59 protein-coding genes, 1 pseudogene and 1 riboswitch (1 of these 61 cut by a window edge) are annotated in these 57,671 nt (G+C 37.8%); of the genes and pseudogenes, 42 read left to right on the top strand and 18 right to left on the bottom strand.

The features are described 5' to 3' along the window. The 5 genes in view from tatC to QUD79_RS16975 are tightly spaced (at most 55 nt apart) and all read left to right on the top strand, a layout consistent with a single transcriptional unit that may run on beyond the window. On the top strand, positions 1 to 443 hold the 3' portion of the coding sequence (gene tatC / locus QUD79_RS16995; protein WP_184423436.1) for a twin-arginine translocase subunit TatC. The gene continues 313 nt to the left of window position 1, outside the view; only the last 443 of its 756 coding nucleotides appear in the window; its start codon lies beyond the left edge, outside the window; its stop codon occupies positions 441 to 443. A gap of 53 nt (positions 444 to 496) precedes the next feature. Continuing rightward, on the top strand, positions 497 to 1,291 hold the full coding sequence (locus tag QUD79_RS16990) for a TatD family hydrolase (protein ID WP_184423435.1): 795 nt from the start codon (positions 497 to 499) through the stop codon (positions 1,289 to 1,291). 55 nt (positions 1,292 to 1,346) lie between these two features. Further along, positions 1,347 to 3,137, top strand: a complete 1,791-nt coding sequence (locus QUD79_RS16985; protein WP_184423434.1) for a sensor domain-containing diguanylate cyclase — start codon at positions 1,347 to 1,349, stop codon at positions 3,135 to 3,137. Positions 3,138 to 3,141: 4 nt separating this feature from the next. Continuing rightward, the gene (hemB, locus tag QUD79_RS16980; RefSeq protein ID WP_184423433.1) at positions 3,142 to 4,158 is read left to right on the top strand and encodes a porphobilinogen synthase; all 1,017 of its coding nucleotides are present in this window, start codon (positions 3,142 to 3,144) and stop codon (positions 4,156 to 4,158) included. Between the two features lie 31 nt (positions 4,159 to 4,189). Next, positions 4,190 to 5,050, top strand: coding sequence for a DMT family transporter (locus QUD79_RS16975; protein ID WP_184423432.1), 861 nt, complete (start codon positions 4,190 to 4,192; stop codon positions 5,048 to 5,050). A gap of 9 nt (positions 5,051 to 5,059) precedes the next feature. Here QUD79_RS16975 and QUD79_RS16970 read toward each other — a convergent pair whose 3' ends face one another. Continuing rightward, a complete protein-coding gene (locus QUD79_RS16970) occupies positions 5,060 to 6,568 on the bottom strand; it encodes a Ppx/GppA phosphatase family protein (RefSeq protein ID WP_184423431.1) in 1,509 nt (502 codons plus the stop codon). 15 nt (positions 6,569 to 6,583) lie between these two features. Continuing rightward, positions 6,584 to 7,846: an ATP-dependent RNA helicase RhlB gene (gene rhlB, locus QUD79_RS16965; RefSeq protein WP_184423430.1), complete on the bottom strand. Its 1,263-nt coding sequence runs from the start codon at positions 7,844 to 7,846 to the stop codon at positions 6,584 to 6,586. A 354-nt stretch (positions 7,847 to 8,200) separates the two neighbouring features. On the opposite strand from rhlB, the gene trxA reads away from it, so the two are divergent. The 6 genes from trxA (at position 8,201) to fre (ending at position 13,628) form a co-directional block, all read left to right on the top strand. Beyond that, on the top strand, positions 8,201 to 8,527 hold the full coding sequence (trxA, locus tag QUD79_RS16960; RefSeq protein WP_184423429.1) for a thioredoxin TrxA: 327 nt from the start codon (positions 8,201 to 8,203) through the stop codon (positions 8,525 to 8,527). Positions 8,528 to 8,729: 202 nt separating this feature from the next. Further along, positions 8,730 to 9,989 carry a transcription termination factor Rho gene (gene rho, locus QUD79_RS16955; RefSeq protein WP_184423428.1) on the top strand — a complete coding sequence of 420 codons (1,260 nt, stop codon included), beginning with the start codon at positions 8,730 to 8,732 and terminating at the stop codon, positions 9,987 to 9,989. A gap of 170 nt (positions 9,990 to 10,159) precedes the next feature. Continuing rightward, complete coding sequence (locus QUD79_RS16950) at positions 10,160 to 10,285, top strand: hypothetical protein (protein WP_281401809.1); 126 nt, start codon at positions 10,160 to 10,162, stop codon at positions 10,283 to 10,285. Positions 10,286 to 10,561: 276 nt separating this feature from the next. Continuing rightward, positions 10,562 to 11,314 carry a substrate-binding periplasmic protein gene (locus QUD79_RS16945; RefSeq protein ID WP_184423427.1) on the top strand — a complete coding sequence of 251 codons (753 nt, stop codon included), beginning with the start codon at positions 10,562 to 10,564 and terminating at the stop codon, positions 11,312 to 11,314. Positions 11,315 to 11,369: 55 nt separating this feature from the next. Then, positions 11,370 to 12,854 (top strand): 4-hydroxy-3-polyprenylbenzoate decarboxylase, encoded by a 1,485-nt coding sequence (gene ubiD / locus QUD79_RS16940; RefSeq protein WP_184423426.1) that lies wholly within the window; start codon positions 11,370 to 11,372, stop codon positions 12,852 to 12,854. 81 nt (positions 12,855 to 12,935) lie between these two features. Next, the gene (gene fre, locus QUD79_RS16935; RefSeq protein WP_184423425.1) at positions 12,936 to 13,628 is read left to right on the top strand and encodes an NAD(P)H-flavin reductase; all 693 of its coding nucleotides are present in this window, start codon (positions 12,936 to 12,938) and stop codon (positions 13,626 to 13,628) included. Between the two features lie 41 nt (positions 13,629 to 13,669). Here the strand turns inward: fre and QUD79_RS16930 are convergent, their stop codons facing one another. After that, on the bottom strand, positions 13,670 to 14,632 hold the full coding sequence (locus QUD79_RS16930; protein WP_184423424.1) for an integron integrase: 963 nt from the start codon (positions 14,630 to 14,632) through the stop codon (positions 13,670 to 13,672). 252 nt (positions 14,633 to 14,884) lie between these two features. Here QUD79_RS16930 and QUD79_RS16925 point away from each other — a divergent pair, with 252 nt between their 5' ends. Both QUD79_RS16925 and QUD79_RS16920 read left to right on the top strand, forming a co-directional pair. Beyond that, positions 14,885 to 15,382: a DUF2867 domain-containing protein gene (locus QUD79_RS16925; protein ID WP_184423423.1), complete on the top strand. Its 498-nt coding sequence runs from the start codon at positions 14,885 to 14,887 to the stop codon at positions 15,380 to 15,382. A gap of 245 nt (positions 15,383 to 15,627) precedes the next feature. Then, positions 15,628 to 16,602, top strand: a complete 975-nt coding sequence (locus QUD79_RS16920) for a transposase (protein ID WP_184423422.1) — start codon at positions 15,628 to 15,630, stop codon at positions 16,600 to 16,602. A 500-nt stretch (positions 16,603 to 17,102) separates the two neighbouring features. Here QUD79_RS16920 and QUD79_RS16915 read toward each other — a convergent pair whose 3' ends face one another. Beyond that, entirely contained in the window at positions 17,103 to 17,387 is a 285-nt protein-coding gene (locus QUD79_RS16915; RefSeq protein WP_184423421.1) for a damage-inducible protein J, read from the bottom strand. Between the two features lie 503 nt (positions 17,388 to 17,890). Between QUD79_RS16915 and QUD79_RS16910 the strand changes: the two genes are divergently transcribed. From QUD79_RS16910 to QUD79_RS16850, 13 genes and pseudogenes are all read left to right on the top strand, one after another. Next, on the top strand, positions 17,891 to 18,148 hold the full coding sequence (locus tag QUD79_RS16910; protein ID WP_184423420.1) for a type II toxin-antitoxin system Phd/YefM family antitoxin: 258 nt from the start codon (positions 17,891 to 17,893) through the stop codon (positions 18,146 to 18,148). Next, entirely contained in the window at positions 18,136 to 18,435 is a 300-nt protein-coding gene (locus tag QUD79_RS16905) for a type II toxin-antitoxin system RelE/ParE family toxin (RefSeq protein ID WP_184423419.1), read from the top strand. Before QUD79_RS16910 ends, QUD79_RS16905 begins: the two co-directional genes overlap by 13 nt. A gap of 168 nt (positions 18,436 to 18,603) precedes the next feature. Then, positions 18,604 to 18,999, top strand: coding sequence for an ACT domain-containing protein (locus QUD79_RS16900; protein ID WP_184423418.1), 396 nt, complete (start codon positions 18,604 to 18,606; stop codon positions 18,997 to 18,999). Positions 19,000 to 19,577: 578 nt separating this feature from the next. Further along, entirely contained in the window at positions 19,578 to 20,021 is a 444-nt protein-coding gene (locus tag QUD79_RS16895; RefSeq protein WP_184423416.1) for a hypothetical protein, read from the top strand. Between the two features lie 25 nt (positions 20,022 to 20,046). Then, positions 20,047 to 20,490: a hypothetical protein gene (locus tag QUD79_RS16890; RefSeq protein WP_184423415.1), complete on the top strand. Its 444-nt coding sequence runs from the start codon at positions 20,047 to 20,049 to the stop codon at positions 20,488 to 20,490. A gap of 187 nt (positions 20,491 to 20,677) precedes the next feature. Further along, positions 20,678 to 21,025, top strand: a complete 348-nt coding sequence (locus tag QUD79_RS16885; protein ID WP_184423413.1) for a VOC family protein — start codon at positions 20,678 to 20,680, stop codon at positions 21,023 to 21,025. A gap of 170 nt (positions 21,026 to 21,195) precedes the next feature. Continuing rightward, a pseudogene (locus QUD79_RS16880) lies at positions 21,196 to 22,740 on the top strand (glutamate synthase-related protein). Positions 22,741 to 22,854: 114 nt separating this feature from the next. Next, the gene (locus QUD79_RS16875) at positions 22,855 to 23,349 is read left to right on the top strand and encodes a hypothetical protein (protein ID WP_184423411.1); all 495 of its coding nucleotides are present in this window, start codon (positions 22,855 to 22,857) and stop codon (positions 23,347 to 23,349) included. Positions 23,350 to 23,475: 126 nt separating this feature from the next. Beyond that, a complete protein-coding gene (locus QUD79_RS16870; protein ID WP_184423410.1) occupies positions 23,476 to 23,643 on the top strand; it encodes a hypothetical protein in 168 nt (55 codons plus the stop codon). Between the two features lie 71 nt (positions 23,644 to 23,714). Continuing rightward, entirely contained in the window at positions 23,715 to 24,143 is a 429-nt protein-coding gene (locus QUD79_RS16865) for a GNAT family N-acetyltransferase (protein ID WP_184423408.1), read from the top strand. Positions 24,144 to 24,240: 97 nt separating this feature from the next. Further along, positions 24,241 to 24,789 (top strand): DUF7010 family protein, encoded by a 549-nt coding sequence (locus QUD79_RS16860; protein WP_184423406.1) that lies wholly within the window; start codon positions 24,241 to 24,243, stop codon positions 24,787 to 24,789. Between the two features lie 34 nt (positions 24,790 to 24,823). After that, complete coding sequence (locus tag QUD79_RS16855; protein ID WP_184423404.1) at positions 24,824 to 25,363, top strand: isochorismatase family protein; 540 nt, start codon at positions 24,824 to 24,826, stop codon at positions 25,361 to 25,363. Positions 25,364 to 25,620: 257 nt separating this feature from the next. Next, positions 25,621 to 25,896 carry a hypothetical protein gene (locus QUD79_RS16850; RefSeq protein WP_184423403.1) on the top strand — a complete coding sequence of 92 codons (276 nt, stop codon included), beginning with the start codon at positions 25,621 to 25,623 and terminating at the stop codon, positions 25,894 to 25,896. A gap of 63 nt (positions 25,897 to 25,959) precedes the next feature. Here the strand turns inward: QUD79_RS16850 and QUD79_RS16845 are convergent, their stop codons facing one another. Genes QUD79_RS16845 through cyaY form a run of 5 tightly spaced genes read right to left on the bottom strand, consistent with a single transcriptional unit; the run spans position 25,960 to position 30,595 of the window. Further along, on the bottom strand, positions 25,960 to 27,165 hold the full coding sequence (locus QUD79_RS16845) for a heme biosynthesis HemY N-terminal domain-containing protein (RefSeq protein ID WP_184423401.1): 1,206 nt from the start codon (positions 27,163 to 27,165) through the stop codon (positions 25,960 to 25,962). Next, complete coding sequence (locus tag QUD79_RS16840; protein WP_184423399.1) at positions 27,165 to 28,574, bottom strand: uroporphyrinogen-III C-methyltransferase; 1,410 nt, start codon at positions 28,572 to 28,574, stop codon at positions 27,165 to 27,167. The genes QUD79_RS16845 and QUD79_RS16840 overlap by 1 nt, the downstream gene beginning before the upstream one ends. Beyond that, entirely contained in the window at positions 28,552 to 29,337 is a 786-nt protein-coding gene (locus QUD79_RS16835; protein WP_184423397.1) for a uroporphyrinogen-III synthase, read from the bottom strand. The genes QUD79_RS16840 and QUD79_RS16835 overlap by 23 nt, the downstream gene beginning before the upstream one ends. Next, positions 29,321 to 30,256: a hydroxymethylbilane synthase gene (gene hemC, locus QUD79_RS16830; protein WP_184423395.1), complete on the bottom strand. Its 936-nt coding sequence runs from the start codon at positions 30,254 to 30,256 to the stop codon at positions 29,321 to 29,323. Before hemC ends, QUD79_RS16835 begins: the two co-directional genes overlap by 17 nt. 15 nt (positions 30,257 to 30,271) lie before the next feature. After that, positions 30,272 to 30,595 carry an iron donor protein CyaY gene (gene cyaY, locus QUD79_RS16825; protein WP_184423393.1) on the bottom strand — a complete coding sequence of 108 codons (324 nt, stop codon included), beginning with the start codon at positions 30,593 to 30,595 and terminating at the stop codon, positions 30,272 to 30,274. Positions 30,596 to 30,694: 99 nt separating this feature from the next. Here cyaY and lptM point away from each other — a divergent pair, with 99 nt between their 5' ends. The 7 genes from lptM (at position 30,695) to QUD79_RS16790 (ending at position 38,027) form a co-directional block, all read left to right on the top strand. Beyond that, positions 30,695 to 30,856, top strand: a complete 162-nt coding sequence (lptM, locus tag QUD79_RS16820; protein ID WP_184423391.1) for an LPS translocon maturation chaperone LptM — start codon at positions 30,695 to 30,697, stop codon at positions 30,854 to 30,856. After that, positions 30,856 to 32,103, top strand: a complete 1,248-nt coding sequence (gene lysA / locus QUD79_RS16815; RefSeq protein ID WP_184423389.1) for a diaminopimelate decarboxylase — start codon at positions 30,856 to 30,858, stop codon at positions 32,101 to 32,103. The genes lptM and lysA overlap by 1 nt, the downstream gene beginning before the upstream one ends. Before the next feature lie 34 nt (positions 32,104 to 32,137). After that, positions 32,138 to 32,968 (top strand): diaminopimelate epimerase, encoded by an 831-nt coding sequence (dapF, locus tag QUD79_RS16810; protein ID WP_184423387.1) that lies wholly within the window; start codon positions 32,138 to 32,140, stop codon positions 32,966 to 32,968. Between the two features lie 8 nt (positions 32,969 to 32,976). Continuing rightward, positions 32,977 to 33,675, top strand: a complete 699-nt coding sequence (locus QUD79_RS16805) for a DUF484 family protein (RefSeq protein ID WP_184423385.1) — start codon at positions 32,977 to 32,979, stop codon at positions 33,673 to 33,675. Between the two features lie 64 nt (positions 33,676 to 33,739). Beyond that, positions 33,740 to 34,447, top strand: a complete 708-nt coding sequence (locus QUD79_RS16800) for an HAD-IA family hydrolase (protein ID WP_184423383.1) — start codon at positions 33,740 to 33,742, stop codon at positions 34,445 to 34,447. 139 nt (positions 34,448 to 34,586) lie between these two features. After that, entirely contained in the window at positions 34,587 to 36,761 is a 2,175-nt protein-coding gene (gene uvrD / locus QUD79_RS16795) for a DNA helicase II (protein WP_184423381.1), read from the top strand. Between the two features lie 15 nt (positions 36,762 to 36,776). Then, positions 36,777 to 38,027, top strand: coding sequence for a response regulator (locus QUD79_RS16790; protein WP_184423379.1), 1,251 nt, complete (start codon positions 36,777 to 36,779; stop codon positions 38,025 to 38,027). A 208-nt stretch (positions 38,028 to 38,235) separates the two neighbouring features. Here QUD79_RS16790 and rarD read toward each other — a convergent pair whose 3' ends face one another. After that, positions 38,236 to 39,150 (bottom strand): EamA family transporter RarD, encoded by a 915-nt coding sequence (gene rarD / locus QUD79_RS16785; protein WP_184423371.1) that lies wholly within the window; start codon positions 39,148 to 39,150, stop codon positions 38,236 to 38,238. Between the two features lie 93 nt (positions 39,151 to 39,243). Then, positions 39,244 to 39,699 carry a thioesterase family protein gene (locus QUD79_RS16780; protein ID WP_184423369.1) on the bottom strand — a complete coding sequence of 152 codons (456 nt, stop codon included), beginning with the start codon at positions 39,697 to 39,699 and terminating at the stop codon, positions 39,244 to 39,246. Positions 39,700 to 39,917: 218 nt separating this feature from the next. On the opposite strand from QUD79_RS16780, the gene recQ reads away from it, so the two are divergent. Further along, positions 39,918 to 41,735, top strand: a complete 1,818-nt coding sequence (recQ, locus tag QUD79_RS16775; protein WP_184423367.1) for a DNA helicase RecQ — start codon at positions 39,918 to 39,920, stop codon at positions 41,733 to 41,735. Positions 41,736 to 41,814: 79 nt separating this feature from the next. Here recQ and QUD79_RS16770 read toward each other — a convergent pair whose 3' ends face one another. Then, the gene (locus tag QUD79_RS16770; RefSeq protein WP_184423365.1) at positions 41,815 to 42,114 is read right to left on the bottom strand and encodes a c-type cytochrome; all 300 of its coding nucleotides are present in this window, start codon (positions 42,112 to 42,114) and stop codon (positions 41,815 to 41,817) included. Positions 42,115 to 42,258: 144 nt separating this feature from the next. On the opposite strand from QUD79_RS16770, the gene QUD79_RS16765 reads away from it, so the two are divergent. Next, on the top strand, positions 42,259 to 42,594 hold the full coding sequence (locus tag QUD79_RS16765; RefSeq protein WP_184423363.1) for a hypothetical protein: 336 nt from the start codon (positions 42,259 to 42,261) through the stop codon (positions 42,592 to 42,594). A gap of 2 nt (positions 42,595 to 42,596) precedes the next feature. Then, on the top strand, positions 42,597 to 43,049 hold the full coding sequence (locus QUD79_RS16760; RefSeq protein ID WP_184423361.1) for a 2-thiouracil desulfurase family protein: 453 nt from the start codon (positions 42,597 to 42,599) through the stop codon (positions 43,047 to 43,049). A gap of 8 nt (positions 43,050 to 43,057) precedes the next feature. Here QUD79_RS16760 and QUD79_RS16755 read toward each other — a convergent pair whose 3' ends face one another. Next, positions 43,058 to 44,071, bottom strand: coding sequence for a GGDEF domain-containing protein (locus QUD79_RS16755; RefSeq protein ID WP_184423359.1), 1,014 nt, complete (start codon positions 44,069 to 44,071; stop codon positions 43,058 to 43,060). A 260-nt stretch (positions 44,072 to 44,331) separates the two neighbouring features. Then, positions 44,332 to 44,414, bottom strand: a riboswitch (cyclic di-GMP riboswitch). 201 nt (positions 44,415 to 44,615) lie between these two features. Between QUD79_RS16755 and QUD79_RS16750 the strand changes: the two genes are divergently transcribed. Both QUD79_RS16750 and QUD79_RS16745 read left to right on the top strand, forming a co-directional pair. Next, positions 44,616 to 46,469 (top strand): tetratricopeptide repeat protein, encoded by a 1,854-nt coding sequence (locus QUD79_RS16750; RefSeq protein ID WP_184423357.1) that lies wholly within the window; start codon positions 44,616 to 44,618, stop codon positions 46,467 to 46,469. 6 nt (positions 46,470 to 46,475) lie between these two features. Beyond that, positions 46,476 to 46,970 (top strand): hypothetical protein, encoded by a 495-nt coding sequence (locus tag QUD79_RS16745; RefSeq protein ID WP_184423355.1) that lies wholly within the window; start codon positions 46,476 to 46,478, stop codon positions 46,968 to 46,970. A gap of 19 nt (positions 46,971 to 46,989) precedes the next feature. Here QUD79_RS16745 and QUD79_RS16740 read toward each other — a convergent pair whose 3' ends face one another. Then, positions 46,990 to 47,244: a hypothetical protein gene (locus QUD79_RS16740; protein ID WP_286289200.1), complete on the bottom strand. Its 255-nt coding sequence runs from the start codon at positions 47,242 to 47,244 to the stop codon at positions 46,990 to 46,992. 271 nt (positions 47,245 to 47,515) lie between these two features. Between QUD79_RS16740 and tesB the strand changes: the two genes are divergently transcribed. Beyond that, entirely contained in the window at positions 47,516 to 48,373 is an 858-nt protein-coding gene (tesB, locus tag QUD79_RS16735) for an acyl-CoA thioesterase II (protein WP_184423353.1), read from the top strand. Between the two features lie 9 nt (positions 48,374 to 48,382). Here tesB and QUD79_RS16730 read toward each other — a convergent pair whose 3' ends face one another. Together QUD79_RS16730 and yihG are read right to left on the bottom strand one after the other, a co-directional pair. Beyond that, on the bottom strand, positions 48,383 to 49,627 hold the full coding sequence (locus QUD79_RS16730) for a mechanosensitive ion channel family protein (protein ID WP_184423351.1): 1,245 nt from the start codon (positions 49,625 to 49,627) through the stop codon (positions 48,383 to 48,385). 8 nt (positions 49,628 to 49,635) lie between these two features. Continuing rightward, the gene (yihG, locus tag QUD79_RS16725) at positions 49,636 to 50,529 is read right to left on the bottom strand and encodes a 1-acylglycerol-3-phosphate O-acyltransferase, YihG family (RefSeq protein WP_184423481.1); all 894 of its coding nucleotides are present in this window, start codon (positions 50,527 to 50,529) and stop codon (positions 49,636 to 49,638) included. Positions 50,530 to 50,934: 405 nt separating this feature from the next. Between yihG and proB the strand changes: the two genes are divergently transcribed. After that, the gene (gene proB, locus QUD79_RS16720; RefSeq protein ID WP_184423348.1) at positions 50,935 to 52,035 is read left to right on the top strand and encodes a glutamate 5-kinase; all 1,101 of its coding nucleotides are present in this window, start codon (positions 50,935 to 50,937) and stop codon (positions 52,033 to 52,035) included. A 33-nt stretch (positions 52,036 to 52,068) separates the two neighbouring features. Next, complete coding sequence (locus QUD79_RS16715; protein WP_484600390.1) at positions 52,069 to 53,337, top strand: glutamate-5-semialdehyde dehydrogenase; 1,269 nt, start codon at positions 52,069 to 52,071, stop codon at positions 53,335 to 53,337. Between the two features lie 116 nt (positions 53,338 to 53,453). On the opposite strand, the gene ilvC is transcribed toward QUD79_RS16715, so the two are convergent. Next, on the bottom strand, positions 53,454 to 54,929 hold the full coding sequence (ilvC, locus tag QUD79_RS16710) for a ketol-acid reductoisomerase (RefSeq protein ID WP_184423344.1): 1,476 nt from the start codon (positions 54,927 to 54,929) through the stop codon (positions 53,454 to 53,456). A gap of 155 nt (positions 54,930 to 55,084) precedes the next feature. Between ilvC and ilvY the strand changes: the two genes are divergently transcribed. Beyond that, positions 55,085 to 55,972 (top strand): HTH-type transcriptional activator IlvY, encoded by an 888-nt coding sequence (ilvY, locus tag QUD79_RS16705; RefSeq protein WP_184423342.1) that lies wholly within the window; start codon positions 55,085 to 55,087, stop codon positions 55,970 to 55,972. Positions 55,973 to 55,981: 9 nt separating this feature from the next. Here the strand turns inward: ilvY and QUD79_RS16700 are convergent, their stop codons facing one another. After that, entirely contained in the window at positions 55,982 to 57,505 is a 1,524-nt protein-coding gene (locus QUD79_RS16700) for a YifB family Mg chelatase-like AAA ATPase (RefSeq protein ID WP_184423340.1), read from the bottom strand. Positions 57,506 to 57,671: the final 166 nt, after the last annotated feature.

The following is a 57,671-nucleotide window of genomic DNA, read 5'->3' as shown; positions in this document are numbered from 1 at the left end:
TAATTGCACCGCTAATGTTTGGCAGTACCTTTTTATTTTATTCTGGCATAGCGTTTAGTTATTTTGTGGTTTTTCCATTGGTTTTTTCATTTTTTACCTCGGTCGCCCCAGCAGGAGTTACAATAGCCACAGATATTTCGAGTTATCTTGATTTTGTGCTGAAGCTTTTCTTTGCTTTTGGTATTGCATTTGAAATACCTATCGCAATTATTTTAATGTGCTGGACAGGCTTTACTGACCCTCAAAGCTTAAGAAAAAAACGGCCTTATATCGTTGTTGGTGCATTCGTTATTGGTATGTTGTTAACACCACCAGATATTATTTCACAAACCTTGTTAGCTATCCCTATGCTTATTTTATTTGAGGTGGGTGTTTTTATTGCTGCTATGCAATTTGGTGATACTAACGATGAAGACATCGATGATGCAGATCGTACCGACTAAGTGCTTTAAACAATAGCACTTTTAACGGTTAACTTAAAAAGAGAGTGAGTTGCTTGATTGATATAGGCGTAAACTTTACCAATAACCGTTTTGACAACGAACATGCTTTAATTATTGAAAGAGCTAAAGTTGCGCATGTTAATGGCTTTTTGGTAACGGGTACGTCAATTAGTGAGAGTCAAAAAGCGTTAGCGTTATGTCAACAATTCCCTCATTTTTTACATTGTACCGCTGGCATTCACCCCCACGATGCAGATAATGCGCCCGCTAACTTTATTGAACAACTAACAAAGCTTGCAACCTCAAGTCATGTTAAAGCCATTGGCGAGTGCGGTTTAGACTTCAATCGTAATTTTTCAACGCCAGAAAATCAGTTGTCGGTATTTAAACAGCAGGTGGCGCTTGCAAGTAAACTTTCTTTTCCTTTATTTCTTCATCAGCGCGATGCGTTTGAACAATGGTATGCTGTCCTTCAACCATACATAGACAAAGTTCCAGCGATGGTTTCGCATTGTTTTACCGGAAATAAAGCTGAGTTAACGCAATGTTTAGATGCCGGTATGTACATTGGTATTACTGGTTGGTTGTGCGATGAGCGCAGAGGTAAAACGTTACAAGAAATTGTAAAGTGCATACCACTTTCACAGTTAATGATAGAGACTGATGCGCCCTATTTAACGCCAAGAACAATCAAGCCTCGCCCAAAAAGCAGTCGTAATGAACCTGCTTACCTGCCCTATATCGTTACAAAACTAGCTGAACTTACCTCATATAGTGAAGATGAAATACGTTACCATACTAAAGTAAATGCTGAGCGAGTGTTTAATTGGGGCCCGCCTAATGTGTAGGCAATATAGCATCACAGTTTTATTTTTTATCGCCCAGCTTTTAGCATTACCTTGCATGGCCGCGACGTATGATATCGTCTTAAATCAAGAAGCGAATGTCAGCAGTAAGTATTCAGTGTTAGCTTCAGAATATAGAGAAGCAAGTATCCATCAGGTGTTTAATTACCCGCAGCAAGTTTGGAGTCAACGCCAGCACCCTTTAAACCTTAGAAATGGGAAAAATTGGCTTGCGATAGATATTACGAATACAGGAGATCAAGACGCAAACTTTTATATAGTGGTTAATAATACTATGCAGTTGCACAGTGTTAAGCTGTATGAACGAGGTTATGGCAATACTATAAAAATTACGCCACTTACTCGTCATTATAATAGCTTGTCTAGTGCTCATTTTAGGCTTTCCGCTAAAGTAACCTCACGAGTGTTTTTAACGGTAACTGCCGATGGTGACGCTACAATTCAACTCAATACCTTAAGTCCGAATCAATTTGTTGAAAGTTTAAGCCTTAGCCAATACATAACAGGTATCGCCATTGGTGGTATGTTCGCATTAGCCTTAGTTATGTTAATGCTGTTTGCCGCTAATGGCAGTAAATCATTAGTGATACTTTTTGGTTACTTTACAATACAAGCACTGTCTTTATCTGTTTTACTTGGTTTTAATTTGTATAGTGTTTTTCCTGAAACGCCTGAGTTTAGGGGTTTTGAACTGCCACTGTTAACCTCTTTTTCAGCTGTTTTTCTTATTTGGTTCACCCGAGAGTTGTTTAACTTAAGATTACTGGCAAAACGCTTGGACAAGGTGCTTAAAATAATAGGTTGGCTGCTATTTCTCTATCTGCCTCTTAGTATGCTGTTATCGCTAAATACTAACCTCATTATTTGTAAACTTATTGATGTTGTTTCAGCGTGCGTGCTCATTACTGTTGGCTTACAGTTGGTTAGAAAAAATCAGCGACTCGCACTATTATTTACCATTGTAATTTTACTCGCTCTAATTTTTAAATTGCTAAATATAGTTACTATTTCATGGTATGGCTTTAGTACTGACCTTAATACTATTTCGTTTTGGCTTCATGGATTTTTAATTACCTTTATTTTAAGCCGACAATATTATTACCAGAAATTAGACAGTGAACGCGCTCAAAAAGAGTCTCTTGAAAGTGCAATGACTACCCGCCAAGCCCAAGACGAGTTACTTGTGCTACAACAAGAAACACAAGAGCAGCTTGAATTGAGAGTTCAAGAGCGTACGTTAGAGCTTAATATTGCCTTGCAAGAGCTTGAAGATGCGAATAGAGAATTAGCCGAAAAAAATACCCTTGACGACCTTACTGGATTATTTAATCGACGACATTATGATCAGAAACTTTTAGCTGAATTTCGCCGAAGCCGTCGTAACTTAACTCCGCTTAGTATTGTGGTAATAGATATTGACCTTTTTAAAGGAGTTAATGATACCTATGGTCATGTTGCTGGAGATAAATGCTTAGTTATAATAGCGCGATTAATTAAAAGCGTTTTACGGCGGAGTACAGATGTTGGTTGTCGCTATGGCGGTGAAGAATTTTGTTTGATTTTACCTGAAACAGATAAAGACGGAGCTACTGCCATTGCTGAAGAACTCCGTTTAGCTGTTAAAGATCAGGCATTTAAACTTAGTAATACGGGTACCACAATTGCGTTATCAGTTAGCTGTGGTATTAGTACTTATCAACAACAAAATGAGATCAGCCCTGAAGATTTATTTGTTGTCGCAGATAAAGCACTTTATCAAGCAAAAAATCAAGGTCGTGATCAGGTGGTATTTTTTGATTTAAATATGCTCAAAGCAGAGCAGGAGTAGTTTTATGAGTCAATTTGGACAGTATCCAGCACGTCGTCTTCGTCGTATGCGCAGAGACGAATTTTCAAGAAAGTTAATGTCAGAAAACCAATTAACGGTTAACGATTTAATTTATCCTGTATTTATTTTAGAAGGTGAAAACCAGCGAGAGGCTGTAGAGTCAATGCCTGGAGTTGAGCGTAAAAGTATTGATTTACTACTAGAAGAAGCGAAAGAGTTGGTTGAATTAGGTATTCCCGCCGTTGCACTTTTCCCGGTAACGCCCACTGAAAAAAAATCGCTACTTGCAGAAGAAGCCTATAACCCTGAAGGCTTAGCTCAACGAGCGGTAAGAGCATTAAAGCAGCATTTTCCTGAGTTAGGTGTTATCACCGACGTAGCGTTAGATCCGTTTACCACTCATGGCCAAGACGGCATAATTGGTACTTCGGGTAAAGATGAAGGCTATGTGCTCAATGATATAACCAAAGATATTTTGGTTAAACAGGCTTTATCTCACGCACAAGCTGGCGCTGATGTGGTCGCGCCTTCAGATATGATGGACGGCAGAATTGGCGCAATTCGCCAAGCATTAGAAGCTCACGGGCTGGTTAACACTCGAATTCTAGCTTACTCAGCGAAGTATGCCTCTAGTTATTACGGCCCATTTAGAGATGCGGTCGGCTCTTCAGGTAATATTAAAGGAGGTAATAAATTCTCCTACCAAATGGACCCAGCTAATAGTGATGAAGCGTTGCATGAAGTCTCTCAAGATATTTATGAAGGCGCAGATATGGTAATGGTAAAGCCTGGAATGCCATATTTAGATGTAGTTCGTCGAGTAAAGGATACGTTTCAAGTACCTACTTATGCTTACCAAGTGAGTGGTGAATACGCTATGCACATGGCCGCAATACAAAATGGTTGGCTTGCTGAAAAACCTTGTGTGATGGAGGGCTTACTTGCTTTTAAACGGGCAGGAGCCGATGGTGTGTTAACTTACTTTGCCAAAAAAGTAGCGCGTTGGTTAAAGGAAGAATAGGACGTTTTAGCTAGCTAAAAAGGTCAATAACGTGGCACACGATAAGCAATCGTTATTAGCTGTACACACAGCAGTTTTGCTCTTTGCATTATCAGGTTTATTTGCAAAATGGTTACTATTACCTGCGATTGTTATTGTGTGCGCTCGAGCGCTATTTGCATCGCTCACATTAATTTTTATTATTCGGTTTGTTAAGAAACAGTCGCTTGAAATTAATCGCTCAATGGTTTGGCCGCTACTTGCAACAGGTGTGGTGTTAGCAATTCATTGGGTGAGTTTTTTTCAAGCTATTCAAGTGTCTACTGTTGCTATTGGCTTGATTACTTTTGCCTCTTTTCCATTGTTTGTTAGTTTATTTGAGCCTTATTTTTTTAAAGAAGCATTTGAGCTTAAAACAGTATTTCAAGCATTACTGACCTTGCTAGGAATAAGTTTAGTACTTCCTTTTGATGCGATAGATTATTCAGTTCTAAACGGTATGTTGTGGGGAGTTATATCGGCAATAACCTTTGCTTTATTAACCCTATTAAATAGAAAATTTGTTGTACAACATTCAGCAACAAAAGTATCTCTTTATCAAAATGGTGTAGCAGGCTTGTTATTATTACCTTTAGCTCTTATATCTCCACCAGAAATTAGTAACTACCAATGGCAATTACTGTTTGTTCTTGGGGTAATATTTACGGCGCTTTCCCACACGTTATTTAACCATGCATTAAAAAAAATCAAAGCACAAACAGCGAGTATTGCTGTTAGCTTAGAGCCGATATACGCGATAATTGCCGCTTATTTGTTTTTAGGTGAGACGTTAACCAGCTTAATGATGCTGGGTGGTTTAATTGTAATACTAACCAATATATGGGTATTAAGAGTAAATGAGCAAAAAAGTTAGCGTTTACTGTTATTCACATTGAATTTTTAGCGTTAGACCAATTTTCTTTAATTCTTTATTTTCTTGTAGCAACTCGTCAGCTATTAGCGGGTGCTGCGCTAACCATTGATTAGGCAAGCAGAGGAAAATAGTGTTGTTTTCTACTTTCGTTTGATAGCTTGGTAATACATCGTCTTGTCGACGACGACATAAAATAATAGCCAAACGTAAGATTGTTAAATAATAGCAAGCATGTTGAAAGCTAACCGCAGATAAAGATTTTAATAAGGTAACGTCAATCCCACCTTTATAAAGCTTTACCAACGCGGCTATAAATTGTCGCTCTGGTTGTTCAAAACCTGGAATATCAGCATTGTTAAGCAAATAAGCGCCATGCTGCTGGTGCCGCTTATATTCTAAGAGCAGACCAATTTCATGAAGCGCTGTAGCAGCATGTAATAGTTCGATTTCGTTTTTGTCGACAAGCTGCCATGCTGGCGCAAAGCTTTCTAATAAAGTTGTTACTTGCTTTTGTATACGTTGCGCGTGCAAGGTGTCGATATGAAACTTGAGAGAAAGTCCACTAACAGTTCGTTGTCTAATGGCTATTTGACGGCTGTTGGGTAACATCTCATATAATAAACCTTCACGCAGTGCGCCGCTAGATAGCTGTAGTTGTTCAATTTTTAATGCTTCAAATAGTGCTATTAATATCGTTAACCCACTGACAAATACTGGCACCCTCTCACTGGTTAGCCCTTCGATAACAATATCATCAATGCATTCAAACTCAGTAAGCGCGAGCTTTATTCGCTGTAAAAATGAATACAAAATAAGTGACGGTTGCTTTTCAAATATTAATATTTCAGCTAATGCCTGCATTGTGCCTGAGCCGCCAAGAACCACCTGCCAGCCGAGTGATTGATACTGTGCTACATAAGGAGCTAATTGTTGCTTTGCATAATTAATGGCTTGTTCAATTTTTAGGGGACTAAGCTGCCCTTCTTCAAAGAATTTTGCGTTAAATGTGACACAACCTATATCAATACTAATTGCATGTTCAATAGTAAAACCGCTACCAATAATAAGTTCGGTACTTGCGCCGCCAATATCTACTACAAGTTTTTCCTTTGCAGAGCTACTGGTATGAGCAACCCCAAGGTAAATACTCTCGGCTTCTTGTAAACCACTTAACAAGGTAACTTTATGTCCAAGTATTGTATTGGCAGCATTAATAAACGAGGCTCTGTTAGTGGCTAGCCTTAAGGTGGCTGTGGCGACAATACGAATATTTTCAGGCGGAATATCTTGTAAACGCTCAGCAAAAAAGCTTAAACACTCAAGCCCTCTGGCAATAGCTGACTGATTAAGCAAATTATTACTATCAAGCCCTGAAGCTAAGCGTACTTTACGCTTAACTTTGTCGACAACTTGCACACTATCGGCAAGCTGACGGGTGATCAGCATATGAAAGCTGTTCGACCCTAAATCGATGACCGCATATAAAGGAGAAGTGTTATTTTCTATAGCTGCAGACATTAATAACGCACGTTCCTACTTAGTACGACGCTGCCTATTGCCACCAGGTTTGCGGTTTTGTCCGCCGTTATGCGGGCGAGGACGTCGCTGTCTAGGTTTTGGCTTAGGTAAGTCTGATAGTAAAGCGTCTTGATCGTATTTGCTCACCGGTAGCGAATGCGAAATATACTCTTCAACTGCAGGTAGGTTAAAAACATACTCTTCACAAGCAAAGCTTATCGCGTGGCCAGTCTCACCAGCACGACCTGTTCTGCCAATACGGTGAACATAATCCTCACAATCGTCAGGTAAGTCGTAATTAAATACATGAGTGACTAACGGGATATGTAATCCACGCGCGGCTACGTCGGTAGCAACTAGAATGTCTAATTGCCCGTTGGTAAATTGCTCAAGTACCTTTAAGCGTTTTTTCTGAGGTACGTCGCCAGTAAGTAAGCCTACACGAATACCATCGGCTTCTAAGTGCGCGTGCACATTTTCACAACTGTGTTTAGTATTAGCAAAAACAATCGCTTTATCTGGCCACTCTTCTTCAAGTAAGGTTTGAAGTAATGTCATTTTATCTTCATTAGAAGGGTAAAATAACTCTTCTGAGATACGCACATTGGTTTTTTGATCCGGTTCAACTTCAACACTAACAGGGTCATTCATGTGCTCAAAAGCAAGCTCTTTCACACGGAAAGACAGGGTTGCAGAAAACAGCATACTTAAACGTTCAGTTGGCTGCGGCATGCGACGGAACATATAGCGAATATCTTTAATAAAACCAAGGTCAAACATACGATCGGCTTCATCAAGCACAACAACTTCAATACTATTAAGATTATAAATGCCTTGTTTAAGATAGTCGAGTAAGCGGCCACAGGTACCAATTAGAATGTCTACACCGTTCTCTAATTCTTGGCGTTGGCTTTCATAACCTTCACCACCATAAACCACACCAAGTTTTAACCCCGTACTTTTAGCCATCTCAAGGGCGTCGCGGTGTATTTGTACTGCTAGCTCACGGGTAGGAGCCATTATTAAGGCTCTAGGTTGTTTATGATCAGGTTTCGGCTTTTGAAGTAAATGATGAAAAGTTGCCGCTAAAAAGGCGATAGTTTTCCCTTCACCTGTCTGTGCTTGTCCGGCAATATCTTGGCCATTAAGCAGTACAGGTAGCGATTTTGCTTGAATTGCTGTGCAATTTTCAAAGCCCATGGCATCTAATCCAGCGACCACTTGTGGGGCTAAATTAAGCTCTGTGAACTTGATATCTGTTAAATGTGTATTATTCATGCTGATAGCTTAACAGGTTACGTTGTTAATAAAAATTAGTATCTGTTTGTTTAATGTATTTAATAAGTAATAACTTAATGGATTAGCTTGATATTTTTAATCTTATATCCATATAAGTATTTAGGACGCATTCACTTTTGTGTCAAAAATTTTGTTTGTATTAATCATTATTTATTAGAGCTGTAACGAAGCATGCAAAGTGTTTTTATTGTAATGCGTTAGTGCGAAAAGTAAATTATGTTTCAACATGATTTAGTTATATAAATAAAAATCGGGCTGTGCTATTGGTAATTAAAAACGATGTAGGTATAATTTCCAACCATTGGCGCATAGCCATCATTAACGGAGAATAAAATGAGCGATAAGATTGTTCAATTGACAGATGACAGTTTTGAAGCTGATGTATTGTCTGCATCAGGTTTAGTGTTAGTTGATTTTTGGGCCGAGTGGTGTGGTCCTTGTAAAATGATAGCACCATTATTAAATGATGTTGCTGAAGAGTATGCAGGCAAAGTAGTTGTTGGTAAATTAAACATCGACCAAAACGACGGCACACCACCAAAGTATGGTATTCGTGGTATTCCAACATTATTACTATTTAAAGATGGTGCGGTAATTGATACTAAAGTTGGCGCTTTATCTAAAACACAATTAAAAGAGTTTTTAGATAATCACCTTTAATTGTTGTAGGCCCGTATCGCGGGCCTTTTAATTTTTTTATAACATTAATTATCGTCGTTACTTTACGAATCTAATTTTTAATGTTAAGTTTAACTTTCAAATGAAAATAACATTTCTGTATTCAACCCAACTCAACTCTATTCGTTCAACAATGCCATGTTGGCAATGCATAACAACGTAAAATAGTTAAAGAACCTTTACTATGAATCTTACCGAATTAAAACAAAAATCCATTAGCGAGTTAATCAAGCTTGCTGAAACCATGAAACTTGAGCATTTAGCTCGTAACCGTAAACAAGACATAATTTTTGCTATTTTAAAAGCGCACGCTAAAAGCGGTGAAGATATCTTTGGCGGCGGTGTATTAGAAATCCTTCAAGATGGCTTTGGATTTTTACGCTCGGCAGATTCATCTTATTTGGCAGGACCTGATGACATTTATGTATCGCCTAGTCAAATTCGTCGCTTCAGTATGCGTACTGGTGATACCATTGGGGGTAAAATTCGACCGCCAAAAGATGGCGAACGTTACTTTGCTTTACTAAAAGTTAATGAAGTTAACTTTGATAAGCCTGAAAACGCACGTAATAAAATACTATTTGAAAACTTAACACCGATTCATCCAAACGAACGTATGGTAATGGAACGAGGTAATGGTTCAACTGAAGATATTACCGCGCGAGTTTTAGACTTAGCCTCACCAATTGGCAAAGGGCAACGCGGATTAATCGTTGCGCCACCAAAAGCAGGTAAAACATTATTACTGCAAAATATTGCCCAAAGTATTGCTCATAACCATCCTGAATGTGAACTTATGGTATTGCTTATTGATGAGCGACCAGAAGAAGTAACTGAGATGCAGCGCTTAGTTAAAGGAGAGGTTGTAGCCTCAACTTTCGACGAACCAGCAAACCGTCATGTTCAAGTGGCTGAAATGGTAATTGAAAAAGCAAAACGCTTAGTTGAGCACAAAAAAGACGTTGTCATTTTATTAGACTCTATTACTCGTTTAGCGCGTGCCTACAACACGGTAATACCTTCATCAGGTAAAATTTTAACGGGTGGTGTAGATGCTAATGCTTTACATCGTCCTAAACGCTTTTTTGGTGCAGCTCGTAATATTGAAGAGGGTGGTAGTTTAACTATTATCGCGACAGCTTTAGTTGATACAGGCTCGAAAATGGATGAAGTGATTTACGAAGAATTTAAGGGGACTGGTAATATGGAATTACACCTGTCTCGTAAAATTGCTGAAAAACGAGTATTTCCTGCTATTCATTTTAATCGCAGCGGTACGCGTCGTGAAGAGCTAATTACCAAGCCCGATGAATTACAAAAAATGTGGATTTTGCGAAAAATTGTACATGATATGGGTGAGATAGATGCAATGGAGTTTATGATCGACAAACTTTCGATGACAAAAACTAATGATGAGTTTTTTGACTCAATGAAGCGACAGTAATACGCTTTAAGTCTTTATTTAACAAGCCAGCTTCTGCTGGCTTTTTTATACCTACCAATACTGTCTTCTAATTAATACCAATCTCACTAACTATGGGAACACTTCTACTGGCTAAAACAGTCAACTACTGCGATATTTATTTTATAATTATCGCTACATGGATGTAGCTTATGTGGACAATGCAGGAGCATTATTGTCCTGAACAACTAGTTATGAAAATAAACGCCTTGTATTTGACCGTTTGCACTGCGTATAAAATAGATCACTTATTTAATGAAACTGGTATAACTACATAAGTAATACGATTGCTCTATAATAAGCAATTGAAAAGTATGGTTTTATCGGTGTTGATCGTACATCCATTATCCAGAACTCAGGTTATTTAAATGTGGCTAAAATAGGCAAGTTGTACGCTATGGTATAAACTTAATTTGTACGGTGGTAATATCGCTTTAAATTTACTTTTCCTGTTTTAGTAAAACTGCACAATTAATACACGATAATTAGTTGGTAATAGTGTAGTATGCGCATTTTTAAATTTAATGAAATCTGACTAACTAATAGGAGATGTAATGCAACATTATTTGCAAACTTGTTTATTATTACTTTTATTAAGTAGTTTTATTTGTCAGGCAGGAACTAATCTTCCTGCTGAAGATATAACCGTTAAAGTAGTTACTGAAGAGAGCTACCCGATACAGTTTTTTGAAAATGGTAAATTAATTGGCACAGCAACTACGTTTGTAGAACAGGTGCTAGCTGCCGCTAATATTCAATATAATATTGATGTGTATCCGTGGGCAAGAGCCTATCGCATGGCCTTAAATGAGCCTAACATATTGATTTTTTCTTTAGCAAAAACCGCCCAAAGAGCAGATAAGTTTAAATGGGTAGGTGAAATAATGGACTTAGAATATTACTTGTTTGGTCCAGTTAACAGTAATATTAATGCGCACACCAGCTTGGAAGAGCTCAGGCAATATCGTATTGGGACGGTACGTGATGGAGCCCCGTATCAATATTTGCTGAGAAATGATTTTAAAAATTTAGTTACTGTTGTGAAAGCTGAGCAAACGGCATTGTTATATCAAAGTGGCAGAATAGATTTGTTACCTGCAAATAAATCAACGTTTGAAATAGTATGTAGAAATAGAAAATTAGATTGCAGCAACTTAGTACCACTTTATAAATTAGATATGCCCTCTATTAAATTATTTATGGCGTTTAGCCAGTTAACAGACGATTTTATCGTAGAGAAAGTACGCGCAGCATATAATCAAGTAACGAAAGCACAACATAATCTAATTGAGCAGAGTATCAATTAGTAACTTCCAGCCTATACCCGCTATAATACCTACAAATTTTTGGTTAAATTCTAATATGAAATACAGTGATTTAAGAGACTTTATTAAACAACTAGAACAGTTGGGGCAGCTTAAGCGCATTAGCCAGCCAATTTCTACTCACTTAACAATGACAGAAATCAGCGATCGTACCTTACGTCAAGGTGGTCCGGCACTGTTATTTGAAAACCCGATAGATGAAAACGGTGTTCCATGTTCAGTACCTGTGTTAACCAACTTATTTGGCACACCAGAGCGTGTCGCCTTAGCGATGGGTCAACCGAATGTAAGCGCATTGCGCGAGGTAGGTAAATTATTAGCGATGCTAAAAGAGCCTGAGCCACCTAAAGGTTTTCGTGATGCATTAGCCAAAATACCTGTTTATAAACAGGTATTAAATATGCCAGTAAAAGTGATCAAAAAACCTTTATGTCAGCAAGAAGTTATCAGTGGTGAAAACGTAGACTTAAATAAATTACCCATTCAAACATGCTGGCCGGGCGATGTCGCGCCATTAATTACTTGGGGGTTAACGGTTACTAAAGGCCCACACAAAGAAAGACAAAACTTAGGAATTTATCGCCAACAAGTGTTAAGTAAAAATAAAGTAATAATGCGTTGGTTATCTCACAGAGGTGGCGCATTAGACTTTCAAGAATTTAAGCAAACCCACCCGGGTGAAAAATACCCAGTTTCAGTGGCTTTAGGTGCTGATCCTGCAACAATTCTTGGCGCGGTTACACCTGTGCCAGATACCTTGTCTGAATATGCGTTTGCCGGTCTATTACGAGGGGCAAAAACTGAAGTAGCCAAATGTATTAGTAACGATCTAGAAGTGCCTGCTACTGCTGAAATTATATTAGAAGGTTATATCGACCCAGACGAAGTAGCGCCAGAAGGTCCTTATGGAGATCATACCGGTTATTATAACGAAGTTGATAGCTTTCCTGTTTTTACAGTAACACATATAACGCATCGTAAAGATCCGATATACCACAGTACATATACCGGCCGCCCACCAGATGAACCTGCGATATTAGGTGTGGCACTCAATGAGGTATTTGTGCCTATTTTGCAAAAACAATTTCCAGAAATTCAAGACTTTTACTTACCGCCAGAGGGCTGTTCGTACCGTTTAGCAATTGTGACCATTAAAAAGCAATATGCAGGTCACGCAAAGCGCGTAATGATGGGGGTTTGGTCGTTTTTACGACAATTTATGTATACCAAGTTTGTTATTGTATGCGACGACGACATTAATGCGCGTGACTGGAAAGATGTAATTTGGGCGATGACAACACGAATGGACCCAAGCAGAGACACTGTTTTGATCGAAAACACACCGATAGATTACCTTGATTTTGCTTCTCCTGTGTCAGGACTTGGTTCAAAAATGGGAATGGATGCAACCAACAAGTGGCCCGGAGAAACAGACAGAGAGTGGGGAGAGCCCATTATAATGGACGATAAAATTAAACAACAAGTAGACGATATTTGGGACGATCTCAATATTATTGAGTAGCGTTAAATATTTCATGATAAAATGTTCGGCTATTGTGCTATTAAAAAATGAAAGCTTTAAAGGTAAGGGTAAAAATAAATAATGAGTATTATTAATTGTCAGGTACATTCGTTAGTGCCACTAACTGAATTTGTTTATAAGGTTTTACTCAAGCCTGAGCATAACGTTGATTTTTTACCTGGCCAATATTTAAATTTTATTATGTCTGACGATGATAAACGTGCTTTTTCTATCGCTAGTGCACCAAAAGACGAGCTTATTGAATTACAAATAGGTGCCTTTGGTGCAGACAGCTACCCAATGCAAGTGATTGAAAAAATACAAACTTCAAAGCAAGTGCAGGTTGAAATGCCGCTAGGACAAGCACACCTGCGAGATAGCGAACGTCCATTGCTGTTAATTGCGGGTGGCACTGGTTTTTCATACATTAAGTCGATGTTTGAGCAACTCGTTCATGAAAACTCTCAACGTAAAGTTGTTGTTTACTGGGGGCTACGAGAAGAAAGCGCAAGCTATGAATTAGAAAAAACGCAAGCAACAATACAAAAGCTTACCCATGGCGAATTTCACCCGGTTATTGAAAATGCACATAACAATTGGCAAGGTAAAACAGGTATGGTTCACCAAGTGGTAATGGCCGATATTAGCGACTTGTCGTTGTACGACATATACTTAGCGGGCCGTTTCGATATGGTTGGTGTAGTACGTACAGACTTTGTTGCCAAAGGCGCATTAATCGACCGCATGTATGCCGACGCTTTTGCATTTATTTAAGCGAGAATACTATCGCATTAAACTTTTATTCTAACGAAGCCCTATAGATCTGACAGCGGGCTTCTTACTCCATTCGCCCCATGTTCAATTACATGCGTGTAGATCTGAGTAGTGCGAATATCCGTATGGCCTAGTTGCTCTTGTACTGTACGAATATCTGCACCGCGTTGTAATAAGTGCGTTGCAAATGAGTGGCGTAAAGTATGGCAAGTAACTTTTTTACTGATACCTGCTTTGCAACTCGCAGCTTTAACTGCTTTTCGTAAATTAGTTTCACAAATATGATGCCTTCTTGTTTTGTTATTTTCAGGATCACAACTTAAACGTCGAGATGGGAATAGATAATGCCAACCTAAACTGAAAAGGGCGTTAGGGTACTTCTTTGCGAGCGCGAAAGGTAAATAAACACCGTCATAATTTGAATTGTTCTGATCAGCATAAAAAAAGAGACTAGCATATTCTATTTGCTGTCTTAATGAAGGCACTAACTCTTTAGCAAGTGTTACGCGGCGGTTTTTATTCCCTTTACCTTGCCATACTTGAACACTAAAGTAGTCAAAATCAATATCTTGTATACGTAACCTAACTGCCTCCATCTGTCGTAAACCACTACCATACATTAATTGACATAATAACAAATAAGCAGGATTTAAGTGCTCAAATAAACGCTTAACTTCTGCTTTTGTAAGAACAGTTGGTAAATTAATACTTTGTTTGCTTTTATTAAAATTCAAGTGTAAAGATAGCGGCTTTTCAATAATATGTTGGTATAAAAACACCAGTGCATTAAGTGCAATTGCTTGAGTTCTAGGTGCAAGGTTAAGTTGGTTAGTTAAATATGAAAGATAGTTTTCAACTTCTTTATCATGACAATTAACAGGGTGTTGTTTATTAACAAAGAGAATATAACCTTTTATCCAATAGGTATAAGGTTCAATCGTTTTTTTTGCGTACCGCTTCAACCACATTTTTTCTTTTATCATTGATAAAAATGGTGAATTCATTTTTAAAATCCTTTTTATTTTAACTGTATATAATTACAGTTTAGACGTTTTCTCGGTTTCTACAGTGAAAGCGAGAAAAATTCTCGCTTTCACGCAAAAACAACTGAACATTAAAATAAATTTATTTTAAAATTTAATGCATTACGCTATATTGTTAAATTATTTAAAAATTAAGGAAAATTGATCGTGGTAAGTAATAGACGAGAAAAATTCCTTTTGTTAAAGCTGTTATATGCTCCAAGGAGATTGCACATGGTTTCGGAAATGGAGTTTCCATTAGAAACAAAAATCAACGGTAAAGAGGTCAATTCTTATTACCGAGATTCATTTAAAGTTAGGGTTAATAAAACTAACCTTGAAGCTAAAAATGTATATCACAGCATATTTGGTTTTTTACCCAAACCAGTGCAACTCGCTTTATCTTTGCGTAATTCCATAGTGAAACACTTAGGCTTCTCGGCTAGTAATACCGAAATGAGTCTGCCACTAGATGATATTCAGGCAGGTAAGAAAGCTGGCTTCCTTGTAATCGAGTCAGTAGAAACTACAGAAGTTATTTGTGGTGCGTATGAGCCTAATATGGATATGTGGTTATCTGTTTTAAAATTATCAGAACAAGAGTTTTCTGTTTCTACCTTAGTTAATTTAAAAACTAAAACAGGTAAAGTGTACATGGCTTTTATAAAGCCTTTTCATAAATTAGTTGCTAAGTATTGTATTAGACAAGCACTCAAAGCAGGTCGCATATAACAAGTCGCTTAAAAGGACAAAAAACAGTTGGTTTTTGCTCCTGCGTCGCTTATTTTAACCAACTATTTTTTGCCTCTTAGCGAGGCGTTGAGGCTGTAGAATTTCTCCAAAAAGACGTATTTAAAATAACAAGGACAGTCGCTTATATTTGAATAACCAAAAATAACAAGGACAGTCGCTTATATTTGAATAATACAAATCACTGAACTAAGGTTAATATCTAATCAAAATTCAAGGATGGTATTATGACAACAGCGAGAAAACAGTTAATTAGTTTAACCGACACCCCTTATTATCATTGTATTTCTCGTTGTGTACGCCGTGCTTTTTTGTGTGGTGAAGATAAAAATACAGGTCAGAACTTTGACCACAGGAAAGGCTGGGTAGAAGAAAAACTACTTAGCCTAACTCAGGTGTTTGCTATTGATGTATGCGCTTACGCTGTGATGAGTAACCACACGCATACCGTACTGTTTATTGATGAAGACACCGCTAAAGGTTGGTCAACCAAAGAAGTGCTTGAACGCTGGCATCAATTATTCAAAGGTACATTACTCACACAGCAATATTGTTGTGGTGATGAAATTCCCGACTATTTAATAACCTCATTGCTTGAAACGGTTGAGGTATATCGCAGCCGTTTAATGGATATTAGCTGGTTTATGCGCCTACTAAACCAAAGTATTGCCACAAAAGCCAACAAAGAAGATAACTGTACAGGGCATTTTTGGGAAGGACGTTTTAAATCACAAGCGCTATTAGATGAAGCAGCCCTTGCAGCTTGTATGGCCTATGTTGATTTAAACCCCGTGCGAGCCAATGTAGCCAAAACACCAGAAAGCTCAGAGAATACTAGTGTAAAGCAACGCGTAATATCAGCTAAAAAAGCTAAACAACCAAAACTGTTGTTGCCTTTTATCGGCAACCCACGCCAAACCATGCCAAAAGGCTTACCGTTTGAGCTTAAAGACTATCTTGAACTCATTGAGCTAACAGGGCGCTGTATTCGAGAAGACAAAACAGGGTATATTGACAAGCACCAACCCGCACTGCTAACAAGGCTAAATATAAAACCTGAAAACTGGTTAACGTTAAGTAAAGATTTTAGAAAGCTCTTTCATGGTGCTGTAGGTCATAGCGATGTATTAACTGATTATTGTGAGCATAAAGGGTTAAAACGACGAGCCAATGTTAGCCGTTGTACTAAATTGTTAGCATAGTATTAAGTACTACCACTCAAGTCCCACCAACACATCAAGCCTGATGTAGTAGTTATGCCTAGAAAACAGTGTTTTTCTACTTTGACTGTAATTTTACTCAACTTTGGTCAATGTTTTTCAAATTAAGTTTATATTCTTAATCATTGAGTTTATTTTAAGCTGTTTATTAGCTTGCATGCTGGCTTTGTTGTAGGTAATTGATAAGCGAGTGTCCTTGTTAATTTTTTACTCAACTTTGGTCAATGTTTTTCAAATTAAGTTTATATTCTTAATCATTGAGTTTATTTTAAGCTGTTTATTAGCTTGCATGCTGGCTTTGTTGTAGGTAATTGATAAGCGAGTGTCCTAGTTAACCCTAGTTAACCTTACACCTTAATGCGGGGTTAGTTGCCTTCTCACTCCGGTGGAAAATTCTGTTTTTTCTGCTGCACTCGGATTAAAGTCAAAAAGAAACTCAAAGATTTTTTCACGATCATTTAGTGACTCATCTTCCCAAAAAATCATGACTTATCTCTATTACGGATTTTCTGTTTCCTTGCTTCCATCAAAGCTTTCGCATCATCATGAACAATAAAATTAGCTTTTCCGTTATCAAACTTATCAAATGCTGCATTTATTTGTTCTGTTAACCATGCGTCATGCATCATAGTTTTACGTTGCTCTTCAGCTAAATTTTCTGTAAGTTCTCGGCATGCATCACTTAAAGTTCTACCTTGGCTTTCAGCCATTAGCTGTGCTAAACGCTTAGTTTCTTCATCAACTCTAAATTGAATTCGAGTATCCATAATTAATTACCTCAAAATGAACATTGTGCGCACAAATGTTAGCACTGTGATTATACCAAGGCAACTAACAACGCGCATTAAAACGGACTACAAAACAGTTGGCTTGCCTCACTTCGTTCGTTATTGTAGCCAAACTATTTTTAGCCGCTTAGCAATGCGTTGGTATGACTCCCCACGTCAAGTTAAACCGTAGAATATTCTGCTTTTTTTCGAGCCATAATTTCTCTATTCAAGTTGAGTGAGTTAACGCATAGAATGAACAAATAACAAAAATAACAAGGACAGTCGCTTATATCTCCTTGGCAAATTACAAACCTGATTTATCCTGCCAAAGTAAGTTCGTCCCTATTGATTTTTCACCGCAAAAAATCCAGTTAGAGTATTTTGATTAAAAATAATATAAAAAACGAGTAATTCTACAAGCTCGTTAGCCGTATAGTTGTAACCTCGAATTAATGTGATACTATTGTGATACATTATTTGGATTTTAAATAAGGTTTATTATGAGAGTTGAACTTGTAACAACACTTAAACGGCAAGCTACTAAAATTCTAGCAGACTTACATACATCAAAAGAACCTGTACTAATTACTGAACACGGTCAACCATCTGCTTACTTAGTTGACGTGGAAGATTATGAGTTTATGCAACAGCGAATGGCAATTCTTGAGCGTGTTGCACGCGGTGAGCAAGCAATTAAAAATGGTGAAATATTCTCAAATCAGGAAGCAAAAGAGAAAATGAGTAAATGGCTGAAGTAATATGGGCATCTACAGCCCTTGATGATTTATACGAGATCGCTGAATACATTGCCTTAAGTAACTTTCCTGCTGCAAAGAAGTTGACTCAAAAAATATTTGATAAAATATCTAGGTTAGAAAATCATCCAGAGTCAGGTAAAAGGCCGCTAGAATTGGTGAGCTTAAATTACCGTGAAGTAAATGTTAATCCTTGTCGTATTTTTTATAAAGTGGATAACGACAAAGTGTACATTTTACATGTTATGCGTCAAGAGCGAGATTTACGCAGGTATCTTTTAAAAAGTTAAAAGTGAAGTTAATAGAGTAAAAGAACATCATATAAGCCAATTAAGACCGGGCTGCTAACAGCATGCGCAGTTAAGATAAAGCAAATACCCAATGGCAAATGTATTGCCTTGTTCATAACAAAAAAAATAACAAGGACAGTCGCTTATATCTATATACAGGAGAGAAGCATGTCAGGAATTACAGAGTTAAATGAACTGTTAAAGTCGATGAAACCTAAATTACTAACGCCAGAGTTTCTATTTTGTACGGTTTCTGGTGCTTTAGTTGAGTATATATCACTTAATCCAGTGGCCACTTTTGTTGAATCTGAGGGGCTAACCTTGGTTTTAGAAAAAACTGTTGCAGACAGTGCAGGGCTTCACTTTGACGGTACTTTTCGCCAAATTACCTTAACCGTGCATTCTAGCCTTGATGCTGTGGGGTTAACTGCTGCTGTCTCTGACAAATTAGCGACTAAAGGTATTAGTGCTAATGTTATTGCGGCTTATTATCATGACCATATATTTGTTCCGTCGACAATAGCTGACATAGCGCTTACTGCATTGCAGGAATTCAACATTTAAGGTTATGTATGCTAAGTCAATAATCACTGAATAATGGTTAACGAGTAGTTAATGTTTAACAATACCGCAGAGGCAACTTAGTTTTGTAACTTAGCTTACGAGTTAGTTCAGTAAATTAATTCAAGCCGTAGAACGTGGCTTAGCGTTTTAAAGGATATAAAACAGATGAAGCAATTTTTAGTACTTGGTTTAATGGTGTTATTTTTATTTTTTGCTGTTGTAGCAGATTAAGGTTACACAGGGTTTACATTAGATGTAGCTGTTAGTGGTTTCTTTAGGCCTGGGATTGTCAGTGTTATGTAAAAAAATTGAAGCTGACTGATAAATTAAAAATTCCGGGCAGTCCTGCCCATGAGGGTAAAAAGCTCATTATCAAACTTAAAGGCCAATTATTACCTTTAACATTGCAACGTATTGATGGCACCAAATACTCTGTAAGTTTACTTTTAGAATAATAGCTAAAAAGCACTTTAATCAAACCAAATTAGTTGGCTATTACTTGTTTATAACTTATTCTAGCGAACTGATTTTAGCCCGTTTATCCGGGTGCTCGTTTTACCTATTACAAGAAACGTTCAATGTTGAATAAATTATTATTAATTACATTACTTTATCTTCCGTTAACTGCGGCCGGAGCTGAATATGAGTTTTCGCTTGGTGCTGGCTTTCAATATAGTGGGATTGTAGGCACTCAATTCGCAGTTAAACACAAAGAAAGTAAGTACTTCATCTCAGTTGGTTTACCTGGGTATTCAGTAGGAATGCAAACGACAGTTTTAGATGATCAGCGTCATTCAGTTGGTTTTTCTATAGGTGAATTGCAAGGAATATTTGATGGCGATAGCCGTTATGGTGTTTTCACTTATAATTATCATTTTGATGGCTTTAAAAATACAGGTTGGCTCTTAGGCGCAGGCATTGGTATATATGATCAAGAGTCTTATAAACCATTATTCAATGACGAGCCTGTTAACCCTTCAAGCAAAGCCATGTTTACGTTAGATATTGGTTATAAATTCTAATGGCTAATATGGATAAAGACGCTGTATGGGTATAGTGCTGGTTTCAGATGTTTTTGGTGTAACTTCCGGCTTAATGAAAACCAGTATCGCTCTAGGTGCGCAAGCTATTGTTGACCCATATAAAGGTCAAATAATGGCCTTTAAACATGAAACTGAAGCCTATTCATATTTTATTAATGAAATAGGCTTTGACAATTATTTGTCGCATTTGATAAGTGAGATAGAGTTAATTAAGCCCCCAATTACTTTAATTGGCTTTAGTGTTGGGGCAACCACAATTTGGCGATTGTCTGATCACCAAGTAGCCCATCGTATAAAGCATGCTTTTTGTTATTATGGCTCACAAATCAGAAATTTTTCAGCAATATCACCCTGCTTTAAAACGCATGTGATCTTGCCAAAAAGTGAACCTCACTTTTCAGTGTCATCGCTGCAAAGTACGCTAGTAGTAAAAAAAATGTTGAAATAAAGTCGGTGGCATACTCGCATGGTTTTATGAATTGTAATTCAAACAATTATAGTAAGCTTGGTGCTACTAAAGAAATAGAATGGCTAGTCTCCTCTACCCGTTAACAACTAAATTCTAAAAGTGATTAAAAATTGGCTAAGCCTTTTCGCTCATATTTTTGCAAGTACAACTACCAAAGGATAAGCTGATGAAAGTTGATGATATAAGGGTATTTATCCCGAGTAAAAATTACGAAGAGTCACAATCGTTCTATCAAGCACTAGGTTTTAAAATGGACTATGTTAGCGAAGATCTATCTTTATTTGAAAATGGTGACTGCTCATTTTTCTTACAACGATTTTATCATAAAGATTTCGCACAAAATTTAATGCTACAACTCTCAGTGTTAGATATAAACGAAGCCTTTGATGTTATTTCTAGCTTAGATAGTTTTAATATTACGTACAAGCCGATAAAAAAAGAACCATGGGGAAGCGTAATATACTTGTGGGGGCCATCTGGCGAGCTTTGGCATATTACAGAGTTTCACACTTAGTTTACTTAGTGTTGGTGGCTAACTATTGTGTAATGCGAATATAGTATTATAACCACAGTTAGGTGAGTGTAAAATGGATATACAGGTATTTGGTTGTAGTAGAGACTTAAAAAACTTATTTGTTAAAAGTTGTGCTAACTTATTAGTAAATACAAAGTTGGAGTTAAGTTATGAAACCTGTAATAGCAAATAACAAGCCGGTAAAAGTTGATTTAACCGAGGGTGAAGAATATTACTTTTGTACCTGAGGGCGTTCTAACAACCAACCATTTTGTGATGGCTCGCATGTTGGCACTGAGTTTAAGCCTAAGCCATTTACTGCTGAAAAGTCTGGTGATGCTTTTTTGTGTCAATGTAAGCACTCAGCCAACTTACCTTTTTGTGATGGTTCACATAAACAGTTTAATGATAGTGCGGTAGGAAAAGAAGGGCCTGAAATACAGAGCAGTACAAGTAAAATTCCAGTTGCTAGTGCTACGGTTGAAGAGCCAACAGTTGCTTTTATCCATCAGCTTGCAAGAGAAGGATTGTCAAAAATGGGTCATCATGGACCTATGACTTCTATGGGGGTTCCTCGTCATTTATTACCACATTGGGATGATATACAGGTGATGACGGCACAAATGGCTACCAAGCCATTACTTGAAAATGTTGCTGTAAGTACGGAGTTGGTGATTGGTCCAAAAGCTAAAAAGCCATTAAAACTAAACATTCCTTTGCTTGTGTCAGATATGAGTTTTGGGGCACTATCAGAAGAAGCTAAATTGGCATTAGCAAAAGGTGCTGAATTATCTGGCACGGGTATTTGCTCGGGCGAAGGTGGAATGCTGCCCGAAGAACAAGCGGCAAACTCTCGCTATTTCTATGAACTTGCAAGTGCCCAATTTGGCTACGATGAGTCAAAATTAAAGGGTGTACAAGCGTTTCATTTTAAGGGTGGACAAGGTGCTAAAACAGGTACAGGAGGTCATCTGCCGGGCAATAAAAATGTAGGGAAAATTTCACAAGTACGGGGGATCCCTGAAGGCGAGCCAGCAATCTCTCCCCCCACCTTTGCTAACTTACATACCGCTGATGACTTTAAGCAATTTGCTGATCGTGTGCGCGAAGTTACAGGCGGTATTCCTATTGGCTTTAAATTAAGTGCTAACCATATTGAAGAAGACATTCAGTTTGCATTGGATGCCAGCGCAGATTATATCATTTTAGACGGACGTGGAGGCGGAACAGGCGCCGCGCCAGAAATGTTTCGTGATCATATTAGTGTACCTACTATACCTGCATTAGCGCGTGCGCGCCGATACCTTGATGAACAAGGTGTTAGCGATAGTGTTACGCTTATTATTACCGGTGGATTACGTACACCGATAGATTTTGTTAAGGCGTTAGCATTGGGCGCAGACGGCATTGCCATTTCAAATAGTGCTATGCAAGCGATAGGTTGTGTTGCTGCAAGAATGTGTAATACTAATAATTGCCCTGCTGGCATTGCAACACAAAAAGCCGATTTAAGACAGCGACTTAACATAGATAAATCGGCAAAGCAGTTGAGCAACTTTTTTGATGCATCTGTCGAGCTTATGCAGGTTATGGCTAGAGCATGTGGCCATAACACGTTAAAATCGTTCAATAGTGCAGACCTAGCGACCTGGCATAGAGAAATGGCTTTGCTTTCTGGGATAAAGTATTCAGGGTTAATAGATCCTAAGCGCTAATTATTTTGAATTTCAAACAAGCTTTACCGCTTAATGCAAGGGCTTTAAGCGTATCTTCGTTAGGTTAACTAGCGAGTAGTTACGCTTTTTATTTCTATCTCGCAAAGGTTTTTTATGCTTTTTCATTACGAAAGAACAAGGAAAAAACAAGCTTATACTTTAGCTATTAATATCGCGTTATTGCCTGTTTATCTTTATATTTTGTCGATTACGGCGAAAGAGCATAATGACTTTGAGGCACTCTTTGCTATTGCTGAAAAATCAGCACTTGGTATTGGCATATTGCTAACAGCCGCAATGGTGTGGTTTTTAAGAAGCAAAGATAAGTTTGAAATTTATGTTACCCATCAAGAGTTTTATAGCATGCACCCAATCTTTAAAGAGTGGTGCTTTAGTGTCAATCCTAAAGAGATAAAGTGTATCAAAAATCACTATGGTTCAGGCAGTAAAATGACCAGAATAGACTTAGTAATGCACAATGGTGATACATTTCAAATCTGTCCTAATTACGATTTTTCTAGAAAAAAACTGTACCAAGCATTACAAACGGCTAACCCCCTTATTGAATTGCCAGCGAACGCTAATCTTTTTACAGCAGAAACTAAATAAAAAGAGTTCACTATAAACAAAGCTACTTAATAATCCGTTTTAGGGTTATTTATTTCAATTGGTATTAGGGCGTGTTAATAAGGACTAACTGCTTTATAAAGAGTACACTTAATTACTTTGTTGGACATGATGACTTTATCTGCTTTTACAACTTGGCAATTAGTGTATTTAACACCTGAAGGTGACACAAAGTTTGCGCTTAAAACTGAATACACTTGGCAGCCAAGCGTTGATAAATATGCGGTAGAGTCTATTTTTGCCTATCATGACTTGGCCATGATAAAAATTAGGTGATAGACATCTTATGCCAAAATCATTAGTTGCTATTTTAGTTTATCCACAGTTAACAATAATTGAAGGTGCTAATGAACATTGAAGTAATACAAAACCCTGAAAAAGCGCTTATTGATTATCTTGACCAAAAAATTGCTGATTTTAACTGGGCACATTGGGAAGTAAGTGAGCGCAAACCTTTAGCAGTGCAAATAACTAACGATCTTGGCGAAGTAATTGCTGGCGCTGCAGGGCGTACTTTCGGCGACTGGTTATTAATTAATACTTTATGGGTGGCTGACGAGTTACGTGGCCAAAATATTGGTAGCCAAATTTTAAAGGCAATAGAGTCGGCTGCAATTCAAAGGGGCTGTACAAAATGTTTGTTAGATACACTTAATTTTCAAGCCATGCCTTTTTATGAAAAACATGGTTATAAAACCCAGTGGGTACAAGAAAAATACCCTAAAACAGGATGTAAGTACTTTATGGTAAAGAATTTTCAGGATAAGTGTGTTTAATGATAAATTACAAATAACGTATAAAAAAATTACTATTTTAGTTGCTAAATAATTGAATAACTAGCTTTAAACTGTTCAACAGTAATTAAGGGGATTTATGAATTTTAATGACGCTCAAGCCGATATGAACTTCTCATATTATGGCGGTTGTACAGGTGTGATGATTTCAGGTTTTGTGTGGTGTATCGCAGGTACTGTTGGGCTACTATATTCAAACCAAGTGAGTATGTTAACGCTTTTCTTTGGTGGTATGGTAATTTTTCCCTTATCTGTTTTGTTGGCAAAAAGGCTTAAGCGTTCGGGCAAGCATTCAGCTGAAAACCCGTTAGGTAAACTTGCCTTAGAAAGTACCATTATTTTATTTGTAGGCTTATTTATTGCTTTTTATGTGGCCAAGCTACAAGTTGAGTGGTTTTATCCGATAATGTTGATGACAATAGGCGTACGCTACCTAACATTTAATACCTTATATGGACTAAAACTATACTGGGTTTTGGGCGCATTGCTGATGTTTTCAGGAATGTTTTGCCTATTATTAGGCGTTAACTTTATTACTGGTGCATTTATTGGTGGCATCACTGAAGTTCTATTTTCAGTGGTGATTTTTTATGAGTCAAAAACCTTGACCGAAAACAATAGTGCGTAATTAAATTTTACCAGTTAAGTTAAAGGGTATCGCTATGTTAGATAAAGAAAACACAGGATTAATTGTTGTAGACATACAAGGGACTTTAGCGCGATTAGTGCATGACAGCGACACGTTAATATTACACTGTAAAAAGCTTATTAAGGGTGCTCAAACCCTTAATTTACCCATAATTTGGCTTGAACAAAACCCTGATAAATTAGGCTCAACTATACAAGAGCTTGATCTTCTTCATGATAACCACACTCCCATTACTAAGTTTACTTTTAACGCTTGTTTATCGCCCGAATTTGTTGAGGCTATTCGTGCAGCAAATAAAGAATCTTGGCTTATTTGTGGTATTGAAGCCCATGTTTGTGTGTACCAAACGGCCCTGAATCTAAAAGAGCTAGGCCTTAATGTGCAATTAGTGAGTGATTGTGTTTCTTCACGCACTGTCACTAATAAAAATTTAGCAATTAGCAAGCTAGCTAATCAAGGCGTTAATATAACTGGTTTAGAAATGTGTCTTTTTGAATTGGTTAAAGACTGTAGAGCATTAGAATTTAAAGATATTCTTGAGTTAATAAAGTAATTTACCTGAATTCGGGATAAGCTAAGTACACTAAAGCTACGATTTTTGCGCGTATCTGCATGGACGCAGCTACTTGGTTTTTGTCTGGAACTAAAAACCGTAAGTTTGCACTTAGTAGTAAGGAAAAACTAACCTAAAAAATTGTAAAGTTTAAGCTTTTATATATTTTAAACGTATATATATTATTTCGAACTCAGGTTAACGGAGTTCATTCTTGGGGCTAGTGGTTAATAAAACACAAGGTAAGGTGAGGTTAATTGGTAGATTATAAATATGCATTTCTGTGGGGAGTTATTGGTGTTGTTATTGGCATTTGCGCATTTACTTTTAACTACTATATGGTTTCAGTGTCGCTACCGGGTTATAAATTTTTAGTTGCCCCTGCGATATTTGTATTAAGCTTTTTTAGTGAGGAAACCGACTTTACTCCAAAGATGGTGCTTTTTCTTTCCGGGCAATTTATCGGTTATTTATCGGTGGCTTACATTTATCGAAAAGTTAGCAAGCTAATGTTAAGCGCTAAGCGTGGTTAATTATTAGTTTGCTGTGCTGAAATTAATTCATTAATTATCAGCACAACTGCTTAACTGTCGCACTTACGATTTTGCTGCTTTAAAGTTAACAAGTTTATTAAGTACCTGAATGGCTTTCTCTAACTGCCCCCTTTGTTCAAGCACCATCGCAAATGACTTTAAGTCAACCTCATCGTATTGTTGACCATCTAAATTTACTAATGAATTAAAGGCCTTTTCAGCACGATCCCACTCCTTTTCAGCAATGGCTAAATGAGCTAAGCAACTTAACCACTTGGCGCTTGTTGGGTCATGATGTAAGTGTTTTTGAACTGCTTGAGCGAGTTCATTCGTTGCAGAAAGTGGTAATAAACGTATTTTTTTAAGTAATGCGTCATTTGCGCCTTTTTTGATCACTGGTAATAAAATTTTTGTCAGAGGCTGATTAATTTTATGTTGAGCTAATACTTGGCAATAAGCGAGTAATACAGGTTCGCGTTGTTTAACTTTTTTCGGTAAAGCGTCCCAATATTCGTGTAAAGCATGATTACTCTTTTGCTCAATTTGCTGGTTAAATACGCCAGTAAATGCCTGTGCTTCCCACTGTTGAACTTTACTTTGTTCAAGGGTTTTACTTTTTCGTGCGGCTACTAATTGTTTCACTACGTAGTCGTAGCGCTTTTCAACAAGGCTTAGCGTTATTTCAAGTGCTAATAAACGATCGTCATGACCAATATGTTTATGGTGCTCGTCTATTAGCTCTCGTGCCTTGGCGTATTCTTTATGGTTAAGGAGTAATTGTAGTGTAACTAATACTGACTCTAAGCCTAATTCTTTAATACTGATTGTTTGTTCATTAACTTGAGCAAGGTAGTGTTTACTGTTTGCAGATAAGCCTTGTTTGTCTGCGGCACTGGCCGCTAATAAATAACAAAGCTGTGCTTGTTGAGACGGCTCTGCACATTTGCTTAGTAAATGCTCTGCTTGCTGGTTATCTTCTAGAATGTAGCAAGCAACCCCTTTGTTAAAGTCTCTAATTGCTCTGCGGCGACTTGCAAATGCTATTTTATTCCAGGCACCAAAAGTGAACTTTAACCCTCCTCGAAAAATCTTTAAAGAAAGCAATAAGCCAAGAAAAAGTATCACTAACATTATAATTGCAGTAACTACGGTTGACTCTAGCGTTAGGTCGCCCATTGCAATTAAAATGTAGCCTTTTTCATTAATTAAAAATGGGCTAATGGCAACAGCCGCAAAAAATATTAAGATTAAAACAACAATTCGTTTCATTAGTTGTTCTCACTCTTGTTGTTTGTTTCATCATCGCTACCTTCTTCGTTATTGGATAAAGGCTCACTTGGTAACGCTGGTAACTGTGCTAGTGGCTTTTCAGCTAGTAGTGTGCGTATTTCAGTAAGTGCCGATAAACTACTTGGGTAATTGGTGTCAATTGTTTGTGTTTGTAATTCAGCGATTGACTGCAAAAAGTGCTGGCTTACAAGTTGAGTTGTATCAAAATACTCGTTTAACCATGCGGTTATGTCAGCCAAAGTTTGTTGATAAACCTGCGATTGTCGTTTTGTTATTGCCCATTGTGCCACTTGCAACTTCAGCATTAGGTTTTCACGTAAATTCTGTTGATGCTGTGGCGACATCAAGGGTTCAACACTACCAGATATTCGACGTACTGTAATAAAGTCTGCAATAAACTTGCGCCAGGTTTTGGCTAGATTTTCTCGCCAGTCGGCAGTGCTATCAGTCAGCGTTAGGTTGTCTTCTTGCGATGCGTTATCAGGTATTTTAACACCAGCTAAGGGAAGTTTATTAACTTGTTGGCTGAGTGCATTAATAGATAATAATAGTGTTTCATTATCTATAACAGGAAGAATTTGTAGCGACTCAATATCATTTCTGAGTGCTTGACGCACCGGTAAATATTGCGGGTCGTTTAATTCTTTTAAGCGCAAATCAGCATCTTTTAGTAAGTTTATTGCGGTACTTGTATTTTTTTCTAGCCATAATGTGCGGCTTGCAATTCTGATCAAGTACTCTGCTTCGTGTACTAACCAGTCTGTTGATTTGTTCTGCTGTAATCGCGCTAATTGTTGTTCAAGCTGTTCAATACGATTGTTACTTTGGGCTGTATGTTGATCTAAGCGATTACTTAGTTCAGCTGTTAATGCTTTGCTCTGCTGTTCGAATAACTGAGTTACTTGTGCGTTAGTTTGCGCTTGTTCAGTTTTACGCTGTGCATTTAACTGCGATTGCTGTGATAGTATTTGCTGTTTTATTGCTTCACGTTCAGCGGCTAATTGTTCGCCATGTAGCCAATACATGCCGCCTACACCAGCTAAGCCTATTAATGCAATTAACACGGCAAATATTGCAGTTTTTGAAATTGGTGCTTTGCCTTTATTCGAGTTTTTAGTGGTTGGTGAAGTTGATGCACCTTTTGCAGTAAGGGGCGCTGAAGCTTCAGGTTGTTTTACTGCTTTTTTATCGGCGACACTATCAGGTTTAGTATTTTTCGTTTTTTTTGCTGAATCTTTATTGTCGCTTTCAGCCTTGCTCGTTGTAGATTGCGTTAAAGAAATACTGGCTGACACACCAGCGCCATCGGTTTTTTTGTCATGATGAGTACTTTGTGATGATTTTTTATCTGATGACGAATTTGAGTCAGGTGTTTTTTTGTCGGTCATAAGTTAATTCCGTATTCAACAAAGTAGTTAGTATGGCTTGGTCTGTTGCACCGTTAGTGTTTATTACGTTTTTTAGACCTAACGCTGTTGCACTAACCGCGATTCTTTCGCTTATTACAACCCATAAGCAGGTGTTTTTCCAATAATCATCAGTGATGTTTATTATGCGTACAAGGTTATCTAAAAAAGCGTTACTGGTAACGACAATACAATTTATTTGCGCTTTACGCCAATGTTCAGCTTGGTCAGTCGGAAAATTAAGCCAAACTTTTTCATAAACAGGCAAAAAATTTACTTTAGCGTCTTTTTCTTTAAGAGTTGAAGCCAAATGCTCTCTTCCGTCTTCACCCCGTATAATAGTAACACGGTATTGGTTTAATGACGTTTGGCAAAATATTGGTAACGCTAACATACCTTCACTGTCGTAAGTGTCTGGACAAAGGCTGGTTATATTACATTGCTTTAACGCTGCCTGTGTTGTTGGTCCTACTGCAATAATAGTCTCAATATTGCTTATTTGCTGCCATAAGTGAAGGCTAAAGTGCTCTTGAGCATATTCAACTGCGGCAATACTAACAAATACTAGAACGTTGGGCTGATAGTCAGCTAAATGCTGACGAATTTTAGCCTCACTTGTTGTGGCTTTATAGGTCATTATTGGCTGTGCTAGCGCCTTAAAACCTGCTAGTTTAAGCTGCTGAGAAAGCTTTTCACCCGGCACTTTTGGCCGGGGTACTAAAATGTTTTTAATCTTGTGCTTCATAAACGCTTTTTAAAATTCTATCAGCACCTTGTGCTAAAAGCTGTTCTGCTAGTTTAAACCCTAATGTTTCAGCATCGGCTGTGTTGCCTGAAATTTCATTTCTTAATATTTCACTGCCATCGATAGCGCCGACTAAGCCGCGTAAATGAATGTCTTGACCGTTAATTTCAGCATAGCTACCTATGGGTACTTGGCAACCACCTTCTAAGGCTCTATTCATGGCGCGTTCGGCCAATACTCGCATACGTGTAGTTTTACACTCTAACGGTGCTAGCAAAGCCTTTATGGTAGCGTCATCTGTTCGACACTCAATACCCACAGCACCCTGTCCATTTGCTGGCAATATTACTTCTGGCGCAATATATTCTTTAATACGCTCTGGCATAGCTAAGCGTATTAGCCCCGCAGCAGCTAAAATAATAGCGTCGTATTCGCCTTTATCTAACTTTGCTAAACGTGTATTTACATTGCCGCGTAGGTCTCTTACAACTAGATCAGGGCGTAATGCTTTTATTTGGCACTGGCGGCGTAAACTTGAAGTGCCCACTATTGCGCCTTGAGGTAAGTCTGCAAAGCACTTGATTGTATTAGATACAAAGGCATCACGAGGATCTTCGCGAGGACAAATTACTTCAAGACCTAAACCTTGTGGAAACTCAACCGGAACATCTTTCATTGAATGAACAGCAATGTCTGCACGGTCTTCTAACATTGCTACTTCAAGTTCTTTTACAAATAAACCTTTACCACCTACTTTTGCTAAAGGTGTATCAAGAATAATATCGCCTTTAGTTGTCATTGGTACTAGTTCTACTTTTACGTCGCTATGAAAATGTTCAAGTTGCGCTTTTACATATTCCGCTTGCCATAGTGCTAGTGCACTTTTACGAGTGGCAATACGAACAAGTTTAGTGGTCATGTTTTATCCTAAATTTTATACTTCTGGGTTTAATGTTATCTCGGTTTCAGCTTGTAGACTAACGGCCTTGGTAATGAATTGCCAAAATTCACCACCACCTCTTTTGTCTATCCATTGGTCGTTTTCGATATGAAAGTGATGACCATTGAACTTCGTTGCCACCCATATTTCATGCAATGGCGCTTGCTTATTAATGATAACTTTACTGCCGTTTTTGAAGGTTAGCGTGAGCATGCCACTTACGCCTTCATAATCAATGTCTACACCGCAGTCTTCTATTGCTTCTTCAAGCGTTAAAAGTAGCTCATCTGCAATGAAATTGTATTGGCTGTCGTTCATAAAATAGTCCTTTTGCAAAAACGCGTTTCTTTTGCTTGTAACTTATGGTCATAGCATTATAAAACGTCTATCATGGGAAAAAAATCGAATTGATCAATAATGCGTAAACTAAATTCATTAAAAGTAGCTTTCTTATTACTATCATTGCTCTTATCGGGCTGTGGAATGCCAGGTCCGTTGTACCAAACACCCGAGACAAATGCTAGTGAGACACCTAAAAATAATAATTTACCTGACCAAAAAGCGCAGGAAAACCCATAGTGGATTTTTTTAATTATAAAGATAATACATTATTTGCAGAAAATGTGGCGGTTAGTGAACTAGCTAAGCATTATCAAACACCTTTATATGTTTATTCAAGAGCAACAATAGAACGCCATTGGCATGCTTTTAATGAGGCAGCAGGAGAGCATCCGCACCTAGTGTGTTATGCGGTAAAAGCTAACAGCAACTTAGCGGTGCTAAATGTAATGGCGCGTTTAGGTTCTGGCTTTGACATAGTGTCTAAAGGTGAGCTTGCTAGAGTGATTGAAGCTGGCGGCGATGTTAGTAAAGTGGTGTTTTCAGGTGTTGGTAAAAAATCAGATGAAATAGCGTATGCGTTAGAAAAAGGTATTTATTGCTTTAATGTTGAGTCTGAGCCTGAGTTAGAGCGTATTCAACGCGTGGCAAAGTCTCTCGATAAGGTCGCGCCTATCTCTTTAAGGGTTAACCCAGATGTAGATGCAGGTACTCACCCTTATATTTCGACAGGATTAAAAGAAAATAAATTTGGTGTCGCAATTGACGACGCACTGCCTATTTACTTAAAAGCCAAGCAAATGTCGCATATTGCGATTAAAGGAATTGATTGTCATATTGGTTCACAACTCACCAGTGTCGCGCCATTTATTGACGCTTTAGATCGCTTGTTAATAACGATAGATACCCTTGCTGAGCAGGGCATTATATTGTCGCATATTGATGTTGGTGGCGGTTTAGGTGTTCATTACAAAGATGAAAACCCTCCGCTTCCCCGAGAATATGCAACGGCTATTGTAGAGCGTTTAGCTGGCCGAAAGCTGACACTGTTGTTTGAACCTGGACGCGCTATTATGGCCAATGCTGGAATTTTAATCACAGAAGTTGAGTTTATTAAAACCAACCAAGACAGACATTTTGCATTGGTTGATGCTGCTATGAATGATTTAATTCGCCCTGCGTTATATCAAGCATGGCAAAACATTATTCCTGTAACAGTAGATCATACGCTTGAAAGCAAAGTGTACGATATTGTTGGCCCTGTATGTGAAACAGGTGACTTTTTAGGAAAAGATCGGGATTTAGCTATTCAAGCAGGAGATTTACTTGCAGTGAGGTCATCAGGTGCTTATGGTTTTACCATGAGTTCAAATTACAATAGTCGACCAAGAGCTGCAGAAGTAATGGTTGACGGCGAACAGCACTTTTTAGTTAGACAACGCGAAAGCTTAGCCCAACTATGGCAAGGCGAATCATTATTACCTTAAGTTAATGTTAGAACGGTAAGAGTATTATAATAAAATGTTAGTAAATTTTTCTAAAATGCATGGCTTAGGTAACGACTTTTTAGTGATCGATAATGTTACTCAAAATGTGTATTTACCCAATGATCAAATAAAACGGTTAGCAGATCGTAATTTTGGTATTGGTTTCGATCAAATGTTGGTTGTAGAACCACCTTACGATCCAGACTTAGACTTTCATTACCGTATTTTTAATGCGGATGGTAGTGAAGTGAGTCAGTGTGGTAATGGTGCTCGTTGTTTTGCAAAATTTGTTCGCATGAAAGGGCTAATCAACCGTAATAAAATTAAGGTGTCAACACACTCAGGTAAAATGACGTTATTTGTTGAGCGAGACGGTAATATTACCGTTACTATGCCTGTTCCTCAGTTTGAACCAAATAAAATTCCTTTTACGGCACAAAAAGTAGAAGGTACTTATATTTTACGAAGTGATGAAGATACCGTGCTTTGTGGCGCCGTTTCTATGGGTAATCCGCATTGTGTTATTACAGTAGATGCAATTGATGAAGCACCAGTAGCATATTTGGGTGAAAAGCTATCAGTGCATGAACGCTTTCCTGAAGGTGCGAATATTGGCTTTATGGAAATTGTTTCTGCCGATAATATTAAGTTAAGGGTATATGAGCGAGGCGCAAAAGAAACTCTGGCTTGTGGTAGTGGTGCATGTGCGGCCGTTGTTGTTGGTCAAATGCAAAAAAAATTAGCAAAACAAGTATTCGTCGAACTACCTGGTGGAAAACTTAAGGTTTATTGGAAAGGCCCTGGCCATCCAGTAAAAATGACAGGACCAGCAACGCATGTTTTTGATGGACAATTATATATATGAGTAAAAAAATGAATTCGGAATCAAGTTCAGCAGAACATTTACAAAGTGAAGAAATTACCCTTTCAGACGATATTATTGTGAGCTTCTTGCAAGATAACCCTGAGTTTTTTAATCGTCAACCTGAGCTAGTAGCAAGTTTACGTTTACAAGATCATCAACGCGGTGCAGTGTCGCTTGTTGAACGCCAGCAACAATTGCTACGTGCTAAGGTGCATGGCTTAGAAGAAGAAATTACTCACTTAATGTCGGTTGCGAACCAAAATGAACAATTATTTGTGCTTTATAGCGACTTATATTTACGTTTACTTGACTGTAAAGAAGGGAGTGAATTACTTGATTGCCTATATCAAGCAACGACAGAGCTATTATCGTTATCAGGTTTAAAGTTATGGTTAACCGAGCCAACACATTTAACGCACCAAAGTCTTTGTGATAAGAATTGCGAAGATATTTTATCGAATCGCTTAGCTAACGATACTTATTATTTTGGCCGTTTACAGCAAAGTGAGCAGCAACAAATATTTTCACAAAGCATACAAGGTTCAGTTGTATTAATTAAATTAAGTGACCAACATGGTATTATTGGCTTTTTAGCTATTAGTAGCCAAGATGCTGACCATTTTGATCCACGCATGGACACGTTATTAATCAGCCAATTTACACGTTTGGTGTCAAAGTTATTACGTCAGCACTTATTATCGGAATAATTGAATTTATAATGTTTGAGTAACAGGCCCTTGTGACTCGTAACTCGAACAACTGGGACTAAAGATGAAGTTTTATCGACGACTACGGCCCTTTCGCGCTATTAGTTTTGATTTGGATGATACCTTATACAGTAATTCACCAGTGATGCAGGCAACGAATCAAGAGATGATTCGTTATTTTGCACAGCACTTACCTGTTTGTTCACATCAATATGACTACCAATATTGGGCCAACTTCCGTCAGAAGGTGTTGGCAGATAACCCTACATTATCGCATGATGTAGCGGCTTTACGCTTTCACACCTACCTTATGGGAATAAAAGCCTTAGGTAAAACCGACATGCAAGCAAATACACTTGCGCATAATGCAATGGCGCAATTCAATTTTCATCGTAGTAACTTTGTAGTGCCTAAAGAAACCCATCAACTTTTAAAAGCACTATCAAAGAAGTTGCCTTTAGTCGCGATTACCAACGGCAATGTGAATACCGAAACTATTGGTATAGCACATTACTTTCGCCATATTTATCATGCTGACTTAAGTAAGCAACAAAAACCAAGCTCAGCGATGTTTATGCTAGCATGTAAAGACTTAGCCATAGCAACAAATGAACTCCTACATGTTGGTGATTGTGGTCATAGTGATATTTATGGTGCTAATAAAGCTGGCTGCCAAAGTGCATGGGTGTCTAATTTTACTATAGGTAAGCCCTTAACCACCCTGCCCGACATAGCGTTATCAAACGTTACGGCATTAAAAGCACTCGTTTAACTGCAGTTAATATAGTTGATTGTTGCCAATACTCGATAACTAAATTTCTATGCTTGCTTATGAAAGGATAGGTTTCGCAAAGTGTGCGTATTTCGGTATAATCATTCCATTATTCTGACAATCAAAAACGCTCTTCTTTATGGATGTTTCTCAACTTTTAGATGATTTAAATGACAAACAACGTGATGTTGTTGCAGCACCCTTACAAAATATGTTGGTGCTTGCTGGCGCGGGGAGTGGAAAGACCCGTGTATTAGTACAACGTATCGCTTGGTTAATGAAGGTTGAACATGCATCTCCTCATAGTATTTTAGCGGTTACATTTACTAATAAGGCAGCTGCTGAAATGCGCTCTAGAGTTGAGCAAGTGGCAGGCGGTAATGTACATGGCATGTGGATAGGTACGTTTCATGGGTTAGCACACCGTTTATTACGTATGCATTTTCAAGAGGCAAAACTACCTCAGAGTTTTCAAGTATTAGACTCAGATGACCAATTGCGCTTGGTTAAACGTATTATTCGTTCGTTAAACCTAGATGAGAAGCGTTGGCCAGCTAAGCAAATGCAATGGTATATCAATGGCAAAAAAGATGAAGGACTGCGTCCAAAACATATTGATCCCCAGTTTGACGAAACTGAAGAAGTTTTTGTTAAAGTGTATAAAGCCTATCAGGATGCGTGTGATCGTGCTGGCCTGGTTGACTTTGCCGAGTTGCTGCTAAGAGCACATGAATTATGGTTACATAACCCTGAGCTATTAGCCCATTATCAGCAGCGTTTTCGTCATGTGTTGGTTGATGAATTTCAAGACACTAACGCTATTCAATACGCGTGGTTAACTTTGCTCGGGCAATCAAAAAGTAAAGTAATGATAGTTGGAGATGATGACCAGTCTATTTATGGCTGGCGTGGTGCTCGTATTGAAAATATCCAACGCTTTTTAACCGATTTTGAGAATGCACAAACCATTCGCCTAGAACAAAATTACCGCTCTACAGCTAATATTTTGAATGCTGCAAACAAATTAATCGCTAATAATAATAATCGTTTAGGTAAAGAGTTATGGACCGAAGATGATGCAGGCGAAAAAATCTCTATTTATACTGCGTTTAATGAAATAGATGAAGCGCGTTTTATTGCAGGGCGCATAGATGAATGGCGAACCAACAATGGTTCATTAGACGATGTTGCCATTTTATATCGCAGTAATGCACAATCACGTTTACTAGAAGAGGCTTTAATACAAGCTCGGTTACCTTACCGAATTTACGGGGGATTACGCTTTTTTGAACGTCAAGAAATTAAAGATGCACTTGCTTACTTACGCTTAATTAATAATAGAGATGATGATGCGGCCTTTGAACGAGTTATTAACACGCCTACTCGGGGCATTGGCAACACCACATTAGCTTTAGTGCGAGACGCTGCAAGAAGTTTAAAGCTTACGATGTGGCAAACTTGTCAGCAAATGTTAGCGCAAGAACAATTAAAAGGTAGAAGCGCCAAAGTTATTTTGCAATTTATTCAACTGATTGATCAGCTTGAAGATGATGCTGCAAATTTAGACTTAGACCAACAAGCTAATTTTGTTATTCAGCATAGTGGCCTAAAAGCAATGTATCAAGCGGAGAAAGGTGAGCGAGCACAAGCTCGAATTGAAAACTTAAATGAATTAGTCACCGCGTGTCAAACTTATGAAATGGAGCCTGAGCTTGAAGAGGAGCAAACTAAATTAACTGGATTTTTAACGCATGCTGCACTAGAGTCAGGAGAGTCACAAGCCGATGAATATGAACCGGCAGTGCAGTTAATGACGATGCATTCGGCAAAAGGTTTAGAATTTCCTTTAGTATTTATTGCAGGGCTAGAAGAAGGTATGTTTCCTTCGCAGCAGTCAGTAGAGGAAATTGGACGCTTAGAAGAAGAAAGACGCTTATGCTATGTAGGTATGACTAGAGCGATGGAAAAGCTTTACCTTTGTCATGCTGAAAGTCGACGATTATATGGCCAAGAGAAGTTTCATCCGCCGAGTCGCTTTTTAAAAGAGTTACCTGATGAATGTGTAGAAGATATTAGAATGCGTAACCAAGTATCTAAACCAAGTACTACAGGGCGATTTTCAAACACCATAACCCTAGAAACATTTGAAAATACGGGGTTTAAGTTGGGGCAATCAGTAGTGCATCAAAAATTTGGTGAGGGGGTTGTGCTAAACTATGAAGGGAGTGGAGCACAAAGTAGAATTCAAGTGAATTTTACAGACGTAGGTAGTAAGTGGCTAGTAGTCGCCTATGCTAATCTTAAGGCAGTATAAATAGTAAGGTTCAATATGGCAGAAAAGCTTTTAGTTGTTGAAGACAGTAAAGCGATTGCTCGAGTAATACAAAAAATCGGGGAGTCGTTAAACTACGAAGTAACCGTTGCTGGAAGTATGGCAGAGCTTAAAGATATCTTAGAAGACAACGTAGATTTTTTTGTAGCAACGATTGATTACTCTTTACCTGACGCACCTAACGGCGAAGCTATTGAATATGTACTCTCACATCATATTCCTGGCGTTGTAATGACAGGAGTTATGGACGATGTTACTCGTCAAAAAATTCTTGCCCAGCCGGTTATCGACTATATTCCTAAAGAAAATGGTCAAGCCTACATGTATTTAAAACGTATACTGTACTGGCAAAGAAAAAACAATAAAATCAGTGTGCTAGTAGTTGACGACTCGCGCTCAGCGCGTTTACATATTGCAGACTTATTAAAAAGACGTAACTTTACGGTGCATATTGCTGAAAATGGTATTGAAGCGCTCGAGGTTTTAGAAAAACACCCATCGATAAAAATGGTAGTAACTGATCTAGAAATGCCCGAGATGGATGGGATTGAATTAACTAATGAGATACGACGACGTTTCAATCGGGATCTACTTGCAATAATTGGTGTTTCAGGTGCTGAATATGGATCTAACACGGCCCGCTTTATTAAAAATGGTGCTGACGATTTTTTAAGAAAACCTTTTTGCCCAGAAGAGTTTTATTGTCGAATTACCCAAAATATTGAAAACTTAGCTAATATAGAGCAAATTCAAAAAGTAGCATTTACTGACTATTTAACAGAGTTACCAAACCGCAGAGCCTTTTTTCAACAAGCAGAAGGATGTATTACGAGATACCGCAGTAAACAAGCTGAATTTTGTTTAGTAATGATGGATATTGATTTCTTTAAAAAAGTAAATGATACCTATGGACACAATGCCGGTGACCATGTGCTAAAAATGCTAGCTTTATATTTAAGAAAACATTTTGGTACAGGATTAATTGCTCGGTTAGGTGGTGAAGAATTTGCTGTGTTAATTGAAGGGCAAAGTAAGCAGCAGCTTTGCGCTAAGCTTAACGATTTTCGTAAAGAAATATCCGAGAAAACAATAACATATGAAAAGGATGCGATAAATTTTACTATCAGCATTGGAGTTGTTTTTAATAGCACTGAATTATTAGCTAAACAAATGAGCCTTGCCGATGAAGCATTGTATTTCGCAAAAGAAAATGGGCGTAATCAAATTAAAGTGGCTGATACGCTCTAATATTAGGGTCTGTTGAACTTTCCTTTTAAACTCTGCTATAGGTTAGTTTTTAGATAACCAAGGCAAAAATAGTGCAATATTTTTAACGCAGTTAGGTTAAAAAAACCATAGCTCTTTAGGTTGCCTTGTATTTGACTGTTTTCACTGCGTATAAAATAGATCACTTTATTAATGAAACTGGTATAACAGAGCTATAAACTAAAAGCGCTTAAGCTAATCGCTTTCTTTTCTTGTGTGCATTCAATGAGTCAATACTATAGATAACAAGTGCCACCCAAATAAAGGCAAATGTAATTAACTTAGCTGTTGATAAAGGCTCTTGATAATAGAAAGTGGCAAGTAAAAACATAATACTTGGTCCTAAATATTGAAAAAAGCCTAAGCTTGAGAGAGTTAATCGTTTTGCTGCGGCAGTAAAACATAGTAATGGTGCAGTAGTAACGACTCCAGCCAATATTAAACTAATGTTTAGTGATGCTGGGTTATCGAACAGGTTGCTAGTACTGCTAGCGGCAAAAAAGTACCAGTAAGTAACGGCAATGGGTAGCATTACCGCAGACTCAATAAGTAAGCCGATAAAAGTATCTACAGCCATTCTTTTTCGTAATAAACCATATATACCAAAAGTACCCGCTAACGCTAACGAAATAATTGGAACGGAACCAATGATAATGACTTGAATTAGCACACCTACTACCGCTAAAAAAACAGCAAAAAGTTGCCATTTACTCAGTTTTTCGCTTAAGAAAAACATACCGAGGGCAACATTAAATAATGGGTTAATGTAATAGCCTAAGCTTGCATCTAATAAATGATCGTTATTAACAGCCCAAATGAATAAAAACCAATTTACACCTAAAATTAATGCAGTAACGGTAAGTTGTAGTATAAGCTTTGGTGACTGTTTAAGCGCTATTACTAATGAACGCCACTTGCCCGACAATACTACAATAATGAAGAGTAACAAGCATGACCATAGCACACGATGAATCATAATTTCATCTGCGCTAATACTATCAAGTAACTTGAAGTAAATAGGTGCAATGCCCCAAAGAAAGTATGCGCTAATCGCACTAATAACACCGTGGCGTTGGTTTTTTAGTTTAAGTTGATCGGGTGTCATAGTAAAATTAATGGAGGTGTAAAAGCGCTATTGTAGCATTATGTTTGTAGGCTGTTTATCTTTCATTTGTAACTTATACCAATTGGTATTACATTAACCAACCATATAGGTACCTGTGCCAAAAGCAATATGATCATTCTTTTCATTGTGCAATTCCATTCTAGCTACCGCAACTTTACTGCCACTTCGAATAATCACCGCTGTTGCAATAAATTCTTCGCCTCGACCCGGCAGTAAAAAATCAGTACGTAAATCAATTGTACTGAGTTTACGAAGGCTTTGTTCAATACTATTAGGAGAGAGATCTTCAAGTTGTGCAATAATATTTGCAGCAGCAACTACACCGCCAACTAAGTCTAACGCCGTTGCGGTAACACCTCCATGGAGAATTTTTTGCATAGGATTGCCGACTAATTGTTCTTGCCATGAAAATCTAACTTCAGATTTGTCAGGGCTAAATTTGGTGATATGCAAGCCAAGTAGTTGATTAAATGGCATATCATTATTCCAAAATTTTTGCATCTGCTTAAGTACTAATGCGTTATCCATAAAAGTCTACTGGTAAGATGTGTGAATTGTTAGTGTAAAGGAACAATAGGTAATTTAGCAACAGAGATATTTACCCTCTTCATGGCGTACCTGTAATGCAATCACAGAGTGACAAAGCAGCGCATTAATATAAAAATAGATAAATTACTATAAATCGCTGTTGAGGCTGAGCGCGGTAAGGTAAAATGTAATTACTTTCCTTTTAGCTGAAAAATATTTTGTCTGCGCTTTCATTAAAAACATCTCACTCTTCATTGTTGAATGCATTACAGCATTTTTTTGGTTATTCAAGTTTTCGCTTTGGCCAAGAAAAAATTATTGAACAGGTAATGTCAGGTAAAGACAGCTTAGTACTAATGCCTACAGGCGGTGGAAAATCGCTATGTTATCAACTCCCAGCGGCGCTGCTTCCAGGAATAACTATTGTTATCTCGCCATTAATTGCTTTAATGAAAGATCAGGTTGATAGTTTAAATAGGCAAGGGATTTCAGCAGCATTTATCAATTCAAGTTTAACTAACGAAGAGATTAACTCTATCTTTCAGCGACTTGCTGAGGGTGAAATTAAATTATTGTATTTAGCTCCAGAGCGCCTCAAAAGCCGTTATTTTCTTGAGAGTTTGCATAGCTTACCGATCAGCCTATTTGCAATTGATGAGGCACATTGTATTTCACAATGGGGCCATGACTTTCGTCCTGCTTACACTCAACTATATTGTTTAAAGCAACAGTTTCCTACTATTCCAATTTTGGCGTTAACGGCGACAGCCGACGTGACAACACGCAAAGATATTTTAATGCAGTTGCAACTTCATCAGCCTAATATTCATATTGATAGTTTCGATCGCCCTAATATTCGCTTAACGATGGCAGACAAATATAACGGTATTCAACAAGCGATTGGTTATATCAAGAAGCGTGGTGTAGAAAGCGGTATTATTTATTGTAATAGCCGTTGGCAAGTTGAAAACCTAGCAAAAGCACTAGCATCAGCTGGAATTAATTGTGCGGCTTATCATGCAGGTTTAGAAAGTGAAATTAGAAATAATGTTCAAGACAATTTCGCTAAAGATAATATTCAGGTTGTCGTTGCAACTATTGCTTTTGGTCTGGGAATTAATAAGTTAAACGTTAGGTATGTTATTCATTTTGATCCCCCGAGAACATTAGAGTCTTACTATCAAGAAATTGGTAGAGCTGGCAGAGACGGCTTAGCTGCAGAAGCATTATTTCTTTATGACGACAAAGATGTACAACGGATTATAAAACGTATTAATGACAGTGATGACGAAAGCCGAGTAGACGTAGAAATGCAGCGTTTTCAAACAATGCAAGGGTTTATCGATGCGCAAACCTGTAGGCGGCAAGTCGTACTAAATTACTTTGCGGAGTACACTGACAAATCGTGCGGTAACTGTGATATTTGTCTTGATCCACCGACCTTGTTTGACGGCACAGTCGCTGCTCAAAAAATACTTTCCTGTGTATATCGTATCGAACAACAGGGAAATATTGACTATCTAATCCAAGTTATTCGTGGCGAACTTAATGGGCAAGTTAAAGCTAATGCGCATGATCAAGTGTCAACGTTTGGTATTGGTCGTGATAAAACCCCAGGGTATTGGCATGCCATTATCAGGCAGCTTATACATTTGGGGTACTTACAGCAAGATATTGCCAACCAATCAACGCTATGTTTAACTCAGGCGGCACGCGGTGTATTAACCGGTAATAGTATATTGATGCTTGCTGCACCACGTTTACAAAAAGCAAGCTACTGGCAACGCAATAAGCAAGTTAAGAATAACTATGACAGGAAGCTATTTATTAAATTAAGAGAGTTGCGTAAAACAATTGCCGATGTTGAAGACATTGCCCCGTATATTGTTTTTAATGATGCAACCTTAGCTGAACTTGCAAGTGCCAAACCTGTGAATTCAGCACAGTTTTTAAGAATTAGTGGTGTTGGAGATACCAAGCTTTCTCGTTATGGCAAGCCGTTTATTGAGGTTATTCAAGAGCATTTGAATGCTTAAAGCTAAGCTGTCTGGCTCGTAAGAGTGTGGGTAAATACTAAAAAAGCGCTCAACAGCGCTTTTTTAGACAAATCGAAATCTACTTTTTGCTGGCAAAGTATGCAGCAACATTTGCAATATCTTCGTCTGATAACGGCATTGCCATTGCAGACATTACAGGATCTTTACGAGCACCTGACTTATAATCTTTTAATTGCTTAACAAGGTACGCTTCTTTTTGACCTGCTAAGTTTGGGTACATAGGTATTGCCGAAATACCTTCGGCGCCGTGACAAGCTGCACAAGTTGCTGATTTAGCTTTACCTGCTGCAATATCGCCAGCAAAAGCAGGAGATGCAATCATCACTGTAGCTGCAATAGCTAAAGTAAGTTTTTTCATAACAATTATCTCTCTATAGTGGTTAAAAAAAATATTAAAAACCGAATTAATCTGCTTAGATTATAGGAAAAAAGATCAATGCTGTCGTTGGTTTTTTTGTATTATACGCCTAAGTTTGTTTACGATCATTAAATTCTCCCAGATATGACCAATAATTACCTAAAAGCGATGATAAAAAGAGTTCAATACAACGATAGTTACCAAACGATCACTTTTCAAGTATCAGCGTTTTCTTGGCATCAGGAAGCTTTAGCATTATTTATTGAAGCATTTTTTACAGTTTTTAAATCTGCTAAATTAGTTGAAGTTATGGAGGGGGCAGATCGAATGAATGCCCGATTTATATTTCAACAGGCTGAGTTTATAATATGCCTAGAGTCTAGTTGTGAAGCTATTTGGATTGAAGCTTATGGTGAGGACCAGATAACCAACTTACATACTCTCTACCAAGAAATCGAACGATTACTTAAGATGAAATAGCAATGAATAAAATATTAGTGAGTGCTTGCTTGTTAGGTGAAAAAGTTCGGTATGATGGCAACTGTCAGCGGCAACACCATATAAAGCTAGCTGTTTGGCAGCAACAAGGTCGAATTATTAGTATATGCCCTGAAGTTAGTGGCGGCCTATCAATACCGAGGGAGCCTGCAGAAATGCAGACCGATGGTCGTATTATTACTCAACAGCGTATCGATGTAACTAATGAGTTTATTTCTGGTGCAAATAAGGCGTTGTTATTATGCAAAAAGTATCAGATACGCTACGCGCTATTAAAAGAGTCTAGCCCTTCCTGTGGAAGTAACAGTGTTTATGATGGGACTTTTTCTGGCCAAAAAATTGAAGGAATGGGCGTAACGGCGAAGTTATTACAAGCGCATGGTATAAAAGTGTTTTCTGAGCAGCAAATTAATGAATTAAGTGGATTGCTTGAGTAATTATGATATTAAGATGTTACAGCTATTTGATTATACTGTGAGCTTTTTTGCATTTTGGCTACTAAGGCGCTAGTTTTATTTAGCACACTATGAACGTTTTTGTTTAAGTCTAGGGTGCTTACAGCGAGAGAAATCGTCATTTTGGGTAAGCGACTACCTGTTTTACTACTAACAAACCTTAACCGCTCTACACCTTGTCGAATCTTTTCAGCTATTTCGGTAGCTACAGAGCATTCAATTTCTGGCAATAAAACTGTAAATTCGTTGCCGCCAGAGCGAACCGGTAATCCGCTTTCACCTACATAACTAATCACCTTGTTGGCAATTTTTGATAATAAAATATCACTGATTATGTGACCAAAATCTGTTGTGACTTGCTGTAACTTATCAACATTAATTACTATTGCAGCTAAGCTTTTGTTAGGGTCCTCTTTAATCCAGCCTGCAATATGTTTATTAAGTGCTTTACGATTATATAGGCCAGTTAAAGGGTCTAAGTAAATGTCTTTACGAATTTCCTGCAATTCATTCTTAAGTGATAAGGTTTGCTTTTTGGAATCTTGTAGTTGCTGATTGAGCTTTTCTTGTTGTAATTTAAATTGTCTAGAAGCTGTCCCTATATCCACAAGTGCCTGTTTTATTTGTTGCTCATCTTGAGAACAAAGTTGTTCAGAATGTTTATCTACAGTGTTAATAAAGGTATCTGCATGGTGTGTGGTTTTTCTACAGCTTTGTTTTACTTGATCAACAATATTTTCGATATCGGTAATTATTTCGTCTCGAAACTGTTCAGCGCCTAAAATAACCTGTCGATATATTTCATCCATAAAAAAATTATCAAGCGGTTTATCTAGTGCAAGCTGCTGATTAATGAGTGCGGATAATGTAGTGTTTTGGCCATTAATAAATTCGTAACTTACCGCATAATTTATTGGAGTTGCTGGCAAGCCCCATTCTTGCAACTGCTTTATTGCGAGCGATAGTTTTTGTTCGGCCTGTTTTACTGAGTCATGGTATTTCATAACTCACTCTTTAAATACGACATATAACATTACTAAAATATTATTATTAGCTCATTCTCTAGGAAATAAACGAAAACTTCTATAGGTAAACAATAAATAAATAAAGATTGAGTTAAAAGAGCGGCAATATACGACAAAAAGTGATTATCTATAGATTAAAATGAAATAATAGAACAAGTAGAAGAAAGGTGGCACGCAAAAGTTACCGCAGGTACAAACAACTGAATACAGTATTCAGATAAGCCCCCACTATATCTAAATTCGGTAGTTCCGCTGCCATAGAGTAATCTTTAGGCCGGTAACTTTGCGTCTCTAATTTTCACTAGATTTGCCCTTTTCAAGCTTTAGTAGCTCAAAAACCATTATAGTGAATTAATTTGTCTTGTAAACCTTAAGAATAATTATCTTACGCGTCGTGCTTAAAAGTTAATCATGATAATATTATTTTACTTTTAGGCTTATACTAATTCGATTTAATTTATACCCTACTTTGGGAGAATTAATTAAATTAGTACTGTTGGCATGCTGTAGATGAGGGAGTTAAGTGAAACAACATACTTTGTATTGCGTAATGGTGTTGTTGAGTATTGCTGTTAGTTGCCGTGCTTGGACTCAAGAGAATAGTATTAGTGAAAATATTCAGCAAGTTGAACAACTGTTTGCAAAAGAAAAGGAAGCCCTTCCCGCTGATGATGTAGTTCAATTGGCTAATAATATTTTGCAAAAGCGACACTTTTATAGTGCCGACACTACAGCGAAAGTATTTATTTTACTTGCCAATACCGCAATTAATCAGGGTGATCTAGGTAAGGCTATGCAGTTTGCGCAAGATGGTATAGCTATTGTGGGCATAAATAATGTCTTGAAAATAGACTTTTTATTGAAGTTAACAGCAAGCCATTACTTTGAAGGGCGTTTTCACCAAGCAAATGAATTTGCTAACGAAGCTGTGGTAATCGCAAGGCAATTAATAAATGTAAGGTATTTATTAGTGGCTTTAAGCTATAGTGCTATGTCGAACGCGTTAATAGCGAATAACTTGGCTGCCCATCAAGAATTACAAGAAATAAAAACGCTACTTGCAGATAATGAACAGTTCAATAACTACCTTGAAGTTATTGAAATATTGGCATTAGCGTATCTGTATCAACAAGATTACGATACTGCAAAAGCATTATATAACAAAGCAATAAAACTACGGTTTGAATCAGGTAAAGTCGCGTCGATAGATAGAAGCTATTATTATTTAGCAGAAACAAACTTAAAGCTTAATCGGTTAGATGATGCCTACAGTGGTTTTTATCAAGCAAAACAAGAAGCAATAAAACATAACCTGCCAATTCGTCAAGCTTTTGCAGACTTAGGGCTAGGAAAAGTTTTACTCGCGCAAAACTTACCAGAAGAGGCGCTTCAATTCTTACTGCCGTCTAAAACTAAGCTAAGTGAAAGAAGTTTCGGCGCGCCTCATATGTCAGCTTTAATTGCATTAGCTAAAGCGTACGACAAGCTTGAGAATAAACCACTATCGTATGAAATGCTTAATAAAGCAGCAAGTTTATCACAGAAGGTAGAGGTAAGTTTTGAGCAACTTGAGCTTTACGATTTGTTAGCTGATATGTATGTCTCGCAAAGTAATTATAAGAAAGCAATTGATGTATATAAAACGCAGATAACTCATTATGAAAAGCATAATGTTCAGCAGTTATTTGTATCGCAAGGCTTTACAGGTAATGTGCTTGAGCTACAAAATCGTGAAATAGCATTGAATGTTGCTGAACAGTCAGACGTACGTCAGTCTTATTTTGCTAAGTATCAACAAGTAAAGAATATAGTTTTTTTTCTGTTAGCACTATTAGTTAGTGTTGTTATTATTGCGTTTTATCTTTATTTAAATCAGCGAAATCAGCGGTTAACTAATGCTTACGAAGATATAGAAAAGCCAGACTACTATATAGCAACCCCTTCTCAAACCAAGGTGCTTTATCAGTTGAATTATAAAAAAGCACGAAAGTTTGAATATACCTTATCTGTTGGCTATTTATCTATATGTAACTGGGAAGAACTTACCTTTCGGTTTAATAAAAGAACAGTGGCAGAAGTAGCGAAAACTATTGCGACTTTAATTAATGAATATGTTGCTGAGTTTGATACTGTTGGGTTAATTAGTGAGGGCGAATACTTGTTTTTATCTCCTCATCAAAATAAACAAAGCTTACAAAAAAAGTTAAATTTAATTGCTAACGCAATCAATAAACGATTTTTTGCTAATTTGGGTGATTTTTCAGTTAAAATTAGCTACGCATTTGAAACGCCTAGTATTCAGGATATAGATCCTTATATCTTTTTATCTAGATTAAGTGAGTCAACACGATCAGAACATACCACCTTTAAGAAGTAGACTTTTATGATTTTTGTTCTTGGGTTATTAGCCATTTTTATCACAGTAAGTATTTATTTTTACTTTCGAGCTGAAGGGCTTCAAAGAGATATAACCGCACTCAAACGCGCTTCTTTAGATAGTAAAAAAGAAAGCCAGGTGCTAATTGATACACTAGCGCTAATGGCAAAAAAGAACGAGGAGTTTATTAAGTTTCGTTTTAATAAAATGGCAAAAGAGTTGAGCGATGATAATGAATTTGTTGTTTACTTAACTCCATTAGTAGCTAACTACGCAGCCATAGTTAGAGAAAGCTTAAAAGGTAAGGCACGAACAAATATCGCAATTAAGAAAAGTTGTCAAGCTTATGACAGTAGAAGTTTTTCACGACTTACCGCGTATATTACAAAGAGCGATGGCCACATAAAACGTACATGGAATAGTAATAGCTTAAGTGGGTTTATGTCGTTTGTTGAAATGCTACTTAATGAAATGGAGCAACAAAAGGAAACAAAAGATTAATTTGTTTCCTTGATAAGGTTTAAGGGCGAATAATAATCTCAGGGTTTGTATTTATTTCACCATCATCAGATATAGTGGCTGGACTTTGGTCACAAAGTAAAACGGCTATGCTGCCTACTGCGCTGGTGCGGATAAATGCGAGATCATAGCCAAATTGGGTTAAGCTACTAGCTGCAAATTTTTGGGCTAAAGACAATTTGTCCCAAAGTGATGCTTGCTCAGGTGTATAGTGTCTTCTTTCTAATAACACTGCTCTTTCCATTGTTGCTTGCACAAAAACCTCTATATTCAGTTTAATTCAGTTTATATTGAAAAATCAATATTGATATAATCGCACATTATCCCAATTTTCAGGGCATTACAACCATTATATAATATACTTTGCGTGAATTTTAAACATAAATGAGCATGCTAGTTATAAAACAGTCTTGACCCTTATACGTACAGTTTATGCCAAAATAAGGTTAATTATAGTGCCAGTTAGACATTTACGCTAAAATAACGATAATATTTTACAGAATATCATAAAGTTAACGGTAACCCATATGAGTCAAGTGTTAGAAGAATTGTTAAGCCTATTAAAATTAGAGCCCATTGAGCAAGGGCTATATCGTGGACAAAGCCAAGATTTAGGCTTTAGAGCTTTATTTGGTGGGCAAGTAATGGGGCAAGCGTTATCAGCCGCACAAGAAACAGTTGACCCAACTAGACATGTACACTCGCTTCATTCTTATTTTTTAAGGGCTGGCGATGCAACCAAGCCAGTAGTGTATGAAGTTGAGATTATTCGTGATGGCCGAAGTTTTAATACTCGGCGCGTAAAAGCGTTGCAACACGGGCACGTTATATTTTATTTAACCGCTTCTTTTCAAGCATTAGAAGAGGGTTTTGAACACCAAAATACAATGCCAGTAGTTGCACCACCTGAAGAAGTGCCGTCGTATCGAGATTTTATTGTTAAGCATCAACACTATATTCCTGAAAATATTAGAGATAAATTCTTAGCCGAAAAGCCAATCGAATTGCGTCCAATAGAGCAATATAACTGGATAAAACCAGAGAAAATGCCTCCTGTTTGTCATATGTGGATTAAAGCTAACGGTAAAATGCCCGATGATCTACGAGTTCATAACTATATGCTTGCTTATACGTCGGATTTTCACTTTTTGCCAACAGCATTGTTCACGCATGGTGTAAGTTACTGGCAACCGAACTTTCAATTGGCAACGATCGATCATTCTATGTGGTTTCACCGCCCGTTTAAAATGGATGATTGGCTACTGTATGTAATTGAAAGCCCAACATCGGTTGGTGGTAGAGCGTTGGTTCGAGGGCAAATATATGCACGTACGGGCGAATTAGTTGCTAGCACAATGCAAGAAGGTGTTATGCGCCAACGCTAATCTTAGCGCCTAAGATTGATGGAAAGCCTGCCAATCTTTACCGCTTGGATGCTGAAAAAGTCGAATATCAAACAACTTAGCCATTGCAAACAGGTGGTCAAATATATCAGCCTGAATTTTTTCGTAATTAACCCAGTTTTGGTCGTTACTGAAAAAGTATAACTCTAATGGTAAGCCTGCGGCAGTTGCAGGTAGCTGCCTTACCATGCAGGTCATGTTTTTATGAACTTTTTCATGTTGTTTTAAATAGGCTTCTATATACGCTCTAAACGTACCTATATTAGTGAGTTGTCGGCTATTAATATCTGTTGCCGTTAAGTTGTGCTGTTCAGCATGAGCCTCAAGTTCTGCTGCTTTAACTTGCAGGTAAGGTGCGAGTAGGCGGATTTTCTTTAATTCTTCAATTTGTTCTTGGTTGTAAAAGTCGATACTGGAAATGTCGATATGCAATGCGCGCTTAATTCTTCTGCCGCCAGAGTTAAGCATATCTCGCCAGTTTTTAAATGAACCGCTAATTAGTGCATATGTAGGTACAGTGGTTACAGTGCGATCAAAATTTTGGACCTTTACTGTACTTAGGCCTATTTCTAACACATCACCATCTGCGCCATATTGAGGAATTTCAATCCAATCGCCCGGTGCTACCATTTTATTGGCAGAAATTTGGATACTGGCGACAAGGCCTTTAATAGTGTCTTGAAAAACTAATAACAAAACAGCGGTAAGCGCACCTATACCACTTAATAAATAAAAAGGTGAGCGGTCGAGCACATAAGAAATTGATAAAATAGTGGCGATTAAATAAACCAATAATTTAATCACTTGAAGCGTTGAGTTAAGCGGTAAGTAACGCTCACTTGCTTTTCTTTCATAGATGCTTTTTATCACGTTTAGCAGTGATGAAATTGATCGGGCAACTTGAAAGCAGATAGCGATTTTAGCTAACGTTAATAAAAACTGACGGTAGAGTGTATCTTCAAGGGTGAAAATAGGCACTAAAAACAGCAAGACAATATAAGGCGATGTAAGTGCTACACGTTTAAACACATCGTGCTCAAGAAATAAATCATCCCAAGTATTGCTCGAATGAATAACGACTTTTTGCACTAACCTTAAAAATTGATGCTTAGCCAAATAATAGCTGATAGCACAAATGACAAAAATGCATAAACTGCCGACTAATGTCGTAACAAGTTCAAGATTTACCTGAGATATTCCATTATCACTTAACCATTGCGATATTACAGCAATCATCGATATTCCTATTTATTGTTTTTTAACTGCTCAAGCAATTGGTCTTTTTCTGCCCACAATTGGTTGACCCACTTTTGAAAGTTTATTTTATGGCTTCTATCGTTAACATAATCACCTAGTAAACGTTGGTCAATATCTTGAGTATCAACTACAACTTGTACTTTTTTTATTTTTCCACAAAGAAAATCAATAAAATTTGGTTTACCTTCAGGATAATAAATAGTGACGTTGACTACTTTATTTAAGCTATCACCCATAGTCGATAATACAAAACCGATACCACCAGCTTTAGGTTTTAAAAGGTTTTTGTAATTTGAGCCCTGTTTTTTATGTTTTTCATCGGTAAAACGAGTACCTTCGATAAAATTCATTACACTCACAGGTTTGTATTTAAACTTGGCACATGCTTTCTTGGTGGTTTCGATATCTTTACCTTTTAAATGCGGATTTTTTTTAATGAAGCTTTGGCTGTAACGTTTCATAAATGGAAAATCGAGCGCCCACCAAGCAATACCAAGAAAGGGCACATAAATTAATTCCTTTTTGAGGAAAAATTTTAGAAAAGGAATTTTACCGTGTAATACACGTTGTAGTATTACAATATCGACCCACGACTGATGATTACAAATAACTAAATACCACTGTTTAGGGTTAAGGTCTTCAACACCAGAAACATCAATAGTTAAGTTAGTAAATAGCTTTTGGTTAACTGTGTTAATGGCAACCCAATAACTTGCCATGTGATCAAGCAGGTAACTGAAGATTTTTTGCCAGAATTTAAAGGGCAACAACGCTTTGAGAATAGAGCAAATAACAATAGGCAATACCCAAAAAATAGTATTGAGCGTATAAAAGCTAAACGATAAAAAGCCAATGAAAAAAGCAGGTAAAAAATTAAGCATAGCGTGTGTATAGTCGTTAATTAAGTCAGCACAATCAGAACGAAATTTTATCACTTTTTAAGATGTTTAAAAAGCTGATTAAAGTAAGCTTATTTACATTCCGTTCAATTATCTTCAAAAGTGACCGAAAACTTAGTAAAAGTTAGGTTTTTGATTGTTATTAAAAAGCATAAAAAATAGTGATGGTAGTAGTTGTAGCACAATTGTTTACTTGGATGATAAAGCAACATATAAAACTTACCTAGGAGGAAGCACCCCAAATTATAACAAGTTAAGCCCGTAAAAATAGTCGTTATTTCTTAAAGCAAATATAAGTGACGATAATGTCTATCAAACGAATAAAATAATGTTGCAAATTTGCTGTATTTCAGTGCATTCTTAACAGTCATATTATAGGGGATATAAATGAAATTTAAGCGTGTAGTTATTAAAGTAGGAAGCGCATTGGTTGCGCCTGATAACAAAGGCTGTAGTGGCAAATATTTATTGGCAATTGCTCGTTTTATTACTGAGTGTCACCAAGCCGGTAAAGAGGTTATTTTAGTTTCTTCTGGTAGTGTTGCTGCTGGTCGCCACCTTATTCAACATAGTGCATCTGGTCCATCTATCCCCACTAAACAAGCAATGGCTTCGGTTGGCCAAATGCAAATGATGGCTAACTGGCAACGCTTTTTCGATGTGCCATGTAGTCAGTTACTTATTACACATGGCGACTTAAAAGACCGAGAGCGCTATATTAATATTAAAAATACACTACGAATTTTATTAGAAAATGGTGTAATTCCTATCGTAAATGAAAACGATACAGTAGCAACAGACGAACTCAAAGTTGGTGACAACGATAACCTAGCTGCATTAGTCGCTTTAGTCTGCGAAGCTGATAGCTTATTTATTTTAAGCGATATTGATGGAGTGTATAACAAAGATCCTAGGCAGCATAATGATGCTGTACTTATTCCCGAAATTAACGAAATTACGGATGAAATTTATGCCATGGCTGGCACTACAAACAACCCGATTGCTACAGGCGGTATGCAAACTAAAATTCAAGCAGCGGAGAAAGCGGTAGAAAACGGCATAACCACCTACATTGTTAATGGTAGCTCGGCTAAAGTATTTGAAAAACTACTGAGGGGAGAAAATCCTGGTACGCAATTTATCGCTAAACAAAGCGCTAATAAAGCAAGAAAGCATTGGTTGAAATACACCTTAAAAAGCTGCGGAAAAATAATGATTGATCAAGGTGCTGTTGCTGCGGTTCGAGATAAAGGCGCATCATTGCTCCCATCAGGTATTGTTGAGTTAACTAGCACTTTTGATAGTGGCGAGGCTATTGAAATTGTCGATGGCAAGACGTTTAACGTTATCGCTAAAGGTATTACACAGTATAGTTCACGAGATTTAGCGCGGATAAAGGGCCAAAAAAGTGATAAAATTACAGCTATTCTTGGCTGTTGTCCAAGCAAAGTAGTAGTTCATCGCGATGATATGGTTGTTGTAACCTAACCAGATGTGGCTGAAGCGACAAGTAATCACCTGATAAAAAAGGCAAATAAAATGACATTTAATATAGAAAATAGCGCCAAGCAGGCGAGAATAGCTTCACGCCAAGTGGCACAATTAAACACCAATCAAAAAAATAAATTGTTATTATTAATTGCCGCGGCTATTGAAAGTAACAGTGCTACTATTATTAGCGAAAACGCCAAAGACATTGATGCAGGAAGAGCAAAAGGGCTCACTGAAGCCATGCTTGACCGCTTATTACTAACACCTGATCGTGTAACTGATATCGCCAGTGCAATAAAAGAAATTGTTGCCTTACCTGACCCTGTTGGTGAGGTCGCAAATTTAACCTTAAGGCCAAATGGGTTGCAAGTTGGTAAAATGCGTATTCCATTAGGTGTTATAGCTATGATTTATGAAGCACGCCCTAACGTTACAGCTGAATCGGCTGCACTTTGCATTAAGTCAGGTAATGCCGTTATTTTACGTGGTGGCTCTGAAGCTATCCATAGTAATGTTGCGCTAGCTAATTGCTTGCATCAAGTTATTAGAATGGAAGGGCTCGATCCAAATATGGTTACCGTTATTCCCGATACTAGCCGAACAGTTATTGAACAACTGCTAAAACAACGAGAAAGTATTGATCTGGTGATCCCTAGAGGTGGCGAAGGGCTTATTCGCTATGTAACAGAGCATAGTCAAATTCCTGTTATTCAACATTTTAAAGGTGTTTGTCATTTATTTATTGATAAATTTGCCGACATAAATAAAGCGGTAAATATATTAGTTAATGGCAAAACTCAACGACCAAGCGCTTGTAATTCTTTAGAAACATTATTGGTGCATAAAGATATTGCAGACACCTTTTTACCATTAGCGGCAAAAGCTTTGTTACCCGCACAAGTGAAAGTACATGCTTGTGAACAAAGCATTAACTACTTTGATGATGCTTCATTAGCAACAACCGATGACTTTAATGCAGAGTACTTGAACCAAGAAATTGCGGTGAAAATAGTGTCAGGCTTTAACAAGGCAATTGGTCATATTAATGAGTTTACCTCAGACCACACTGAAGTAATTGTGAGCCAAGACACCTCACGCACTCAAGCGTTTATTAGACAAATAAATTCGTCTGTTGTGATGGTAAATGCATCGTCACGTTTCTCTGATGGTGGTCAATTAGGGCTTGGCTCTGAAATAGGCATTTCGACAAGTAAACTACATGCCTATGGTCCAATGGGGTTAAGTTCACTGACAACAGAAAAGTTTGTTGTCTATGGTGACGGGCAGATCAGAGATTAGTGATATATGTATAAAAAAGCGGTATTGACTCAGAATGCCAATACCGCTTTTTAACCTGTTACTTATGGTCGTTAGTGTTGACCGTAGTAACGGGCAGCGAGCAAAGCTTTTTGTGTTTATTCAACAATTTTTTTCATGTCGGTCATGTAGCCACGTAGTTCTTTACCAATGGCTTCTACACCATGGCTACGTATGGCTTCATTCACTTCAATTAGGCGCGCATTATCTACACCGTTCGATGTATCTTTTAAGCCTTCACCTAATTCTTCAAGTGTTAACTTGCTGGTAAAACCTTCTAGCAAAGGCACGGCGGCATGACTAAATAAGTAGTTTCCGTATTCAGCTGTATCAGAGATAACCACATTCATTTCGTAAAGTTTATTACGGGCAATACAGTTAGCAATTAAAGGTGTTTCATGCAACGACTCATAATAAGCAGACTCTTCAATAATGCCTGCTTCAACCATGCATTCAAATGCTAATTCAACACCAGCTTTTATCATGGCAACAACAAAAATTCCCTTGTCGTAATACTCTTGTTCACTAATTTCTGTGGAGCAATCAGCAGCTAATTCGAAAGAGGTATCTGCTGTTTCTGCACGCCATTTTAATAAGTTAGCATCGTCATTTTTCCAGTCTTCCATCATGGTAGCTGAAAATCGGCCTTCGATAATGTCGTCCATGTGTTTTTCAAAAAGTGGGCGAAGAATAACTTTTAATTCTTCTGACATATCAAATGCTTTAATTTTTGCAGGGTTTGATAGGCGGTCCATCATGTTTGTGATGCCGCCGTGTTTTAAACCTTCTGTGGTGGTTTCAATGCCGTATTGTAAAAGCTTACGTGCATAGGCAGCGTCAACGCCTTGAGCAATTAATTGCTTATGGCCTAAAATAGCTGCGGTTTGCAACATCCCACAAAGAATGGTTTGCTCACCCATTAAGTCTGATTTTACTTCGGCAATAAAAGATGACTCTAAAACACCCGCACGGTCGCCGCCAGTGGCTGAAGCATAAGCCTTGGCAATAGCTAAACCATTACCTTGTGGGTCGTTTTCAGGGTGAACGGCAATTAAGGTTGGTACACCAAAACCGCGTTTATATTCTTCACGTACTTCTGTGCCAGGGCACTTAGGTGCAACCATAATAACAGTAATATCAGAGCGAACTCGCATGCCTTCTTCTACGATATTAAACCCGTGAGAGTAAGACAAAGTAGCGCCTTGTTTCATTAGTGGCATAACAGCGGTAACAGCAGAAGTGTGCTGCTTATCAGGGGTTAAATTTAATACTAAGTCGGCTTGTGGAATAAGTTCTTGGTAAGTACCCACAGTAAAACCATTTTCTGTCGCCCATTGATAAGATTGGCGCTTTTCAGCAATGGCTGCCTCACGTAAAGCATAAGAAATATTCAAGCCTGAATCGCGCATGTTTAACCCTTGGTTTAACCCTTGGGCACCACAACCAACAATAACGATATTCCAATCTTTAATAAAGTTACAGCCGTCAGCAAACTCTTCACGTTTCATAAAACGACATTTGCCTAATTGCGCTAATTTTTCGCGTAAACTTAAGGTATTAAAATAGTTAGCCATTGTGGTTCTCCGCATACTCTATTTGAGTACTGATTATTAATTTGGGTCATAGTTTCTGACAATGTATTTATCATAGCGCGTTTCTTTTGTTGCTTAAAATGATATATTTGCATCATAACGTTGCAATTTGTGCAATAAAGCTGGTGAGGTAATGAATGGATTTAAAATCGTTGAAGATGTTTGTTAACTTAGCAACAACACTGCATTTTGCAAAAACTGCAGAAGCTCACCATGTCAGTCCTTCAACATTAAGCCGTGTTATTCAAAGGCTTGAAGAGCAAGTAGGCTGCTCGCTATACCACAGAGACAATAGAACCGTGGCATTAAATGAGGCTGGTCATAAGTTTTTAGCTTACGCAGAGCAACAAATTGAACAGTGGGAGTTGTTGCAACTTTCGCTTAATCAACAACAGGCTCAGCTACAAGGAAAGTTACATTTATATTGCTCGGTAACCGCGGCATATAGTCACTTACCGGCGTTAATTGACCGGTTCCGTGATCAGCATCCTTTAGTTGAAATTGTACTTTCAACAGGCGATGCAGCCGATGCGTTTGAGCAAGTCGGAAGCGGTGTGGTTGATCTTGCTATTGCGGCTAAACCTGAAAAGTTATCGCGATTATTTTATTTTCATCACTTAACCACGCTCCCTTTAGCGATAATAGCACCAGCAATGCCTTGTAGAGTGCAACAACAATTACAGTCAGACGTTATTAAGTGGTCAGAAATCCCTTTTATTTTGCCAGAGCATGGCGCGGCAAGAAAACGATTTGATTATTGGTTTAGAAAAAAGCAACAAGGAAAGCCACACATTTATGCGACAGTTGCCGGTAGTGAGGCCTTAGTGAGTATGGTGGCGTTAGGTTGTGGTGTTGCTATTGCACCTAAGGTTGTGGTTGAGAATAGTCCGGTGAAAGATCGTGTTCAATATGTTAAAAATATTGGTGATATAGCCCCCTTTGACTTAGGCGTTTGTTGCTTAAATCAAAGTCGAGAGCAAGTACTTGTTAAAGCATTTTTTAACGCATTAGCGCCAACGGTTTAGGGGGCTTTATTACACGGCTACCGCATTGGTTAAATGGCGTAATATTCTATCCATTGCACGGTACGAAAGCGCTTCTACTAAATGTTGATTAGCAATGTTCTCAGCTTGCTCCATGTCGGCAAGTGTACGTGCAATTTTTAATAACTTATGATGGGCACGGGTTGATAGGCCAAGCTTTTCAACGGCAAGCTCTAGAAACTCATTGTCATCAGCGCTTAATTTGCAGTACTGACGTATTTCGGCACTACTTAAATGAGCATTTGCTTTGCCTTGGCGCTTTTGTTGTATCGATGCACATTGTTGTACTCGGGCACGAATTTTAGCACTTGTTTCCCCTTTGCCAGAATTGTTAGCCCAAGAACCTTTGGGTAAGCGTGTCACTTCAATTTGAATATCTATGCGATCAAGAAAAGGCCCAGATAAACGATTAAGATAACGTAGCACTTGCTCAGGTGTGCTGCGGTTATCATTATAAAAACCTGTAGGGCTAGGATTCATTGCCGCCACTAACTGAAATTGTGCAGGAAATGTTTGTTTGTGTAATGCCCTAGAGATAGTAACTTCTCCCGACTCAAGAGGTTCGCGCAATACATCTAGTACTTTGCGTTCAAATTCGGGTAATTCATCTAAAAACAACACGCCATGGTGAGCTAGTGATACTTCACCGGGTTGAGGTTGACTACCTCCACCTACTAATGCTGCGGCAGAGGCGGTATGGTGCGGTGCTCTAAATGGGCGAGTTAGCCAAGAGCTAGCGCTAATTGAATGATGACAAATTGATTGAATAGAGGCGACTTCTAACGCTTGAGATTCAGTCATTTGTGGTAAAATACCTGGTAACCTACTCGCAAGCATGGTTTTTCCTGTGCCGGGAGGCCCAATAAATAATAAATTGTGCGCGCCACTCGCTGCAATTTCTAACGCACGTTTTGCCATTGGTTGGCCAATAACATCTGCAATATCGTTATTACTGTCTATGCTTTGTTCAACATGCTCTACAGCAAGAGCTAATGGCAATGCTTGTTGGTGTAATAGGTGTGGATATAACTCACTTAAATGAGAAATTGCATAAATTTTTGCAGATTTTACCCAACTTGCCTGCTCGGCATTGTCTTGAGGAATAATTAACGTTCTTTCATTTTCACTACAGGCCATTGCCATTGGGATCTCTCCAATAACTTCGCGTAAGGCACCTGATAAGGCAAGTTCGCCCGCAAATTCATATTGAGAAAGCTCTTCGGTAGGTATTTGTGCCGAGGCAGCTAAAATGCCAACTGCGATAGGGAGATCAAAACGTCCGCCTTCTTTGGGTAAATCAGCGGGTGCTAAATTTATTGTGATACGCTTTGCAGGAAATTCATAACCACAATTAATTATTGCACTTCGTACCCGATCTTTGGCTTCACGTACTGAGGTTTCAGGTAGCCCAACAATATTAAATGCGGGTAAACCATTCGCTAAATGTACTTCAACCGTAACAAGAGGGGCAGTTAAACCAACGCGGGCTCTACTGTAAACGCAAGCAAGAGACATATAAATCCATTTAATTAAACATCCATAAAATCAGTTTAGTTGAAATGCATCTATTGTGCGAATTTATGGTGAGAATGCAGTTATATTTACCTTGTTATAACCAAATTCACTATCTGCTTTAAAAATTCTCTAATAAAAACACTTGCGTCTTATATTAGAGCTATGG

Origin of the sequence: Thalassotalea piscium, assembly GCF_030295935.1 — a bacterium.
Lineage (GTDB): Bacteria > Pseudomonadota > Gammaproteobacteria > Enterobacterales > Alteromonadaceae > Thalassotalea_B > Thalassotalea_B piscium.
This window is presented reverse-complemented; position numbering and strand designations above follow the sequence as displayed.

Bases quoted from the DNA above. Each gene is read 5' to 3' on its own strand.
- QUD79_RS16910 (WP_184423420.1), top strand. From the start codon at position 17,891: ATGAGAGTTGAACTTGTAACAACACTTAAACGGCAAGCTACTAAAATT.
- uvrD (WP_184423381.1), top strand. From the start codon at position 34,587: ATGGATGTTTCTCAACTTTTAGATGATTTAAATGACAAACAACGTGAT.
- QUD79_RS16925 (WP_184423423.1), top strand. From the start codon at position 14,885: ATGGTTTCGGAAATGGAGTTTCCATTAGAAACAAAAATCAACGGTAAA.
- lptM (WP_184423391.1), top strand. From the start codon at position 30,695: ATGCGTAAACTAAATTCATTAAAAGTAGCTTTCTTATTACTATCATTG.
- QUD79_RS16875 (WP_184423411.1), top strand. From the start codon at position 22,855: ATGCTTTTTCATTACGAAAGAACAAGGAAAAAACAAGCTTATACTTTA.
- ubiD (WP_184423426.1), top strand. From the start codon at position 11,370: ATGAAATACAGTGATTTAAGAGACTTTATTAAACAACTAGAACAGTTG.
- QUD79_RS16790 (WP_184423379.1), top strand. From the start codon at position 36,777: ATGGCAGAAAAGCTTTTAGTTGTTGAAGACAGTAAAGCGATTGCTCGA.
- QUD79_RS16835 (WP_184423397.1), bottom strand. From the start codon at position 29,337: ATGAAGCACAAGATTAAAAACATTTTAGTACCCCGGCCAAAAGTGCCG.
- yihG (WP_184423481.1), bottom strand. From the start codon at position 50,529: ATGCTTAATTTTTTACCTGCTTTTTTCATTGGCTTTTTATCGTTTAGC.
- proB (WP_184423348.1), top strand. From the start codon at position 50,935: ATGAAATTTAAGCGTGTAGTTATTAAAGTAGGAAGCGCATTGGTTGCG.
- QUD79_RS16900 (WP_184423418.1), top strand. From the start codon at position 18,604: ATGTCAGGAATTACAGAGTTAAATGAACTGTTAAAGTCGATGAAACCT.
- rhlB (WP_184423430.1), bottom strand. From the start codon at position 7,846: ATGAATAATACACATTTAACAGATATCAAGTTCACAGAGCTTAATTTA.
- QUD79_RS16800 (WP_184423383.1), top strand. From the start codon at position 33,740: ATGAAGTTTTATCGACGACTACGGCCCTTTCGCGCTATTAGTTTTGAT.
- QUD79_RS16745 (WP_184423355.1), top strand. From the start codon at position 46,476: ATGATTTTTGTTCTTGGGTTATTAGCCATTTTTATCACAGTAAGTATT.
- hemC (WP_184423395.1), bottom strand. From the start codon at position 30,256: ATGACCACTAAACTTGTTCGTATTGCCACTCGTAAAAGTGCACTAGCA.
- QUD79_RS16920 (WP_184423422.1), top strand. From the start codon at position 15,628: ATGACAACAGCGAGAAAACAGTTAATTAGTTTAACCGACACCCCTTAT.
- QUD79_RS16855 (WP_184423404.1), top strand. From the start codon at position 24,824: ATGTTAGATAAAGAAAACACAGGATTAATTGTTGTAGACATACAAGGG.
- QUD79_RS16890 (WP_184423415.1), top strand. From the start codon at position 20,047: ATGGGTATAGTGCTGGTTTCAGATGTTTTTGGTGTAACTTCCGGCTTA.
- hemB (WP_184423433.1), top strand. From the start codon at position 3,142: ATGAGTCAATTTGGACAGTATCCAGCACGTCGTCTTCGTCGTATGCGC.
- QUD79_RS16870 (WP_184423410.1), top strand. From the start codon at position 23,476: ATGATGACTTTATCTGCTTTTACAACTTGGCAATTAGTGTATTTAACA.
- ilvY (WP_184423342.1), top strand. From the start codon at position 55,085: ATGGATTTAAAATCGTTGAAGATGTTTGTTAACTTAGCAACAACACTG.
- QUD79_RS16985 (WP_184423434.1), top strand. From the start codon at position 1,347: ATGGCCGCGACGTATGATATCGTCTTAAATCAAGAAGCGAATGTCAGC.
- QUD79_RS16760 (WP_184423361.1), top strand. From the start codon at position 42,597: ATGAATAAAATATTAGTGAGTGCTTGCTTGTTAGGTGAAAAAGTTCGG.
- QUD79_RS16860 (WP_184423406.1), top strand. From the start codon at position 24,241: ATGAATTTTAATGACGCTCAAGCCGATATGAACTTCTCATATTATGGC.
- QUD79_RS16950 (WP_281401809.1), top strand. From the start codon at position 10,160: ATGTGGACAATGCAGGAGCATTATTGTCCTGAACAACTAGTTATGAAA.
- QUD79_RS16755 (WP_184423359.1), bottom strand. From the start codon at position 44,071: ATGAAATACCATGACTCAGTAAAACAGGCCGAACAAAAACTATCGCTC.
- QUD79_RS16895 (WP_184423416.1), top strand. From the start codon at position 19,578: ATGTTGAATAAATTATTATTAATTACATTACTTTATCTTCCGTTAACT.
- ilvC (WP_184423344.1), bottom strand. From the start codon at position 54,929: ATGGCTAACTATTTTAATACCTTAAGTTTACGCGAAAAATTAGCGCAA.
- cyaY (WP_184423393.1), bottom strand. From the start codon at position 30,595: ATGAACGACAGCCAATACAATTTCATTGCAGATGAGCTACTTTTAACG.
- QUD79_RS16905 (WP_184423419.1), top strand. From the start codon at position 18,136: ATGGCTGAAGTAATATGGGCATCTACAGCCCTTGATGATTTATACGAG.
- QUD79_RS16845 (WP_184423401.1), bottom strand. From the start codon at position 27,165: ATGAAACGAATTGTTGTTTTAATCTTAATATTTTTTGCGGCTGTTGCC.
- QUD79_RS16840 (WP_184423399.1), bottom strand. From the start codon at position 28,574: ATGACCGACAAAAAAACACCTGACTCAAATTCGTCATCAGATAAAAAA.
- QUD79_RS16780 (WP_184423369.1), bottom strand. From the start codon at position 39,699: ATGGATAACGCATTAGTACTTAAGCAGATGCAAAAATTTTGGAATAAT.
- QUD79_RS16885 (WP_184423413.1), top strand. From the start codon at position 20,678: ATGAAAGTTGATGATATAAGGGTATTTATCCCGAGTAAAAATTACGAA.
- rho (WP_184423428.1), top strand. From the start codon at position 8,730: ATGAATCTTACCGAATTAAAACAAAAATCCATTAGCGAGTTAATCAAG.
- QUD79_RS16700 (WP_184423340.1), bottom strand. From the start codon at position 57,505: ATGTCTCTTGCTTGCGTTTACAGTAGAGCCCGCGTTGGTTTAACTGCC.
- QUD79_RS16770 (WP_184423365.1), bottom strand. From the start codon at position 42,114: ATGAAAAAACTTACTTTAGCTATTGCAGCTACAGTGATGATTGCATCT.
- fre (WP_184423425.1), top strand. From the start codon at position 12,936: ATGAGTATTATTAATTGTCAGGTACATTCGTTAGTGCCACTAACTGAA.
- dapF (WP_184423387.1), top strand. From the start codon at position 32,138: ATGTTAGTAAATTTTTCTAAAATGCATGGCTTAGGTAACGACTTTTTA.
- QUD79_RS16865 (WP_184423408.1), top strand. From the start codon at position 23,715: ATGAACATTGAAGTAATACAAAACCCTGAAAAAGCGCTTATTGATTAT.
- QUD79_RS16730 (WP_184423351.1), bottom strand. From the start codon at position 49,627: ATGATTGCTGTAATATCGCAATGGTTAAGTGATAATGGAATATCTCAG.
- QUD79_RS16930 (WP_184423424.1), bottom strand. From the start codon at position 14,632: ATGAATTCACCATTTTTATCAATGATAAAAGAAAAAATGTGGTTGAAG.
- QUD79_RS16915 (WP_184423421.1), bottom strand. From the start codon at position 17,387: ATGGATACTCGAATTCAATTTAGAGTTGATGAAGAAACTAAGCGTTTA.
- QUD79_RS16945 (WP_184423427.1), top strand. From the start codon at position 10,562: ATGCAACATTATTTGCAAACTTGTTTATTATTACTTTTATTAAGTAGT.
- rarD (WP_184423371.1), bottom strand. From the start codon at position 39,150: ATGACACCCGATCAACTTAAACTAAAAAACCAACGCCACGGTGTTATT.
- QUD79_RS16765 (WP_184423363.1), top strand. From the start codon at position 42,259: ATGACCAATAATTACCTAAAAGCGATGATAAAAAGAGTTCAATACAAC.
- tesB (WP_184423353.1), top strand. From the start codon at position 47,516: ATGAGTCAAGTGTTAGAAGAATTGTTAAGCCTATTAAAATTAGAGCCC.
- QUD79_RS16805 (WP_184423385.1), top strand. From the start codon at position 32,977: ATGAATTCGGAATCAAGTTCAGCAGAACATTTACAAAGTGAAGAAATT.
- QUD79_RS16970 (WP_184423431.1), bottom strand. From the start codon at position 6,568: ATGTCTGCAGCTATAGAAAATAACACTTCTCCTTTATATGCGGTCATC.
- trxA (WP_184423429.1), top strand. From the start codon at position 8,201: ATGAGCGATAAGATTGTTCAATTGACAGATGACAGTTTTGAAGCTGAT.